The organism is Streptomyces sp. SID8374 (assembly GCF_009865135.1).
Lineage (GTDB): Bacteria > Actinomycetota > Actinomycetes > Streptomycetales > Streptomycetaceae > Streptomyces.
Map to the genome: position 1 here is coordinate 1,318,906 of NZ_WWGH01000002.1, position 57,176 is coordinate 1,376,081.

Below are 57,176 nucleotides of genomic sequence, written 5' to 3' on the forward strand. Positions count from 1 at the left end.
GACGCCTCGGTCGGCCCGTACAGGTTCACGAACTGACGGCCCGGCAGGTTCCACTTGTTGACCAGCTCGGCCGGGAGCGCCTCCGCCCCGCCCATGATGTATTTGAGGTCCGGGTACGGCTCCGCCTCCACCAGCGACAGGATCGCCGGGGAGAGCCCCGCGTAGGTGACGCGCTGGTCGCGCATGAGCGCCCCCAGCGACTCCGGCGACGAGGCGTCCTCGGGCGCCACCAGCACCATCGCGGACCCGCTGATCAGCCCGGCGAAGATCTCGCCCTGCGACATGTCGAAGGTGAGCGCGGGCAGTTGGAGGAGCCGGTCGGTGTGGCCCCACTCGCCGAAGGTGCGCCGGTAGGCCTCGATGAACATGCGCAGCCCGCGCTGTTCGATCATCACGCCCTTGGGCTTGCCGGTCGACCCGGAGGTGTAGAGGACATAGACGAGCGAGGTCGGCTCCGCCCACTCCTCCAGCGGTACGTCGTCGGCCTCGGCCTCCACCGTCTCCCACTCGGTGTCGATCCGCAGCACCTCCCACCCGCTGGAGGGCGGCAGATCGCCGACGTTCGCGTCCCGGGTGATGACGAGCGGGGCTGCGGTGTCCCGCAGCATGTGGTCCAGGCGCGCGTTCGGGTGCGAGGGGTCGATGATCGTGTACGCGGCCCCGGAGATCATCACGCCGACGATCGCCACCAGTGCGTCCAGGTCCCGGTCCATCGCGATGGCGACGACCTGCTCCTGCTTCACCCCGCGCGAGCGGATGTGGCGGGCCAGCTTGCCGGAGCGCCGGATCAGCTCCGCGTACGTCATCTCCTTGCCCCGGCACACGGCGGCGACCAGCTCCGGGTGCTCCCGTGCGATCCGGGCGATGGTGGCGTGCACCGGCTCGGTCGGGTAGTCGAAGTCGGCCCCGCGCCCGGCCTCCAGCAGCTCGCGCCGCTCCTCCTCGGTGAGCAGCGGCAGCTTGGAGACGGGGGTGTCCGGGTCGGCGGCGGCCGCGCCCAGCACGGTCCGGAAGTGCTGGACCATCGCCTCCACCCGGCGGCGGTCGTACAGGTCGGTGGCGTACTCCACGATCAGCCGCAGCCGGTCCGCGCCCTCGATGAAGCTGAAGGAGAGGTCGAAGCGGGAGCGCCCGCCGGAGACCAGGATCGACTCGGTCTCCAGCCCGTCCAGCTGGAGCGCGTCCCCGGTCGTCGTCTCACCGAGCAGCTGCACGGCGATCTGGAACAGCGGGTTGCGCCCCGCGTCCCGTACCGGCTGCACCCGGTCGACGACATGGTCGAAGGGCACGTCCTGGTTGTCGTACACATCGAGGTTGTTGTCGGCGATCCGCTCGATCAGCTCGGCGAAGGTGATCCCGCCGGAGAGGTCCGAGCGCAGCACCGTCATATTGATGAACAGGCCGACCACGTCTTCGAGTTCGGGATCGGTACGGCCGAGCATCGGCACCCCGATCGCGATGTCGTCCTGCCCGCTGTACCGGGCCAGCACCACCTTGAGCGCGGCCGCCACCACCATGTAGAGCGAGGCGCCCTGCTCCTGCGCCAGCGAGCGGGCCCGGCCCAGCAGGTCGGCCGGGAAGCTGACGGTGAAGGTCTCGCCGTTACGGGTGGGCTCGGCCGGGCGGACCCGGTCGGCGGGCAGCTCCAGCGCCTCCAGCCCGGCCAGCCGCTCCTGCCAGAAGTCCAGCTCGCTCTCCCACTGCCCCGAGGCGCGCTGCTCGCGCTGGCGCTCCACATGGTCGGCGTAGGTGGCGGCCGGGGCCGGCAGCTCGGGGGTGAGGCCCGCCCGCAGCTGGCGGTACGCCTCGGTGATGTCCCGGCTGATCACCCCGCCGGACCAGCCGTCGGTGACGATGTGGTGGTAGTTGAGGGAGAGGACGTGCTCCTCGTCGGCCAGCTTGAAGAGCTGGAACCGGCGCACCGGCCCGGCCGCCAGGTCGAAGGGGGTGTCGGCCTCGGCCTTGAGCGCCTTGTCGAGTGCCTGCTCCCGCTCCTCGGGCGTGAGCCCCGACAGATCGGTGACCGGCAGCGGGGTGTCCTCGGCCGGGGCGACGACCTGGTGCGGGACGCCGTCCACCGCGTGCAGGGTCACCCGCAGCTGGTCGTGGCGGGCGACGAGCAGGTTGAGCGCCCCCTCCAGCGCGGGCAGGTCCAGCGGGCCGCGCAGCCGGTAGGCGGTGGGGACGTTGTAGGTGGTCTCCCCGGGGTTCATCTGGTCCAGGAACCACAACTGCTCCTGCCCGAAGGACAGGTGCATACGGGACTCGTCAGCGTCCGACGCGCTCATGGTCACAGGACTCCGTTCGGCAGATTGCTGTTCTGTCCGCTGAAGTGGGCAGCGGACGGGGGAACTTGAGGGGAGGGGCGGAGCAGCGGTTCGATCCGTCTCAGCCCCTCGGTCACGGCCTCGGGATCGCGGGCGAAGCAGATCCGGAAGCCGTCGGTGGCCCCGAGGGTCTCGCCGGGCATCAGCAGCACCCCGGCGTCCAGCACCCGGCGGCAGAGCGTCAGCGGCTGCTCCCCGGTGGTCAGCCGGAGCCAGGCGAAGGGGGTGTTCTCCGGCTCCACGAGCTGCACGGCGTCCGCGTTGCGCTCCGCGAACTCCCTTACGAGCTTCAGCCCTTGGCCGGTGATGTCCGCGTACCGGCGCAGATAGTGGTCCCGGTGGTCCAGCACATCGCAGGCCAGCGTCTCGCAGAGCACCGAATTGGCGATGGTGGAGAGGAACTTGCGCCGCGCACACCCCTCGACGACCTCCGGCGGCCCGTACAGCCAGCCGACCCGCAGCCCCGGGAACCCGTACACCTTGGAGAGGCTGGAGACCGAGATCACCCGGTCGCTGCCCCGCGCGGGGGAGTCCCGCAGGTCGAGGGCGTACTCCTCGTCCAGCAGCAGATAGGCGGCGCGCCGCTCCGCCAGCTCCAGCAGCCCCTGGAGGTCGGCGTCGGCGATCCGCCGACCGGTGGGATTGCACGGGGAGTTGGCGACGATGAGCCGCAGCCCGGGACCGGCCAGCGCGGCGGCGGCCTCCACGTCGAAGGTCAGATCCTCGCGGTAGGGCGCGCAGTCGACCCGGCAGCCCAGATCGGCCGTGATGTCCCAGGACTGCTGCCACCCCGGACGGTAGACGATCACCTGCGCACCGGGGGAGAGCAGCGAGGCGTAGACGAGGTAGAGGGCCTGCTGCGCCCCCTGCGTGATCAGTACGCCGGCGGGGTCGCCGGCGTAGAGGGCCGCGACCCGGTCGCGCAGCGCGCCGATGCCCCGGTCGTGCCCGTAGTCCAGCTCCAGGTCCGGCGGTACGGAGAGCTGGTCGAGGCGGCCGGGGAGCATGTTGCTGTCCCCGAGGTCGATGTCGAAGCGTCCGGCGGCGTCCTCGAAGACCCACCGCTGCATCGGGTACTCACCTGCGGCGCTCATCGGCCGGCCTCCGGGGTGCGGGCCAGCAGGGCGCGCAGCGGCGGGGCGAACACACCGCTCGCCACCTGCTGGGACTCCCCGGTCAGGGTCACCGACCCGTCCGGCGCGAGGGCCACCGTCACACTGCCACCCGGCATGCGGACCTCCACCCGGTCCTCGCAGAGCCCGAGTTGGCGGGCGGCGGAGGCGGCGGCGCAGGCGCTGCTGCCCGAGGCCAGCGCGTAACCGGCGCCACGCTCGTACACCTCGATCTCCAGCAGCTCGCGGCTCACCACCCGCAGGAACTGCACATTGGTGCGGTGCGGGAAGCGGGCGTGCCCGGCGATCTCCGGGCCCAGGGTGCGGGCCAGCTCGGCGGTCGGCTCTGCCACGGGCACCACGGTGTGCGGGTTGCCGTTGTGGAGCGCGGTCACCGTCAGCTTCCGCTCCCCGACCGTCAGCGGCAGGGAGAGCGTGGACCCCTCGGCGGGGGTGCCGTCCTCGTCCAGCAGGGGCAGGGCGGCAGCGTCGAACGTGGGGCTGCCCAGGCCGACTTGGACGATGCCCGCCGCCCGGTCCAGGATCTGTACGGGGCTGTCGCCCGCGGCCGTGCGGAGTGTGAACGGCTCACCGCCCGCCCACGTCTCCGGCTCCCGCTCGGCCAGGTGCAGGGCGAACATCCGCAGCCCGTTGCCGCTGCGCTCGCAGACGGAGCCGTCCGAGTTGAAGAGGGCCAGCGGGACCGGGACCCCGGGGCGGGGCTCCTCCAGCGGGCCGTGCAGGACCCCGTCCGCGCCGATGCCGAAGTGCCGGTCGCAGACGAGCCGTACGGACTCCGGCGAGACGGGGACGTCGGTGCAGCGGGGGTCGATCACCACGTAGTCGTTGCCCAGTGCCTGATACTTGAAGAAGTCGGTCATGACTCGTCTCAGGTAGGTGGCGGGGGACAGGACCGCTCCCGGCGCGGACTCGGGCCGGGAGCGGCCCCGTACATCAGGCGTCCTGCTCCTCCAGCGCCGCCGCGTCGTGCTCCTCGCCGTACCACTTCTCCGCCCAGCGGGAGAAGGCGATGATCACGATGTCGCGGTGGCCGGGCCCGCCGTCGGCCGACAGGACGTCGGTGACGTCATGGGCGAGCCCCCGGTCGTCCAGCAGCACCGCCTGGCCGGCGTCGAGGGTCCCCGACCAGAACGGCGCGTCCGCCCCCGGCTTCCAGAGCCGGGTGGTGCCGCCCGCCACGTTCACCTTGTTGAGGATGGCGATCATGACGAACTCGTGCCCGTCGTGGTGCACGCCCTCCGGGGTGAGCGGGCCGGGCCTGCCGCCCTCGGCGCGGGTCCGGTTCTGGTGGACGTTGATCTGCCACGGCTCGGACCGGTCCAGGCCCAGTTCGCGGATGCCCTCGGAGATCAGCGGGGTGAAGTCCACCTCGATCGGCTCGTAGACGCGGCGGATACCGCCGCCGACCGGGTTGAACTTCTTGTACGTGGTGTAGTCGCGGTGCGGCAGCCGCTTGAACGACCAGTTCTCGCCCTCGGCGGGCGTGAGCTTGTACTGCGAGAACCGCTTGAACCGCGTCCCGTTGCCCATGTAGTCGTCGACCGGGCACCGGTCGTAGCTGGGCAGGATGTCGGGCGCGACCTCGGGCAGGTCGATGACGGTGAAACCTTCGGCGCCGAGCGGCATGTGCTCTCCCCTCCTGGTGGGTGGTGGCGGAATGTCAGGCGGTGACCGACGGCATGCGCTCGTCCAGGTACGTCGCCGAGGAGTTGAGGCGCCACAGGATGCCGCGGGCGATGGCCCGGCGCATCCGGGGGGACTCGGCGGCGGGCAGCACCACGTTGTGGAACCAGCCCTGGGCGTGCTGGGAGTCGATGGTGATGTGCAGCCGGTGGTAGACGATGCCGACGTCGGGCAGGCCGAGCCGCTCCCAGGCGTGCACGACCTGGACGAACCGGTCCGGCGCCATCCACTCGGTCATCCCCAGGTAGCCGACGGCCTCCGGGTACAGGGCGCGGTAACGGCACAGCAGGACGGCCAGGTTGCCGTTGAGGAGCGAGTTGGCGGTGAGCGAGCGCTCCAGCTCCTCGTCCGGGATCTCGAAGACCTCGAAGATCTTGTTGAAGAGGGTGGTGTGGACCTGGGCGTGGTCCCCGTTGCCCATCTCGTCCCAGAAGTTGGAGGCGATCTCCATCTTCGCCGCACCCGCCGTGCCGACCTGCATCATCGCCAGCAGATCGTCGAAGCGGCCGTCGACCACGGACTCCTGCATCACGTAGTTGCGCAGGTCGGACTCGGTGGCCCGGTCGCGGATGAACTCGTGGTAGTAGGGGTGCTTGTAGACCCGGTGCTCACGCGCGGTCTTCTTCAGCCAGGAGAGGTAGGCCCGCGGCTCGGTGGGCGCCTCCTCCAGCAGCCCCGGCTCGATCAGCCGGTCCTGCGCCTCGGCGGTCGCGGCCTCCAGCTGCCGGCCGATCTCGTGCACGACGACCGAGCCCTCGGCGGTCTCCTGGTCCGTCAGCTTGGTGTGCAGCCGGTAGACCCGGTCGAGGAGGAACTGCTGCGCGTACAAAGCCTGTTGGTCGTCGGCCGCCGCCTTGTTGATCTCGGCCACCCGGCCGAGCAGGGCGGTGCGCGCATCGCCCGCGAACTGCGAGTCGACCTTGTCGGCCGCCGTCGCGAGGATCGCGGTGACCTCGTCGACGGTGGCCAGATAGCGGGTGGCGGGCTCGGTCCCGGCCCGGGAGGTACCAACTTCGGGCATCTGCTTCCCCTTGGATTCACCTGATGACTGTGACGTGCCGTACGTGCCGTGCGGGTAGCCGTCTGTCGCGCTGAGGAGAGAGGGGGAGGAGGAAGGGGGTCGCACCGCACACGGCCTTCGAGGCGCCGGGCAGGGTGTGTGCCAGAACGGCAGACGCGGTCAATGCGCCGCCCATACTGCACGCAGGTCTCTGGGCAGACTCTGTACGCGGTCTATACGGATTCGAGCCATCGGGCGGGGCGCGTGGGAAGGCGCCCGGCACCCCGGTCAAGGCATGGCAAAGAGGGCGCGCAGTACGGGACCGTATCCGTACTCCGCGCCCTCGTTCAGGGGTGATGGAGGTGTGGTGCTCGGTATGACAGGGACCGCGGCGGCGGCGATCGGAGCCGGGTGAGGGCGTCTCCTTCAGGTCAGAAGACGGTCCCCGGATCCTTCACCACCGCACTGGCATCGCACAGCCGCCGCGGCCTCGTCGTCCTGCCCGCGCCGCGCGGCACCCCTCATCCGGGTGCGCGGTGCGGGCAGGGTCTGTGGGGGAGGCTCAGGGTGTGTCCGCCCTGATCCGCCGGACGCGCCCTAGTCCTCGCGCAGGGCGCGGACGGCCTCCTCGACGCGCTTGCCGTAGTCGGCGTCGGCGGCGTGGAAGTGGGCGAGGTTCTTCTCGATCACGTCGTCACGGGTGACCTGCGCGAGGCCTCCGGCGATGTTGGCGACCAGGCGGCCCTTCTCGTCCTCCGACATCAGCCGGAAGAGCTCGCCCGCCTGGAAGAAGTCGTCGTCCTTGGCGTGGGCGGGGGCCTCGTGGGTGCCCGTCCAGCCGTGGATCGCCAGCGGGGAGCCGAGCGCGGCGCCGGTCTGGGCCGGACCGGCGTACGAGTTGGGCTCGTAGTTCTTGTCGTGGCGCGAGCCGTACCGCGTGGCGTGCAGCCCGTCACGGCCGTAGTTGTCGGCCTCGGCCGCCTTGGGGGCGTTGACCGGCAGCTGGGTGTGGTTGACGCCCAGCCGGTAGCGGTGCGCGTCCGCGTAGGCGAAGAGCCGGCCCTGGAGCATCTTGTCCGGGGACGGGCCGATGCCGGGCACGAAGTTGTTCGGCGAGAACGCGGCCTGCTCCACCTCGGCGAAGACGTTGTCCGGGTTCCGGTCCAGGACCAGCCGGCCGACCCGCTGGAGCGGGTAGTCGGCGTGCGGCCACACCTTGGTGAGGTCGAACGGGTTGAACCGGTAGTCCGCGGCCTCGGCGGCCGGCATCACCTGGACGTACAGCGTCCAGGACGGGTTGACGCCCCGCTCGATGGCCTGGAGCAGGTCCGTCTGGTGCGAGTTGGCGTCCTTGCCGACCAGCTCGGCGGCCTGCTCGGCGGAGAGGGAGCGCACCCCCTGGTTGGTCTTGAAGTGGTACTTGACGAAGAAGGCCTCGCCCTCGGCGTTCGTCCACTGGTAGGTGTGCGAGCCGTAGCCGTTCATGTGGCGGTACGAGGCGGGGATGCCCCGGTCGCCCATCAGCCAGGTGACCTGGTGCGTCGCCTCGGGGGAGTGCGCCCAGAAGTCCCAGACGTTGTCCGGCTCCTGACGGCCCGTGAACGGGTCGCGCTTCTGCGAGTGGATGAAGTCGGGGAACTTGATCGGGTCCTTGATGAAGAACACCGGGGTGTTGTTGCCGACCAGGTCGTAATTGCCCTCGTTCGTATAGAACTTGAGGGCGAAGCCGCGCGGGTCGCGGACCGCGTCCGCGCCACCGAGGGAGTCGGCGACGGTGGAGAAGCGGATGAAGGTCTCGGTGCGCTTGCCCACCTCGGAGAGGAAGTCGGCGCGGGTGAAGCCGGTGACGTCGTCGGTCACCTCGAAGTAGCCGTACGCGCCGGAGCCACGGGCGTGGACCACGCGCTCCGGGATGCGCTCACGGTTGAAGCGGGCGAGCTTCTCCAGGAGGTGCTGGTCCTGGAGGAGGATCGGTCCACCGACACCGGCGGTGGCGGAGTTCTGGTTGTCGGCGACCGGGGCGCCTGACTCGGTCGTGAGCACACGCTTAGCCATGTGGCGGGATGACCTTTCGTACGAGCTGCTGACGGCTTGAGGAGCGTAGATTCGCCGCGAGACAACGTCAACAGTTTGTTGAAAACGAAGTGTGTGGTTCCGGGCCGCGGCAGCGCCTGGGCGCGACAGGACAGGTGTCAGCGCCACCGCGGCCCGGAGATCAGGGGGCCCGTCGTGCGGGCCGTGGCCCCGTACGAGGCCAGGGGCTCCTTGCGGAGCCGGGGGAGGTCAGACCTGGGAACCGGAGAGCCGCTCCACCGAGCGCAGCAGCGCCGAGTGGTCCAGCCCGCCGTCGCCCTGGGCGCGCAGCGAGGCGACCAGCTGGGCGACCACACCGCCGACGGGCAGGGCGGCGCCGACGTTGCGGGCGGCGTCGGTCACGATGCCCATGTCCTTGTGGTGCAGGTCGATCCGGAAGCCGGGGGCGAAGTCCCGCTTCAGGAAGTTGTCCTTCTTGCGGGTCAGCACGGTCGACCCGGCCAGCCCGCCGTTGAGCACGTCCAGCGCGGCGGCCAGGTCCACCCCGGACTTCTCCAGGAAGACCACGGCCTCGGCGCACGCCTGGATGTTGACCGCGACGATCAGCTGGTTGGCCGCCTTCACCGTCTGGCCGGAGCCGTGCGGCCCGCAGAGCACGATGGTCTTGCCGAGCGCCTCCAGGAGCGGCTTCGCGGCGTCGAAGTCCGCCTGCTCACCGCCGACCATGATGGACAGCACCGCCTCGATGGCCCCGGCCTCACCGCCGGAGACCGGCGCGTCCAGGACCCGGATGCCCTTCTCGGCCGCGTTCTTGGCGAGGTCCACCGAGGTCTGCGGGGTGATCGAGGACATGTCCACCAGCAGCGCCCCGCGCTTGGCGTTCTCCAGGATGCCGTCGGGGCCGTAGGCGATGGCCTCGACCTGCGGGGACGCGGGCACCATCGTGATGACGACATCCGCGTCCTTGACCGCCTCCGCGATCGAGGAGGCGCCGGTGCCGCCGGCCGCGACCAGCCGGTCGATCTTGGCCTGCTCCAGGGTGTAGCCGGTGACGGAGTAACCGGCCTTGATCAGGTTCTCCGACATGGGGGAGCCCATGATGCCGAGACCGATCCAGGCGACCTTGGGGAGGTTGTTGCTCATGAGGGTGCCTTCCTGAAAAACGTGTGTACGTAAGGGGGTTGGGCTCGCCCCGTCGTGGACCGGGCCGGTCAGCCGGCTGCTCGGGCGGAGGCCGGGAGCCAGTCGAAGGACTCCGCGCTCGGGCGGTCGCCCGGCTTGTACTCCAGGCCGACCCAGCCGGCGTAACCGGCGTCCTTCAGCTCGTCGAGGAGCCGCTCCAGCGGGAGCGTGCCGGTGCCCGGCGCGCCGCGGCCCGGGTTGTCGGCGATCTGGACGTGGCCGGTCTTCGCGGCGTACGCCTTGATGACCTGGCTCAGGTCCTCGCCGTTCATCGACAGGTGGTACAGGTCCAGCAGGAACTTGGCGTTCCCCAGACCCGTCGCCGCGTTGACCTTGTCGACGACCTCGATCGCGGCCGGTGCGCTGACCAGCGGATAGAGCGGCGACTCCGGCTTGTTGAGGGTCTCGACGAGGAGGATCGCCCCGATGCGGTCCGCCGCACGGGCGGCCAGCACCAGGTTCTCCAGGGCGAGCGCGTCCTGCACCTGCGGGTCCGCGCCCTCGACGCGGTTGCCGTACAGCGCGTTGAGCGCCGTGCAGCCGACCGAGGCGGCGAAGTCGGCCGCCACCTCGATGTTGGCCCGGAAGCGGTCCGACTCCGGGCCGGGCACGGAGAGCGCGCCGCGGTCGGGGCCGGGCAGCTGTCCGGCGTAGAAGTTCAGCCCCACCAGCTGGGTGCCGGCGTCGTCGAGTGCCTTCTTGAGGGCGTCGAGTTCGGCCTGCGGCGGGGTGGGGGTCTCGATCCAGGGCCACCACAGCTCGACCGCCGTGAAGCCCGCCGCGGCGGCTGCCGCGGGGCGCTCCAGGAGCGGGAGTTCCGTGAAGAGGATCGAAAGGTTCACATCGAAGCGCTGGTCCGGGTATCCCATGAGGGTTTCGGCGCTCCTTCCGTATTGCGGAAGTTAGTTTCTGCTTAACGGAAGATTGCCTGGGGGGTGGCGGGGCTGTCAAGGGGGTGGAGCAAAATTCGCCCAGGTCGGCGGCGTACGGAATCGGTGGCGCGGGCGCCTTCGAACTCCTCCCAGCAGCCCCTTCGGGCATACGAAAGCGGGGCGGGGGCCGCCGTCGACCCCCGCCCCGCCCGGCTCTCACGCCGTACGTCCCGCTCCTAGCTGCCCGGCACCGTGTCCTCGAAGGTCTTCCCCGCACTGCGGTACGACCCGACCAGCGCGTTCACCTGCGCCGGGGTGAGCACCTGGTCCTTCACATGCAGGACGTAGTCCACCTGCTGGTCGTAGGCGCGCGGCGTGGTGCTCGGCTGCCCCTCCAGGTCGATCAGCCACTGGTTGAAGTTGATCGACATCGGCCGCTCGGGCAGGAAGGCCGCCCCGTGCGTCCCGAAGTGCTGGCCGTCGACGTAGTACGTGATCTGGTTGTTGTCGATGGTCACCACCAGGTCGTGCCAGCCCGCGTACGACGCCCGGACCTCGCTGTGCGCGTTGACCGCCTCCCACGGGTCGGGCCGGTAGGTCTCCCACGAGGTCGTGTAGAGGATGTTGGCCGGCTCGCCCCAGCCGCCGTTGGGCAGATACTCGAAGTCGTACTCCGCGTAGTCGTCCGCCATCGGCGCCGTGAGGTCGTTGATCGTGAAGAACGTCTGCACGATCCGGTCGCCGTCAGGACCCGAGCGCGGCGCGTCGCTGAACTTCACCCGGGACGCGTACGTCCCGTTCTTGAACTTCATCGACCGCGTCAGGATCTCGGTGTGCTTGGTCGAGGCCCCCGTCCCGGCGGTGGAGGTCTCCAGGTTCATCACCGAATTGCCGCTCTGCGAGGCGAAGGTGACGTTCTCGGGCGCCCAGGTCGCCCCCGGCACCCCGGGACCGCCGGAGTTGGACCGTACGCTCCAGCCGTTGGCGTTGATCTTCGGGTCGGTGTGCGAGCTGTAGTTGAAGTCGTCGAACAGCCGTGCCCCGTCACCCGGCGGGTCGGTGGGCGGGTCCGTGGGGTCCGGCGGGTCGGTCGGCCCGTTGCCCCCGGGCGCCTCGCCCCACACGGTCGCCCCGTTCACCTGCGCCGTCACCTTGGGCCAGTCGCCGTACGTGGTCCGGTCCGGGCCGAAGGAGTAGTCGTCGGACTGGATGAGCGAGGCCCAGGAGGCCTGGTGGAAGCGGAGCTGCATGTCCCCGGTGTCCGCCCCCGGCGCCAGCGAGCCCGCGCCCGGGGTGAAGCCGATCTCCAGGTACCGGTCGGCGGTGGCCGTCGGGTTGGCGAGCGTCCCGAACGTGCCGGTGATGTTCGCGCACCCCTTCACCGCCCAGGAACAGGCGAACCGGTAGGCGGCGGAGGCCGAGTCGGCCTTGAAGTAGTACCGCACCTTGACACTGCTCAGCGGTACGGAGGTGGCACCGGCGTTGCGCACCTTCAGCCACGGCTCGCTCTGGTCGGCGCTCGCACCGGACGCGCTCGTACGGTACTGGACGACGATCCCGTCCGCCGCGGCGCTGGCCGAGGACGGCAGGGCCGCGAGCCCGGTGGCGGCCAGGGCCACGGCGGCGGCCGAGGCTGCGGCGGTGCGGAGCCTGGACCTGCGGCCGCGTGGATTCCTGCGTGATGTGGTCACGGGTGGGTTCCTCTCCGGAACGGTGGTGGGGGAGTGGTGACGAGTGGGGTCGCGCTGTTCCTGAGGGCGGGGACGCGTCAGGTGGCCGCCGCGAGCGACCGTGCGTCCAGCGGGCGGTAGGGGACGCCGAGGGCGTCCAGTCGGGCGGTGTGGTGGCGCAGCCGCCCGACGAACCCCGGCCAGTCGCCGCGCCCGCCGGACCAGGAACGGTCGGCCAGCGCGCAGAGCCGCGGGTAGCTGAGGTATTCGATCTCCTCGGGCGTGCGGACGTACTCGGTCCACAGCTGGGCCTGGGTCCCGAGCACCCGGGCCCGTTCGGTCTCCGCCCACTCGGCGGGCGCGGGCTCGTGGCCGTGGACCGCGTGCAGGGTGACGGGGGCGCCGGGCTGGGCGACCGGTTCGGACGGGTCGCCGGACTGGGCGTAGTCGAGGTAGGTGGCCCGGTGGTGGGCGGCGACGACCTGGTGGCCGCGGCGGGCGGCGGCCAGTGCGTGGGAGGGGTCGCGCCAGGTCATCACCGTGAAGTCCAGGGGGAGTTCGGTGCCGGTCTCGGCCCAGCCGAGCGGGATCCGCCCGCGTTCCACGAGGAACGCGCCGATCCGGCCCATGAACCAGCCGTGCAGGGCGGCCGCGTCCGCGAGCCCCTCGGCCGCCGCACGCTCCCGGGCGGCCGGGCTGTTCTCCCACTCGGTGGTCGGGCACTCCTCGCCCCCGATGTGGATGTACGGCGACGGGAAGACGTCCATGACTTCCTCCAGCACCGCCCGGCAGAAGGTGAAGACCTCCTCGTGCACACCGAGGACCGTGTCGCACACGCCCCAGCGGTCCCAGACGTCCAGCTTCCGTCCCGGGTCGTTGCCCAGCTCCGGATAGGCGGCGAGCGCGGCCCGCACATGGCCGGGCATCTCGATCTCCGGCACGACGGTGACCCCGCGCTCCGCCGCGTACCGCACGAGCCCCCGCAACTCCCCCTTGGTGTACGCCCCTTCATGCGGTACGTCGTCGAAGTGCACCCCGCCCGTCCCGCTCGGCCCCCGCTGCGACCGGGCCCGCCTCGCCCCGACCGAGGTCAGCCGGGGGTAGGCGGCGACCGGCATCCGCCAGCCCTGGTCGTCGGTGAGGTGGAGGTGCAGGACGTTCAGCTTGTGCAGCGCCAACAGGTCGACGTACCGGCGCAGATAGCCGATCGGCCGGAAGTGCCGCGCCACGTCCAGCATCGCCCCGCGCCAGGGCCGGTCCGGTACGTCGGTGATCTCGACGCACGGCAGCTCCCAGGAGCCGGTGTCCCGCGCCCCGCCCGACAGGGCCTCGGCGGGCAGGAGTTGACGGACCGTCTGGACTCCCCGGAGCAGCCCGGTCGGGTGGGCGGCGCGCAGCAGGAGCGCCTGCGGGCCCACGGTGAGGCCGTACCCCTCCTCGCCGAGCCCGCCGAGCTGACCGTCCAGGGCGAGCACGATCCGGCCCTCCGGCGACGGGGCCAGCGGCAGCCCGGCGGCCGGGCCGACCAGCGAGCGCAGCAGGGCGGCGGCCGGTTCGGCGCCCGGGAGAGCACGGACGGTGGTGTCGCGGTCGAGGGTGAGCCGTCCGCCCAGCGAGGAGATCCTGCTGGGCCGGGGGAGGAGGGCGAGGTCGGGGCGCGATGCGGGCACGGGGTCTCCGGGTTCGGTTCGCGGGCTTACGGGGGGTGGGCGCGGGTGGCCCGGCCACTCAGCCCTTGACGGCACCGGCGGCGAAGCCGGAGGTGACATGGCGCTGGAGCAGCAGGAAGATCACCAGGGCGGGCAGCGCGAAGAGCGTCGAGGCGGCCATCGTGGCGCCCCAGTCGGTGCCGAAGGTGTTCTGGAAGGACGACAGCCAGACCGGCAGGGTCCGGTTGTCCTGCTGCTTGATGATCAGGAAGTTGGCGTAGGCGAACTCGTTCCACGCGGTGATGAAGCCGAACAGCGAGGTGGCCATCAGCCCCGGCGCCAGCAGCGGCATCGCCACCCGCCGGAACGCCCCGGTCCGGGTGCAGCCGTCGACCTGGGCGGCCTCCTCCAGCTCCGGCGGGATGGTCCCGATGAAGCCGCGCAGCACCACGATGGTGAACGGCAGCGTGATCATGAAGTAGATCAGCGTCAGCGTCGGCAGCCGGTCCAGCATGTCGGTGTCCCGGGAGATGATGTAGATCGGGATGATCAGCGACTCCCAGGGCGCCATCTGCGCGATGAAGACCATCAGCATGAACTGCCGCCGGCCCTTCCACCGCATCCGCGCCACGGCGAACGCCGCGCCCAGCGCCACCAGCAGCGCGAGCAGGACGGCCCCCAGCGTGACGAGGATGCTGTTGCGCCAGAACAGGGCGAACCCGTCGGCGTCCACGGCCCGTTGGAAGTGGGTCAGCGTCCAGGTGTGCGGGAAGAGCTGCGGGTCGGCCGACTGGATGTCCTTGGACGGCTTGAACGCCGTGGAGATCATCCAGTACACGGGGAAGAGGCAGACGACGACGGTCACGGCGGCGGCGATGTTCAGCGGCAGCCGGCGAAGGCGCGGGCGTGCGGTACGCGGGTTCATCGGGTCTCGTCCTCCTGGCGGAACATCTGGCGGAAGTAGAGGACGAGCACCCCGGACATCAGGACCACGGTGATCATCGAGGCGGCCGAACCCAGGTCGTACCGCTGGCTGGAGAGGGCCGTCTGCACCGCGTAGACCGGCAGGATCGTGGTGGCGTCGCCCGGTCCGCCCCGGGTCATCACCCAGATCTGGACGAACGCCTTGAACGTCCAGATCACCTCCAGCGAGAAGACCAGCAGGAAGATCGGCCGGAGCATCGGGAAGGTCACCGAGCGGAAGATCCGCCCCGCCCCCGCCCCGTCCAGCCGCGCCGACTCGTACAGCTCCGGCGGCACGGTCGTCAGCGCGGAGTACAGGGTGATCGCGGCGAACGGCACCGACTGCCAGACGATCAGCGTCACCAGGATGGCGAACGCGGCGGTCCCGTCGGCGAACCAGGGATAGCGCTCGAAGGATTCGAGGCCGATCGAGGTCAGCGCCCAGTTGACGATGCCGAACTCCGAGTGGAACAGCCACTGGAACACCGTCGTCGCCGCCACCACCGGCATCGCCCAGGCCAGCACCAGCGAGCAGAGCACCACCGTCCGCCCCACCCGCCGCAGCCGCTCCACCATCAGGGCGACCAGCGTCGCGATCACCATGATCAGGACGACGTTGACCGCCATGAAGAGGAAGGTGCGGCGGACCACCTCCCAGAACCGAGGGTCCGACAGCAGCGTCCGGTAGTTCCGCAGCCCGACGAACTCCGCGTCACCGCTGATCAGTTGGCGCAGCCGGAAGTCCTGGAAGGAGATCAGGACGGCCCGCACCAGCGGATAGACCAGCAGATAGAGCATGCCGCCGACGGCGGGGGCGATCAGCGCGTACGGCCAGAGGCTGTGCGCCCGGCCCGTCGGCTTGGTGCGTACGGCGGGGCGCGGGGCCGGTCGCCACCTGGATGTGCGGGGTGCTGGGGTCCGTTCGGCGACGACCGGCACGGTACGCCTCCTTCCTGTGGCTGGTGATCGGGCGGGGAGGGGCGGGTCAAGAACCGGCGTTCATGGCCCGGGTGATGTCCTGCGAGGCCTTCGCCGCCTCCTTGGCCGGATCGCGCCCGGTGAGCACGGCCGTCATGTAGTCCTTGATCGGGTTCTCCGCCTCGACCGCCGCCCACCCCGGGGTGTTGGGCGTGGCGTGGCCGTTGGCGGCGCCGACCGCCATCGCCGCCGCCCCCGGGTCATCGGCCACGGCGGAGGCGAGCGAGGTGCGGTTGGGTACGTAGCTCATGGCGACGGCGAGCTTCTTCTGCCAGGTGTCCCCGGTCAGCTCCTTGATGAAGGTGACCGCCTCCTCGGGATGGGCGGCCGCCGCCGGTACGACGAGGTCGGAGCCGCCGGTGAAGACCGCGCCGGGGGTGTCCGCGGTCTTGCCCGGGATCGGGAAGAAGGCGAGCTTGCCCTTGAGTCCGGGGTTCTTCTCCACGATGACGTTGGCCCCGCCCGGGGTGGAGATGACCTGGGCCACCTGCCCCTGCGCCATCACCTCGGCCTGCGGCGGGTCGTCCTCGTCGGAGTCCTTGGGCCCCTTGCCGAGCGCCTGGAGCTCCTCGTAGAACTGCATGCCGCGCAGGGCCTCGGGGGTGTCCAGCGCGCCGGACCACTTCCCCCCGGACTCGGTGGCGAGGTCGCCGCCCTCGTCCCAGATGAAGCCGGCCAGCGCGTACCACATCTGCCCGGGCAGGTAGATGCCTTGCGTACCGCCCGTGTTGAGCTTGGTGGTGGCGTCGATCCACTGCTCGCGGGTCTTGATCGCCTTCGCGTCGATGCCCGCCTTCTCGAAGAGGTCGGTGCGGTGGATGACCACCCGGTTGGCCGCGTAGTACGGGATGCCGTACTGCTTCCCCTCGTACGCCCCCGGCTCCGCGAGCCCGCTCAGCCAGTCCTCGCCGTTCAGCTCGTCCTTGCGGTCGCTGAGGTCGAGAAGCCCGCCGCTCTCGGCGAACTGCGCCACCTGGGTGTTGCCCGCCTCGATGACGTCCGGGGCGTCGTTGCTGGCCAGGGCGGCGGTGATCTTCTGGCCGATGCCGTCCCACTCCTGGATCTGGATCTTCACATCGATCTCGGGGTGGCGCTTGGCGAAGTCGGCCGTGAACTCCTTCTGGAAGGTGTCCGAGACGCTGTCGCGCATCAGCCAGACATCCACCCTCGTCCGCCCGTCCCCGCTCGCGGAGTCGGACGGCGGACTACAGGAACTGAGCGCGGCGGCCAGAACGAGCACGGACCCACCGGCAAGCAAGCGGTACTTCACGGTTCACCTCGGAAAGCAGAACTGAGTCCGACCTGAGTCCGACCTGACCACCTGACCAGTGATGCCCACTGGACAGCTCACCTCTCGATGGGGGTTGAAGGTGGCATAGACCAATGAGGGCGTCAACCCCCTGCGTACGAAGGCGATTTGGTGATCTGTGCGTAACGCGAGCGCCCTGACCGGTTGCGGCAAGCGCTACACTTCGCCTGACCAGCAGGCCAGTTGGGTCGGCAGACCGGTCAACTGGTAAGAAAAGCCAACCCGTCGGGAGGGGAGCGCATGGACGCGGATGTGCCGGGGACGGTGCTCAAGCGGGAGCGGACGCGCGATGCCGTGCTGGAGCTGATCGAGTCGCGCAGCCCCGGCGACGCGATCCCCTCGGAGCGGGCCCTGTGCTCCCTGCTGGGCGTGTCGCGGCCCACCGTGCGCGCGGCGGTCGACGAGCTGGTCGCCGCGGGGCTCCTGGTGCGCGAGCACGGCCGGGGGATGTTCGTCGCGCCCGCCAAGATCACCCAGGAGCTGGTGGCGGGGGACCGGTCGCTGACCGTGCCGCAGGCGGCGGGCGCCTGGTCCAGTCGGCTGCTGGAGTTCACCACCCTCCAGGCGGGGGCCCGGGTCGGCCGGAAGCTGCGGATGTCACCCGCCGCCGAGATCGTCTACGTGGCCCGGCTGCGGCTGGTCGACGGGGCGCCGATGGCCATCGAACACCTGCACATCCGGGCCGCACTGGTGCCCGGCCTCAGCGCGCAGGAGCTGGAGAGCGGCGACCTCTACGAGCACCTGCGCACCACGCACGACGTGCACGTCCACGAGGCGGTCCAGGCGATCGAACCCACCGTCGTCACCCGCGCCGAGGCGAAGCTCCTCGACGTCCCCGAGCTCTCCCCGGCCCTGCTCTTCGAACGGCTGACCTCCGACACGGCCGGCCGTCCGGTGGAGTACGTCCACTCGCTCTACCGGGGCGACCGCTACCGGATCGTCTCCCGCCTGGCGCTGGGCCCGGCCGCCGAGTTCGCCCCGGACCGGGAGGGCCACCACCCGGGTATCCCGCCGGGCGACTTCGCGCACGGCGACGCGATCACCTCCTCCACCAGGGGGGACATCCAGGCGGGGGCCTGAGCCTCGGCTCCGTACGGCGTTGCGCACGGTGCAACTCCGGTTGCGCCTCTTGCCGTTCGGGGCTCGGCGGGCCAGGGTGGCGGCACATCCGAAGCAACCGATCCCCCCACGAGGTGCCTCGCATGAACGCCGAACCCACCCCTGCCTCCGGTCGCCCGAGCGCCGAGAACTCCCCTTCCGGTCTCCCGGGCCCGGGCCGCCCGAGCGCCGCGCGCCCGAACCCCGAAATCCCCGCCCCCGGCCTCCCCGCCGCCCCCACCCGCCGGACCCTCCTCGGCGGCCTGCTCGCGGGAGCCGCCGCCCTGGCTGCCGCCCCCGTCGCTCTCACCACCCCGGCCCACGCCGTCCGGCGGACCCCGGCCCCCACCGCCACCCGCACCCTCCTCCTCGGCACCTACACCTCCGCCGAGGGCGGCGGCACCGGCATCGGGACCGCCACGTACGACACCGCCACCGGGGCGATCACCCCAGGACCCGTGATCACCGGCGTGGAGAACCCCTCCTACCTGGCCCTCCACCCCTCCGGCGCCACCGTCTACGCGGTCGCCGAGCAGGACGCGGGCGCGGTCACCGCCGTGGCGCTCGCGCCGGACGGGACGTACGAGGTGCTCGGCTCCCGCCCCACCGGCGGCTCCGGCCCCACCCACCTCTCCGTCCACCCGTCCGGCCGCTGGCTGCTCAGCGCGAACTACACCTCCGGCAGCGTCGCCGTGCACCCGATCGCGGAGGACGGCTCGCTCGGCGAGCGCACCGACCTGGTCACGCACAGCTCCCCGCCGCCCGGGCCCGGCCAGAACGGGCCGCACGCCCACCAGATCACCACCTCGCCGGACGGCGGCCACGTCCTGGCCGTCGACCTCGGCACCGACACGGTCTACACGTACCGACTCGACACCTCCGCCGGGACGCTCACCGAGGTCTCCCGCGCCGCCCTGGCCCCCGGCTCCGGCCCGCGCCACCTCACCTTCCACCCCGGTGGGCGCGCCGCCTACCTGGCCTGCGAGCTGGACAACACCACGGTCGTCTGCGCGTACGACCCCGAGAGCGGAACCCTCACCCCGGGCGCTGGGCAGTCCACCGGGGCGGACACGGGCTACCCGGCCCAGCTGGTCGTCACCGCCGACGGCTCGTACGCGTACCTCGCCAACCGGGGCCCCAACAGCCTCACCCGTTACGCGGTGGAGGACGACGGGGCGGCCCTGCGGCTCCTTGACACCGTCCCCGTCGGCGGTGACTGGCCGCGCCAGCTCGCCCTCTCCCCGGACAGCTCCCTGCTCTTCGCCGCCAACCAGCGCTCCTCCACCGTCACCGCCTTCCGGATCGGCGCCGACGGCTCCCTGACCCCGGCGGGCGACCCGCTCCCGGCGCCGGTCGCGGTCTGCGTCCTGCCCCTGCCGTGACGGCCCGGGCGGGGTCCGTTCCAGCGGTTACAGTCGTGGCCGAGCCGCGCGCCCGCACCCGCGGCGAGGACATCAGGGAGGCACAGTGCGCTTGAGGGTGGAATTCACCACCGAGCCCTTCGATCTCGACGAGGCGCCCGCCCACGCGGTGGTGGCCCGCGAGGTCATCCAGAGCGCCGAACTCGACGCCGTGGACGTCGGACCGTTCGGCAACACGGCGGAAGGGGGCGCGCACGAGGTGCTCACCGCCGTGGACTCCCTGCTGCGCCGGACCCTGGCCTCGGGCGCCACCCGGGTCTCGCTCCAGGTCAACGTGATCGGGGAGGAGGTACGGTGACCGAATCCGCCGATCACGCTCCGGTCACCGTCGACCACCCCTTCGTATCGGCCGTCAAGCCGCTCGTCGACGCGATGGGCGCCGAGCTGCTGGGGCCCGAGCAGGCCCAGCCGGACGACGTGGTCCTCGCGTGGGAGGGCCGGGACGTCATAGCCGTACGGCTGCCCCAGCTCTCCGACTCGCTGGACCACATCCTCGCCGCGCTGGAGAGACGGCACGGGATGCCGCTCGCCGAGCTGGACCGGAAGGCGAAGCAGTCCGTCGTCCGGACCCTGGAGGCACGCGGTGCCTTCTCCGTACGACACGGAGTGGAGACCGTGGCCGGCGCCCTGGGCGTCTCCCGCTTCACCGTGTACAACTATCTCAACAGGGAACATTCGGCCAAGGGTGAGTAGTTGGCCGAACCCGCCGAACGCACAGGAAAGCCGCTGTCCGCATGCCGGGACGGCGGCTTTCTCCGTTCGCGAGATTTCAACAAAGTGTTGACGTCGTGTTGCGGAGGGCGTTAGCTATCCGCAGCCCGAACAACGCACAGCGAAAAACAGCCACGGAGGCTCCCGTGACTTCGAGCTCCACACCGGGCCTCACCCGGTTCAACACCCTGGCGGACGGCGAGGGCACCCCCGCACTGCACGAGGTCTGTGCCAGTGCGGCCTGGGGAGAGACCGTCCTCGCCGGCCGTCCGTACGCCACCGAGGAAGCCCTGCTCTCCGCGAGCGACGCCGCCATGGCCGAGCTCACCGCGGAGGACCTGGCCGAGGCGATGGCGGGCCACCCGCCGATCGGGCGTCCGATCCCCGGTGACCCGACCTCCTCCCGTGAGCAGCGGGGGATGGCCGGGGCCTCCGAGGAGCTCAAGACCGAGATGCTCGAACTGAACCTGGCCTACCAGGAGCGGTTCGGACATGTCTTCCTGATCTGTGCCACCGGCGCCACCGGTGAGCAGATGCGCGACGCGGTGAAGTCCCGGATCGGGAACTCGCCCGAGCAGGAGCGGGAGATCGTGCGCACCGAACTGGGCAAGATCAACCGCATCCGGCTGACCCGTCTCGTACGGGAGACCCTCGCAGAGGAAGCTCCCGCACGGGACTCTTGAGAGCAAGGAGAGTGACGGTCTTGAGTACCGACACGACCGCATCGGTGTCCACGCACATCCTGGACACCTCCATCGGCCGCCCCGCCGCGTCCGTCACCGTCTCGCTCGCCGCCCGCAGCGGCGGCGGCTCGCCGTACGTGACGCTCGGAGCCTCCGCGACGGATGCGGACGGGCGCTGCAAGGACCTGCCGGCGCTGCCGGAAGGAACGACCCACGTACGCCTCGAATTCGACACCGAGACGTACTTCTCCAAGAAGCAAGCCGAGGCGCAGCAGGACGCCCCCCGCGTAAGGGACAGCGGCGCGTTCTTCCCGGAAGTGACGATCGCCTTCGCGGTCGTGCCGGGCGAGCACTATCACGTACCGCTGCTGCTCAACCCGTTCGGCTACTCCGTTTACCGAGGGAGCTAGCACCGACATGCCCACGATTCTCGGCCAGAACCAGTACGGCAAAGCAGAGAACCGCGTCGTAAAGATCACGCGGGACGGCGACACCCACCACATCAAGGACCTCAACGTCTCGGTCGCCCTCTCCGGCGACATGGACGACGTCCACTACTCCGGCTCCAACGCCAACGTCCTGCCGACCGACACCACCAAGAACACGGTGTACGCGTTCGCCAAGGAGCACGGGATCGAGTCCGCCGAGCAGTTCGGCATCCACCTCGCCCGGCACTTCGTCTCCTCGCAGGAGCCGATCCACCGCGCCCGGATCCGGATCGAGGAGTACGCCTGGGAGCGCATCGCGACCTCGGAGGGCAACTCCAGGTTCATCGGCGCCGACGAGGTCAAGCACTCCTTCGTCCGCAAGGGCCAGGAGACCCGCGTCACCCAGATCACCTACGACGGTGAGAACTGGGAGGTCATCTCGGGCCTCAAGGACCTCACGGTGATGAACTCGACCAACTCCGAGTTCTGGGGCTACGTCAAGGACAAGTACACGACGCTGAAGGAGGCGTACGACCGCATCCTGGCGACCGACGTCTCCGCCAAGTGGCGGTACAACTGGACCAGCGACGAGCAGCGCATGCCGAACTGGGAGAAGTCCTACGAGCAGGCGCGCAAGCACATGCTCCAGGCCTTCGCCGAGACGTACTCCCTCTCCCTCCAGCAGACCCTGTACCAGATGGGTTCGCGCATCATCAACAGCCGCAGCGAGATCGACGAGATCCGCTTCTCGCTGCCCAACAACCACCACTTCCTGGTGGACCTCGAACCGTTCGGCCTCAAGAACGACAACGAGGTCTACTTCGCGGCGGACCGTCCCTACGGTCTGATCGAGGCCACCGTGCTCCGGGACGGCGTCGAGCCGAAGATCCCGGTCGACATGACCAACCTCTGACGCGGCACTGAACCGGCCCCCGCCCGCCCGCAGTCGGGCGGGGCCCGGTCATCCCGGAGGAAACACCCATGGCACAGCCTGCAACGGGGCCGGCCGAAGCCCCGAAACCCTTTACCGGCACGGCAGTTCACCCGTGCGACGAGAAGCTTCCGCCCGCGCGGCTCGTTCCCGCCGCGCTCCAGCACATCGCCGCCATGTACGCGGGCGTCGTCACCCCTCCGCTGATCATCGGCCAGGCCGTCGGCCTGGACACCGCCGGGATGACCCGGCTCATCGCCGCGAGCCTCCTGATCGCCGGACTCGCCACCATCGTGCAGACGATCGGCCTCGGCGCGTTCGCCGGAAACCGGCTGCCGTTCGTCAACGCGGCCTCCTCCGCCGGTATCGCCCCGATGCTCGCCATCGCCGAGACCACCGCGCCCGGCCACCAACTCCCCGCGATCTACGGGGCGGTGCTCGTCGCCGGAGCCTTCTGCCTGACGGTCGGGCCGTTCTTCGGCAGACTGCTGCGCTTCTTCCCGCCGCTCGTCACGGGCGTGGTCATCACCCTCATCGGCGTCACCCTCATGCCCGTGCCGGTCGCCTGGGCGCAGGGCGGCGACGCCACCGCCGCCGACTTCGGCGCGATGAAGTACCTGGCGCTGGCCGCCTTCACCCTCGTCGTCATCCTGCTCATCCAGCGCTTCGGCCGCGGCTTCCTCAAGCAAGTCGCCCTGCTGGTCGGCATGTTCGTCGGCACGCTGGCCGCGATCCCGTTCGGACTCGCCGACTTCTCCGCGCTGAGGTCCGCACCGCTGGCCGCCCTGCCGACGCCTTTCGCCTTCGGGGCACCGGAGTTCCACCCCGCCGCGATCCTCTCCCTCTGCATCGTCATGCTCGTCCTGATGACGGAGTCCTCGGCCGGCATGCTGGCCCTGGGCGAGATCTGCGACCGCCGCACCGACGGCCGTACGATCACCCGGGGCCTGCGTACGGACGGCATCGCCACCCTCCTCGGCCCGGTCTTCGGCGGCTTCCCCACCAGCGCCTTCGCCCAGAACGTCGGCGTCGTCTCGCTGACCCGCGTACGCAGCCGGTACGTCGTCGCGGCGGCGGGCGGCGCGCTGCTGGTCCTCGGCGCCTTCCCGGTGCTCGGCGCGGTCGTCTCGCTCGTGCCCATGCCCGTCCTCGGCGGCGCCGGCATCGTCCTCTTCGGCTCCATCGCGGTCAGCGGCATCCGTACGCTCTCCGAGGCCGGACTCGACGACAGCTCCAACATCATCCTGGTCGCGGTGGCGCTCGGCGCGGGCATCATCCCGCTCGCCGCGCCCACCTTCTACGCCGGATTCCCGGCCTGGGCGCAGACCGTCCTCGGCTCCGGGATCAGCGCGGGAGCGCTGGTCGCGGTCGTGCTCAACCTGTTCTTCCACCATCTCGGCACCCACAGCCGCCCCGCTGTGGCACTCAAATCCTCCTAGGGTCCTGCCGTGCCCACATCGCCACAGAGAGAAGAAGGAAGCACCATGGCAGCTTCGGCAGACCCTCAGCGCACCGTCATCGAGAACTGTTCGATCGCCACCGTCGACGCCCACGACACGGAGTACGCCTCCGGGTACATCGTCGTGGCGGACAACCGCATCGAGTCCGTCGGCGCCGGTCAGGCACCGGAGGGCCTCACCGGCGTCGTCCGGCGCATCGACGCCACCGGGCACCTCGCGACGCCGGGCCTGGTCAACACCCACCACCACTTCTACCAGTGGATCACCCGGGGCCTGGCCACCGACCACAACCTCTTCAACTGGCTGGTCGCCCTCTACCCGACCTGGGCGCGCATCGACGAGCCGATGGCCCGCGCCGCCGCGCAGGGCTCGCTCGCCATGATGGCCCGCGGCGGCGTCACCACCGCCATGGACCACCACTACGTCTTCCCGAAGGGCTCCGGCGACCTGTCCGGCGCCATCATCGGGGCCGCCCGCGAGATGGGCGTACGATTCACCCTCGCCCGGGGCTCCATGGACCGCAGCGAGAAGGACGGCGGCCTGCCCCCGGACTTCGCCGTCGAGACCCTCGAAGGCGCGCTCGCCGCCACCGAGGCCACCGTCGACGCCCACCACGACGCCTCCTTCGACTCCATGACCCAGGTCGCCGTCGCCCCCTGCTCCCCGTTCTCGGTCTCCACCGAACTGATGCGCCAGGGCGCCGAGTTGGCCCGGAGGAAGAACGTACGGCTGCACACCCACGGCTCGGAGACCGTCGAGGAGGAGCAGTTCTGCAAGGAGCTGTTCGGCATGGGCCCGACCGACTACTTCGAGTCCACCGGCTGGCTCGGCGACGACGTGTGGATGGCGCACTGCGTCCACATGAACGACTCCGACATCGCCGCCTTCGCCCGTACGGGAACCGGCGTCGCCCACTGCCCCTCCTCCAACGCCCGCCTCGCCGCCGGGATCGCCCGGGTCCCCGACATGCTCGCCGCCGGTGTCCCCGTAGGCCTCGGCGTGGACGGCACCGCCTCCAACGAGTCCGGCGAACTCCACACCGAGCTGCGCAACGCACTCCTCATCAACCGCCTCGGCGCCCACCGCGAGGCCGCCCTCAACGCCCGCCAGGCCCTGCGCCTCGGGACCTTCGGCGGAGCCCAGGTCCTGGGCCGCGCCGACCACATCGGCTCCCTGGAGGCCGGCAAGCTCGCCGACCTCGTCCTGTGGAAGCTGGACACCCTGGCCCACTCCTCGATCGCCGACCCGGTGACCGCGCTCATCTTCGGCGCGGCCGCCCCGGTGACCCTCTCCCTCGTCGACGGCAAGCCGGTCGTCGAGGGCAACCACCTCACCACGGTGGACGAGGACGCCATCGCCCGCACCACCCGCGACGAGGCCCGCCGCCTCGCACAGATCGCCGCCGGGGCCTGACCCCGGAGGTGTCCCCGAACCGCCGGGCAGCACCGATCCCCGGCGGAACCCGAACCGCCGGTCGGTCACCGGCCCCCGGCAGAACCCCCAACCGCCGGGCGGTCACCGACACCCGGCGGTATCCCCGACCGGCCGGTCGAGGGGGACGGCCCGAGACCGGCCGCCGTGGACCCGAGCGGGGTCCGCGGCAGCCGGTCCGGCGGACGCACACCCGATGGTGGGCGCCGCCGGACCGGTGATGAACGCTGCCCGCACGTCCCCACCGTGCGCGCGCCCCTCCGCACCCCCCTCTGCACGACCTGCACCACCTGAGAGAGCCGCAAGCACCGCCGCACCACTTACGCATCACCTCCCTGACACCCGCGTCGCCGACGACGCGTAACCGACCGGAGGAACCGCCGTGGCCGCTGAGCCCAGGTTTCGCAAAGACGCAGATGCAGCCGCCCCCGACGTGACGGCCGACGCCGTCGCAGAAGCAGAAGCAGCAGGTGCCGACCGGAAACACCCGGTCGACGAGACCCTCCCCCCACTGAAGATGTTCACCAGCGGCCTCCAGCACGTGGCCGCCATGTACGCGGGCGTGGTGGCCCCGCCGCTCATCGTGGGGCCGGCCGTCGGCCTCACCGCCAAGGAGACCGCCTTCCTGATGGGGGCGAGCCTCTTCACCGCGGGCATCGCCACCCTGCTCCAGACCATCGGCTTCTGGAAGGTCGGCGCCCGGCTGCCCTTCGTCAACGGCGTCTCGTTCGCCGGTGTGGCCCCGATGATCGCGATCGGCAAGGACCGGGGGCACGAGGGCATAGCCGTGATCTTCGGCGCGATCATCGTCGCGAGCGTGCTCGGCTTCCTCCTCGCCCCGTACTTCTGCAAACTCGTGCGGTTCTTCCCCCCGGTCGTCACCGGCACCGTCATCACCCTGATAGGCGTCTCGCTCCTGCCGGTCGCCTTCAACTGGTCCCAGGGCGGCAACGCGGCGGCGGACGACTACGGTTCGATGACCAACATCACCATGGCCGCCGTGACCCTGGTGATCGTGCTGGCGCTGCGCAAACTGCTGCGCGGCTTCCTCCAGCAGATCGCGATCCTGCTCGGCCTGGTCATCGGCACTCTGATCGCCATCCCCGCCGGGATCACCGACTTCAGCGCCATCAAGAACGCCGACGTGGTCGGCTTCCCGACGCCGTTCGCCTTCGGCGGCCCGCAGTTCGAGATCGCCGCCATCATCTCCATGTGCATCGTGATGCTCGTCTGCATGACCGAGTCCACCGCCGACATGCTGGCCCTCGGCAAGATCGTCGGCCGCCCGGCCGACGAGAAGATCATCGAGGGCGGCCTGCGCGCCGACACCCTCGGCAGCGCCATCAGCCCGGTCTTCAACGGCTTCATGTGCAGCGCCTTCGCCCAGAACGTCGGCCTCGTCGCCATGACGAAGATCCGCAGCCGCTTCGTCGTCGCGGCGGGCGGCGGCATCCTCATCGTGCTCGGCCTGGTCCCCGTCGCCGCCTCCGTCATCGCCCTCGTACCGCTGCCGGTGCTCGGCGGCGCGGGCATCGTCCTCTTCGGTACGGTCGCGGCCAGCGGCATCCAGACCCTGGCCACCGCCGCGATGGAGAAGGGCGAGAACGCGCTGATCGTGGCGGCGGCCCTCGGTATCGGCCTGATCCCGATCGCGGCGCCGCAGTTCTACCACGCCTTCCCGGAGAGCCTGCTGGTCGTCCTCGACTCGGGCATCTCGACCGGCTGCGTGGTGGCCATCGTGCTGAACCTCGCCTTCAACCACTTCGGCCGCAAGCCGGACGCGGAGGACGAGGAGTCGCGCGACGGCGAACACGTGGTCCCGGCGGCCGCCGGGGTGGGCGTCCACTGACGTACCGGCTGCCCGCCGTCCGGTGAAGCCCCGTGCCCCGCACGGGGCTTCGGCCGTGTGCCGGCCTTGGCGAGGGCGGTCTCGGCTTCGGCCGTGTGCCGGCCTTGGCGACGGGTGGCCTCGGTTTCGGCCGTGTGCCCGCCTTCGCCGACGGTTGGCCCCGGTTTCGGCCGTGTGCCGGCCCTCGCCGACGGCTGGCTCCGTTTCGGTTGTGTGCCGACCGTGGACCCCGGCCTTCGATACGCGGCTTCGGCCGTACGTCAGCCCTCGTCGATGCGGTAGCTGTCCCCGTACACCTTCCACCGCAACGGCGTCTCCAGCCCGAGCTTCCCCTCCCGTACGAAGACCCGCTGGGCGCTCTCCACCCTGCTGGTGTCCGTGTGCGACGGCTCCCGGCCGATCGCGGCCACGCGGGCGTCGAGGAACGCGTTGAGATACGCCTTCTCGTCGCCGCCCCGCGCGGGTGTCCGGACCTCCGCCATCGCCTCTCGGCGCATCGTCCGGAACCCGACCGAGCCCTCCGTGTCACCCGAGCCGTGCATCACGTACGCGTCGTAGTAGATGAACTGCCCCAGCGCCCCCAGCCCGTCCTTCTCGGCCTGCTCCACCGCCGGTTCGAAGTAGGCGGCGTCCCGCTCCGCGTCCTGCGCCGCACGGAAGGCGGAGTCCTTCGCCGCCTCCGCCCACGCCCGCGTGAACGGTTCGCCGAGCCCGGCGTGCGAGTCGCTGCCCTCCACCGAGCGCAGGGCGGGCAGGAACCGCTCCAGCGGATTGCCGGGGCGCGCCTTCCCGTATCGTTCGACGACCTTCCGCAGGTCACCGGTGCCGGAGCAGAACCCGATGATGCCCGCCGTGTACCCCCGGCCGTCGCCGATGTCCTCGATGTACGGGTACTGCGCCTCCCAGTCCAGCGAGGAGTTCTCCGCGCTGGAGACCAGCTGCATGGCGATCCGCTTCTTCGCCGGGTCGGCCAGCCCCGCCTCCGTACCGCCCGCCTCGGAGGCGGATCCGGAGCAGCCGGTCAGGGCGGCGGCCGTGAGGAGGGTGGCGGCGAGGGGGAGGCGCAGGGCGCGGACGATGCGGTTCACCCGCCCAGCCTGCCAGGCCGGGGGTGGCGGCCGGGGCCGTGGAGCGGAGGGCCGCCCGGCGGCTGTAGCGTCAGGGGTATGGAAGATCAGTCAGTTGTGGATGTCGGCGATGTGCGCCTCGCGTACCGGACCTGGGGCGATCCGTTCGGCTCGCCCGTCGTGCTGCTGCACGGCCTGGGCGGTTCCGCCGCGGACTGGGAGGCGGCCGGCCCCCTGCTGGGCCAGGAGTGGCGGGTCTTCGCCCTGGACCTGCGCGGCCACGGCGAGAGCGACTGGCCCGACGAGTACGACCTGGAGCTGATGGCCGAGGACGTCGTCGGCTTCCTCGACGAGCTGGAGCTGAACCGGGTGGGCCTGGTCGGCCACGGCATGGGCGGGGTCGTCGCCCGGATCCTGGCCCACGAGCACTCGGACCGGGTGGAGCGGCTGGTCCTGGTGGAGACCCCGGCCCCGTTCCCCGGCGACCCGGGTCCGGCCGGGCGGCCCGAGGGCCCGGTGGACTACGACGAGAACGCGGTGCCCGCCGTACGCGACCAGCTCGCCGACCCCGGCCCGGACGCGGACGAGGGCCTCGGCGAGATCGTCGCCCCCACGATGATCATCACCGGCGGCCCGGAGAGCCGGATGCCGCAGGACCGCCAGGCCGACATGGCCTCCCTGATCCCGGACTGCCGGCTGATCACGGTCCCCGGCGGCCACCGCATGCACGAGACCCGGGCCGACCAGGTGGCCGCGCACATCACGGAGTTCTTCACCAGCTGAGGGGCCGGGGCCGCTGTGGGCGGCGGGGCCGAGGGCGTTGTCAGTGGTGGCTGCCATGATCGGCGCCATGGACTTCGACCACGCCCTGTTCCTCGCCGAACTGGACGCCCAGCCCTGGGCTGCCTACACCCACGCCTACGGCAGCGCCGAGGACGTCCCGGCCTGCCTGCGCGCCCTCACCGGGGACGACGACGCGGCGGCCGATGAGGCGCAGAGCGAGCTGTACGGCTCCATCCTGCACCAGGGCTCGGTGTACGAGGCGTCGGCGAAGGCGGTGCCGTTCCTGGCCCGGATCGCGGCGGCGGGCATCCGTACGCCGGATGTGCTTCTGCTGATCGGCGGGATGGCGGAGGGCGGGGCGGACCCGGGTGGGAGCGGGCCCGAGGAGAGCGACGAGGTGGCCTGCCGCCGGGCGGTCGTCGCTCAACTGCCGCTGCTCCTGGCCTCGGTGGTCCACGAGGACCGTGCTGTACGTCAGGCCGCGGCCTGGGCGCTGGGGGCGACGGGGACGGCCGGGGCCGGCCGCGCCGTACCGGTGCTCCGCGACCGGGCCGCCGTCGAGGGCGACCCGCTGGTCCGCGCCGAACTCCTCGCCGCCATGGCCCAGTTGGACCCCGAGGGCACCGCTCCGGCGGCGCTGGAGGCCATCGGCCCGGACAGCCCGCCGGAGCTGCGGATCGCGGCGCTGCTGGCCTGCGTGGACAGCGGGCTGCCCTGGACCCCGGCCCACCAGGAGGCGGTGCTGGCCCTGCTTCCCCTGGACCGCCTGGTCGCCGACCGGTTCGACCTCTCCCGCAGCGAGCCCTTGCACCACATCACCCTGACCCTGCTGGACCGGGACACGGAGGCGGACCGGGAGGCGGTGTTCGCGCTGCTGGATGCCGCGTTGCGCAGGGGCGAGCCCGAGGCCCGTACGGAGGCGGTGTGGGCGGCCGCGACGGCGTGCGAGCTCTCGCGGAGTGCGCCCGCGCGGCTGGCTCCCGCGCTGATATCGGTGGCCACGGGGGGCGGGGCGGCTGCGGGGGCGGACGACGTGCCCGGCGCCCTGTCGGCGCTGGCGAAGCTCGGGCCGTACGGGGCTCCCGCCGCCGAGGCGCTGGCGGCCCGCGCGGCGGGCGAGGGCGATGCGGCGGACCGGGCCCTCGAAGCGCTGGTCGCCGTCGACCCGGTACGGGCGGGGCCCCTACTCGCCCGGGGCCTGGAGAACCGGCCCCGGGCGTTCGGAGCGGCGTGCGGCGGGCCCGCCGGTTCCTTGCCGGTCGTGCCGTACGGTCCCGAGCTGCTGGCGGCGGTCCGGCGTCGGCTCTCCGCGCTGGAGCCCGGCGGCCCCGCCCCGTTCCGGTTGGCGGCGCTGCTCACGGCCTGGGGCCCGGACGCGGCCGCCGTCGTACCGGAGCTGCTCGCCGCCCTGTCGGCGTACCCCCGGCTGCTGCCCGGGGTGCTGGTCGCCGTCTGCCCGCCCGGGCGCCGCGCCGAGGTCGCGGACGCGCTGCGGACACAGGCGGGGACCGGCCCGGTGGAGGGCAGGACCGAGGCGGCCCGTGCCCTCCATGAACTGACCGGTGACCACGGCCCGTTGCTGCCCCTGCTCGCCGAGCGGCTGGCGGGGAGCGCCGGGGGCGGCGGGGGAGCCGATGGGAAGATACGCGAGGCGGCGACGGCCGCCGGGGCTGTCGGGCCCTCCGCCGTATCGCTCGTACCCGCACTGCGCGCCGCGCTCAACCCGCCCGGCGCCGGGCGGAACAACCCGCAGATGGACGACGACATCGCGGTCGCCGTCGCCCTGCACCGCATCACCGGCGACGCGACGGACGCGGTCCCGGTGCTGGCCGGGGTGCTCGGTGACGGCGAGGCGCTCTGGCGGCGCTGGACGCTGGTCCGCGCGGCACAGGCGGCGGCCGGCCTCGGCCCGGCGGCCCGGGGGCTCGTCCCCGTACTGGAGGCACTGCTCACCGACCCCGAACAGGTGCCGTCGGCCGTCCGCGCCCTGCACGCCATCGCCCCGGACGAGCTGGACACGGCCCATGTGACCGGTCTCCTGCTGGACGCGGCGGAAGCGGGCACCGCCCCCTCCGAGGCCGTGGACACCCTGGTGGCGCTCGGCGTGGACACGCTCTCCGAGGAGCACCGGGCGCGGCTCACGGAGCTGGGGGAGCGGGACCGGAGAGTGGTGAGGTCCGGGCTGGACGGCACGGTAGAGGCAGCCGACGAACGGCTGCGCGCCCGGGTGCGCGAGGCGGTCAGCCGGGGATGACCCTCCGGACCAGGTCGGGCGTCCACTCGACGTACTCGACCTCCGCCCCGTCCGCATGGCGGGCGTAGAGGAACCGCCCCGTCGGTCCGCCGGTCACCGGGGTGGTGACGGCGGCTCCGGCGGAGTCCAGCGTGGCCTGGAGGGCGTCGAGATCGTCGACGACGACGGTGGCCGAGGCGTGGGCGTACCGCGCGCGTTCCTCGGCCGGACCCGCGATGACCAGGAAGCTCCCGATGGCGGCGAGGGCGACCTCGTGGAACGCCAGCCGGAGGTGGGGCTGTTCGCCGGTGAGCTCCTCCAGCAGCGGCAACGCCTGGTCGAGGTCGTCGGTCCAGAGGCGTGCGTAGGTCTTGAGGATGGTCATGGCCGCGCTCCCGTGGTCTCGTCCGGTGACAGGGAGACCGTAGGCGCGTGGGGGGCCGACCTGGAAGAACGCACTTTTCGGTGAGAAAGGCACCGGAAGGGAACCCACCGGGGCCGGGCCCTCGCCTGCCGGGTCCGAGCCTGCACGGGCCGGGCCCGAGCCCTCGCCCGCCGGGTCCTGGCCGCCGCCCGCCGGGTTCGAGCCCACGCGCACCGGGTCTGAGCCCACGCTCACTGGGTCCGGGCCCGAGCCCGCGCGGGTCGGGTCCGAGCCTCCGCCCGCCGGGTCTGAGCCCGCACAGGCCGGGCCTGAGCCCACGCCCACCGGGCCCGAGTCCCCGCCCACCGGGCCAGGGCCCACACCCATCGGGTCCGAGCCCGCACGGGCCGCGCCCGTCAGCTCCCGTCCCGGGCTCAGCCCCCCAGCGGCCGGTCCCCGCTCAGCTCCCCGGCCGCCACCCCGGCCGCCACTCCGGCCGGCGGCCGCTGAGGCCGATCACCCGGTCCAGCAGCGGGGCCTCGTCCGGCACCGGGACCGGCGGGCCGAAGATGCCCCCGCGGTCCGGGTCATCGTCGACCGGGGCGAGCAGGGCCGCGCAGGAACGCAGCTCGGCCTCCCCGGCCTCGTACGGCTGGCCGGTGGCCCGGGCCAGGTCCCAGCCGTGGATGACCAGTTCGTCGAGGGCGACGAGCCCCGCCACCTCGCCGGGCAGCTCCACCCCGCCCGCCCGGGTCATGCCCGTCCAGGCGTCGGGCGAGCGCCAGGCCGCCGCCACCTCCTCCAGCCGCCTGGGCAGCACCTCGCGCCAGTCGTCGTCGAGGACGGGGAGGGCGGTGTCGGGGGAGACGGCCGTGCTCGGCCCGAGGTCCTTGCGGGCGGCGTCGCGGAAGGCGGTGGCCAGCCCGGTCAGATGGCCGAGCAGCTCCCGTACGGCATAGTCCGGGCAGGGGGTGGGGCCGTCCAGCCGGGCGTCGTCGATCGCACCGAGCAGGCCGGTGATCCGCCGGGCGGCCGGCTCCAGATCGAGGGCGGGAGCGGGGCCGGAGGCATGCGTGCTGTCGGAGTTCATACAGGGCAGACCGGCCCGCGGCCGAGAACTCATCGGTACGGACCGTCCACCCGGGGGAGGGTGCGCGCGGCGCACACCGCCACATAGCGGAAGGTTCCTCGCCGTCCTCTTGTCGGCAACCCCCGCGCCATGTCATACAGGTCTGGACCATTGCTGTCCGGATGGAAGGCACCACCGTGCAACGCCCCCACATATCTGCCGCGTTGGCCTGTTCCGCCCTGCTCCTCGCCCCCCTCCTCGTTGCCTGCGGCGGCAGCGCCGAGGCCGACACGCAACCCCCCAGCACCCCCGGCGGGGTGACCGCGCAGGCCAGCAGCTCCACCTCCGTGCACGTCATGTGGGAGGCCGCCACCGACAACAAGACCGTCGCCGGCTATGAGGTCTACCGGGGGAAGGCCAAGGTCAAGAGCGTCCCGGCGACCAAGACCATGATCGACGTCGACGGGCTGACGGCCTCGACGGACTACACCTTCACCGTCCGCTCCAAGGACACGGCCGGGAACCTCTCCGCCCCCAGCAAGGCCGTCCCCGTCACCACCCAGGCCACCCCGCCCAAGGACGACACGCCCCCCACCGTCCCCACGAAGCTGACGGGCACCGCCGACGGCAGCCGGGGCGCCACCCTCACCTGGGGCGCGGCCAAGGACGACGTCGGCGTCACCTCGTACGACATCTACCAGGAGGACTCCCGGATCCACAGCGTCCCGGCCTCCGAGACCACGGCGAAGCTCACGGGCCTGCGCCCCGGGACCGTCTACACCTTCACCGTCCGGGCCCGCGACGCCTCCGACAAGTCCTCCGCCGACAGCAACGCCCTCGACCTCACCACCGAGTCGGCCCCCGGCGCCCCCGCGAGCACCGCTCCCACCGGGCTGCGCACGGAGATCGGCAAGGAGGGGGCGGAGTTCACGGTCGATCTCTCCTGGGACCAGCCCGACACGGGCGGCGTGATCCCCGCCTACCAGCTCTATCTGAACGGCAAGCTGACCACCACCATCGTCTGGGGCGGTACGCCCCCGAAGGGCCGGGCCACCTACCGGCTGAACCTCGCCGACCCGCCCGGCACCCGCTACTCGGTGAAGCTCAGGGCCAAGCTCCCGGACGGCAAGTGGGGCGACTTCTCGGCCCAGCCCACGATCGTCCTGGCGGACTGACGCCTCCTGGTCCATCCGCCTCTCAGGCGTGCGGCCCCTCGCCCCTTGTGATCCATTGGTCCCGGAATGGGCCGGAGGGACCGAAGGGGCTGCACCATGGGACCGGGAGACGACCTGAGCACACGAGCGGAGGCGGAGGAGCGGCCCCCGGGCGGCAAGAAGTTCACCTTCCCCAGCGCCCTCACCATCCTGGCAATCGTCACGCTCGCCGTCTGGGCACTGGCCTTCCTCGTCCCGCCCGGCGCCTACGACCGCGACAAGGGCGGCGCGCCGGTCCAGGGCACGTACCACCGCGTCGACTCCGACCAGAGCTTCGTCGACCGGCTGAACGACCTCTTCCTCTCCCCGGTCAACGGCCTCTACGGAGTCCAGGACGCGGAGACGGGCGAGGTCGGCACGGACCTGGCCGGCGAGCTGTACGGCAGCGCGGGCGTCTTCCTCTTCGTCCTCGCCATCGGCGCGTTCATCACCGTGGTCTTCGCCACCGGCGCCCTGGACCGGGGCATCGGCCGCCTCGCCCACCGTCTGCGCGACCGGGGCGCACTGCTGATCGCGGGGGTGATGCTGGTCTTCGCGCTGCTCGGTACGGTCGAGGGCTTCGCGGAGGAGACGCTCGGCTTCTACGGCCTGATCATCCCGCTGATGCTGGCCCTCGGCTACGACCGGATGGTGGCCACCGGCACGATCATCCTCGGCGCGGGCATCGGGGTGCTCTGCTCCACGGTCAACCCCTTCGCCACCGGAGTGGCCTCCTCCGCCGCCGACATCTCGCTCGGCGACGGCATCGTGCTGCGCGCGATCATGTGGGTGGTCCTCACGGCTGTGACGATCACCTACGTCATCCGCTACGCGAACCGTGTCCGCGCGAACCCCGGCCGCTCGCTCTCCGGCTTCCTCCCCGGCGACCGCGACCACAACGCGGCGGAAGCGGCGGAACCCCCGCAGCTGACCCGGCTCCACCAGACCGTCCTCATCCTGGTGACCCTGGTCTTCGCCTTCATGATCTTCTCGGTCGTCCCCTGGTCCAGCGCCCTTACGGGCGACGCCGACGCGACCCCGTACGGCTTCGAACTCGGCTGGTCCTTCCCGCAGCTGGCCGCACTGTTCCTGGTCGCGGCGGTCCTCGTCGGCATCGTGGCCCGGTTCGGCGAACAGAGGCTCAGCGCCACGATCATCCAGGGCGCGGCCGACTTCATCTCACCCGCGCTCGTCATCGTGCTCGCCCGGGGCGTCACCGTCATCATGAACAACTCGCAGATCACGGACACCGTGCTGCACTCCATCGAGGGCGTGGTCTCGGGAACGTCGTCGGCGCTCTTCGCGGTCATCGTCTTCCTCGTCAACCTGCCCCTGGCCTTCCTCATCCCCTCCACCTCCGGCCACGCCACCCTCGCGATGCCGATCCTGGCGCCGCTCGCCGACTTCGCGGGCGTCTCCCGCGCGGTGGTCGTCACGTCCTGGCAGGCGGCGAGCGGCTGGATGAACCTCTGGGTCCCGACGACGGCGGTCACCATCGGCGGGGTCGCGCTGGCGAAGGTCGGCTACGACAGATACCTGCGGTTCGTCTGGCCGCTGCTGGCGATCCTGGCCGTGCTGATCTGCGGGTTCGTGGCGCTGGGGGCGGTGTGGACGTGAGGAGGCGGAACCCCCTCGTCGTCCGACCGCCGGAGCCCGGCCTCCTACACGTCGGTGAGCGTCTCCGAGCGGGAGAGGAGAGCCTCCGGTTCCGATGTGAGCTGTCCGCCCGAGACGAGTTCGCGGAGCCTGTCCCGAGTCTCAGCGTCCGTCGAATAGATCACCGTTCCGACCATTCCGCGGGTCAGCAGCACTTTGTACGTATTGCGAATCAGCAGGTCCACCTCCCCGTCCGGGACGGACCTCTTGAAAACGGGATCCTTCGACTGCCCTCGGTCCGTCTTCCACTGGCCCTCCCGCCAGACCAGATCGGGCCCGATGATGACGCCGCTCCAGTCGTACTCGAAGCCTTGGGCGGTGTACACGCAGCCGACCTGGCCGAAGCCGGCCGGGTCCGTGGCCCAGAGGGCGGAGGGCGGTGCGCCCGCGACACCGCGGTCACCGAACACGTTCCACGGCCGTTTCCAGTCGCCGATGACCACGTCGGCGGGCAGCGCCTCGCCGGGTGGCGTCTTCTTGGTCCACGGCCAGCAGTACCCCGCGGACATGCGCGCCCCGTAGCCGAGATCGCGCTTGCGGCTCAGGAAAGCCTCCATTTCGGCGGGGCTCTCGGCCACCATGAGCTGCATGCGGCCGTCGGGCCGCCATTCGGTGGGGCCGCCCGGCTTCAGGCCCAGGAGGCGCAGCACCCAGTTCAGGTAGGCGTCGCTGCCACCACAGCGGAACTGACTGTCCAGATGGATGACAGTGCACTCCAGCCCCTTGGCTGCGGCGGCTCGGCGGATCTGTTCCACGTCGCCCATCTCGCCCGGTCGCACTATCTGGTGCTCGTCCAGGAGGAACACCGGCACACGAGCGGCGTCGATCAGCTCATCGACCTGAGGCCGGTCACTGCGCTGCGCGGCGGGCGTGTAGCGGTTGGCGGACGTCTTCCGCATGCGATGGGCTTCATCGCAGATGATGACGTCGAGGGCGTTGCGCTCAGCGGTCATGAAGCTGTTGAAGTATTTGAAGAGCTCCTGGACCTCCTTCTTGCGCGCGCCCGCGACCTTCCGCATCGTCTTGGTGAACGACTGTGATCCCGTCGCGTGCAGCGCGGATCGGCCCTGCCGGTAGAGCTCGCCGAGCAGCGACAGCGCAATGACGCTCTTTCCCGTTCCGGGGCCCCCTTCGACCACGAGCACCTCCTTGCGGTCCGCCTGGGTGGCCCGCCTCACGGCCCCCATCACGGACTCGTAGGCGACACGTTGCTCGTCGAGGAGCACGAACTGCTCCCGATTGCGCACCTCTTCGGCTGCCACGGCCATGAGTTGCTTCGACGGCCCGATCTTTCCGGCCAGCAAAGCGTCTGCGGCCGCTGCGCCGTTGACAGGAGCGAGTCGTTCTTTGAGGAAGCGGATGAACTCCCCGCGAGTCTCCTCGCTGAAGATTCGGCCCCTCTCGCTCAGGCCCACCTCGGTCAGCCCCGCGATGCCGAACTGCGTAGCGTTGTGCAGATACGCCGCGCCGGAAACCCGGTCCGGGTGGTCTCCCAACGCTCCGTTGAACGCGACGAGGTAGTCGCAGTAGCCGCGAACCTGCTCGATCGGATTGAGGACCGGCCGGCTGTACGCGTCGATCCAGCACAGCGAGGGCTCACCCTCCTCCGGCGTCGCCTGGCTCCACTGCTTCAGTTCGATCACGACGTAGGACGGCTCTCCGGTTCTGGGATGAACCCCGGCCAGGACGGCGTCCGCCCGCTTGCTCGTCAGCGGCAGTCCGTACTCCAGCAGCACGGTGACCTCGTCGAGGCCTGCTTCCACCAGCACGTTCATCAGGGCCGGGATACTGCGCTCCCAGGAGCGGGCCTCGGCCCTGCTCGGCTGGTATCCGTGCTCCTGGACGAACCGCTCGGCGAGCCGAAGGAAGAGGCTGCCACCCAAGGCCTGAGCGGCGGCCGCGGAGACGGAATCACGAATCAAGGGAGACTCCCGGGCAGCACGATATGCGGTGTGCGGGTGGGGGCGTGTCCTGATGGGGAAGCCTGGCGGGCCGCGAAGTCGACAGGCAGAACACTATCTCTTTCGGCATGAGCGGTCCTTTCGGAAGTTGCGCGCGGGACTGGCGTCTTGTCCCGGAAAGCAGCGACGGAACTACTTGCGACGCAGAGAGAAGGTGAACAGCGCGCGCAGCACAACCGCGTACTGCTTGAGGATTTCGGGCCGATCGGCCGAACTGGTCTTGGCGAACGCCCATTTGGCGATGCGGCAGGCGGTGGCGCAGGCCGCGGCGAAGCAGGCCGTGAAGGAGATGGACGCCGCGATGGCGACGACGGATCCGACGGACCCGAGAGAGGAAAACAGCACGAAGACATCCTTGAGAGAGAGGGATGCCGGAATACCCCAGGGAGGAACGTTTCTCCTGATTCCGGTCACAGCGTGTGGGGCTGACTGTGGTTGGTCAGGTGAGCGTGGGGGTGCTGCATTCCCGGGCGTACGTCAAGGACGTGCCGGATGAGAGGTGGGGGAGAGCGAACGTCCGCATCGGGACGCGAGGGGCCAGGGCCCAAGGCGCAATCATGCGCATCCTTACGGTTGGAGGGCGTAGCCAACTTCGACAGCCCGGTGGGTTCCGTAAAACAGCCCGCTCATTATAGCGCACATGGTAAGGCTTTGGCCAGAGGGTGGGGTAGGAATATCTCCGCCCCCGGCGCTGTGCGGTGCCGGGGGCGGAGTGTGCGTATGGGTGACGAGGTCAGCGCAGCTGCTCGTACGCCGGCAGCGTCAGGAAGTCCGCGTAGTCCTGGTCCAGGGAGACCTGGAGCAGGAGGTCGTGGGCCTGCTGCCACTTGCCGGCGGTGAAGGCCTCGTCGCCGATCTCCTCGCGGATCGCGGCCAGTTCCTCGGCGGCGACCTTGCGGGCCAGGTCCGCGGTGGCGTGCTCGCCGTTCTCGAAGACCACGTCCGCGTTGATCCACTGCCAGATCTGGGAGCGGGAGATCTCGGCGGTGGCCGCGTCCTCCATCAGGTTGAAGATGGCGACCGCGCCCAGGCCGCGCAGCCAGGCCTCGATGTAGCGGATGCCGACCGCGACGGCGTTGCGCAGGCCCTCGTACGTGGGCTTGGCGTCGAGGGTGTCGATGGCGATCAGGTCGCCAGCCGCCACCGAGACGTCCTCGCGCAGCCGGTCCTTCTGGTTGGGCTTCTCGCCGAGGACCGCGTCGAAGGAGGCCAGGGCGATCGGGACCAGGTCGGGGTGGGCGACCCAGGAGCCGTCGAAGCCGTCGTTCGCCTCGCGGTCCTTGTCGGCCTTGACCTTCTCGAAGGCCACCTTGTTGACCTCGGCGTCGCGGCGCGAGGGGATGAAGGCCGCCATGCCGCCGATCGCGTGCGCGCCGCGCTTGTGGCAGGTGCGGACCAGGAGTTCGGTGTACGCCCGCATGAACGGGGCGGTCATCGTCACCGCGTTGCGGTCCGGCAGGACGAACTTGGCTCCGCCGTCACGGAAGTTCTTGACGATGGAGAAGAGGTAGTCCCAGCGGCCGGCGTTCAGCCCGGAGGCGTGGTCGCGCAGCTCGTAGAGGATCTCCTCCATCTCGTACGCGGCGGTGATCGTCTCGATCAGGACCGTCGCGCGGACCGTGCCCTGCGGGATGCCGACGTACTCCTGGGCGAAGACGAAGATGTCGTTCCAGAGGCGGGCCTCCAGGTGCGACTCCGTCTTGGGGAGGTAGAAGTACGGGCCCTTGCCGAGGTCGATCAGGCGCTGGGCGTTGTGGAAGAAGTAGAGGCCGAAGTCGACCAGCGCGCCGGGCACGGGGACGCCGTCCAACTGGAGGTGGCGCTCGTCCAGGTGCCAGCCGCGCGGGCGGGTGACCACGGTGGCGAGCTCGTCGGCGGGCTTCAGCGCGTACGACTTGCCGGACTTCGGGTCGGTGAAGTCGATCCGGCGCTCGTAGGCGTCGGTCAGGTTGAGCTGGCCGAGGATCACGTTCTCCCAGGTGGGAGCGGAGGCGTCCTCGAAGTCGGCGAGCCAGATGCGGGCGCCCGAGTTGAGCGCGTTGATCGTCATCTTGCGGTCGGTCGGACCGGTGATCTCCACCCGGCGGTCGTTCAGCGCGGCCGGGGCCGGGGCGACCTTCCAGGAGTCGTCCGCGCGGACCGCCGCCGTCTCGGGCAGGAAGTCCAGCGTGGAGGTACGGGCGATCTCGGCGCGGCGCTCGGTGCGCCGGGCGAGCAGCTCATTGCGGCGCGGCGTGAACTGCCGGTGCAGCTCGGCCACGAACGCGAGGGCCGCGTCGGTCAGGACCTCATCCTGCCGGGGCAGGGGCTCGGCATCGACGATGGCCAGCGTGGACGGCGCTGGTGCGGACATGAGCTGTCACTCCTTCAGCGGGCGGCGGCTTCGCATGGCCGCCGGGTCGCCTGAGACGGCACGGCGTGCCATGGGCTCCGAGATACGGCCGTGGGTGCCGTCTGAGGTTCAGAGGGCTTCTGACCAGTGGATAGTAGTTTCCTCATAGTGGAAGTTCAATGGTTTGTTGATGTCGAGATTCTCCGGGTCGACAGAAACGGGGTGCCGGCGGCGCAGCGTGCCAGGGCGGCCACGGAGGGTTGAGCGGCCACGCAAGGGTTGACCAGGGTCCGCCGACGTCACTCCAGATGGGTCAGGTCCTGTGCGGTGTCGATGTCGTACGCCTGCGCCACATCCGAACACTCCACCAGCGTGATCGCATCGCGGTGCTCCCGCAGATACGCCCGCGCCCCCTGGTCGCCCACCGCCCCCGCCGCGATCTCCGCCCACAGCTCCGCCCCGAACAGCACCGGATGGCCGCGCTCCCCGTCGTACGCGGCGGCCACCAGGCTCGTCCTCGACCGGTAGGCCACCCGCACCCGCGCCACCGCCTCCGCGCCGATCCCCGGCTGGTCCACCAGCAGGACGAGCGCCGCGTCCGCCCCCGTACCGCTCAGGGCCGCCAGCCCCAGCCGGAGCGAGGAGCCCATGCCCTCCTCCCACCCCGGGTTCACGGTCACCGCCGAACCGGTCAGGTCGGCCCGGGCCCGCACCTCCTCGGCCGCCGCGCCCAGCACCACATGGAGCGGGCCGCAGCCGCCGTTGCGCAGGGCGCGCAGGGCGTGCTCCACCAAGGGGCGGCCGCGGTGCTCCAACAGGGCCTTGGGGCGGCCGCCGAGCCGCCGGCCGCCGCCCGCGGCGAGGAGCACCCCCGCCACCTTGGGATTCTTCACGTGAGAAGCCATGAGCCCTGGATACCACCGAGCCGTTCGCACACGCGACACGCATGTCACTCTCAGGGGTCACCCTGATTTCTGTCCGTGGAGTGGCGCACACAGCCTGTCATGGCGTTAACTTGCGGGCGGACCCCGGTACTTGGCCACCGCCCGGGGGTCCGGGGGTCACACCGGCACGAGGCGTGCGAGGGGGAGTGCTGTGTTGCGAAGCGTGGGGCAGAAGCGGGTCACCGGCAGCGGCGAGGACCCGAGGGTGGCTGAGCTCCGTATAGCCGTCTCCCGGCTCCGCCGCGAACTGGCCTCGCTCTCCTACGAATTCTCCGACCGCCCCATCGCCGAGGAAGAGCTTGCGGCACTGGATGCCATGGCGGTCGGCGGGGCTGTGGAGATCCCCCGCATGCGAAGCTCGTTACTGCTGATCGCGGGGTCGGTCGGCTCGGTCAGCGCGCTCGCCGCCGCCCTGCGTGACGTACGCAACGCGGTGGACCTCTTCGGGGAGCCCCCGCGCGGGTGAGCCGGGGTGTTGCCCGGTTGACTCAGCGGCGGATCAGCCTGCGGGCCGTCGCCGCCGCGACCGCCGACGTACGGGAGTCCACGCCCAGCTTCGCGTAGATGTGCACCAGGTGGGACTTGACCGTCGCCTGGCTCAGGAACAGCTCCTTGCTGATCTGGAGGTTCGACAGGCCCTCCCCGACCAGTTGCAGCACCTCCAGCTCCCGCCGCGTCAGCGCCTCGGCGGGTGTGCGCATCCGGACCATCAGCCGGTGCGCCACCGAAGGGGCGAGCGCGGAGCGGCCGGCCGCCGCCGTGCGCACGGCGGCCGCCAGCTCCTGCGGTGGCGCGTCCTTCAGCAGGTAACCGCTCGCCCCCGCCTCGACCGCCGCCAGGATGTCCGCGTCGGAGTCGTACGTGGTGAGGATCAGGACCCGGGGGCCCTCGGGGACGGCGGTGATCGCCGCCGTGGCCTCCGAGCCGTGCATCCCCGGGCCCGGGCCGAACTGGAGGTCCATCAGGACGACGTCGAAGCCGCCCGCCGCCGCCAGCGCCACGGCCTCCTCGGCGGTGGCCGCCTCGCCCGCGACCCGGAAGTCGGGCTCGGTGTCCAGGACCGCGCGCAGCCCCGCCCGTACGACGGGGTGGTCGTCGGCGAGCAGCAGCCGGATGGCGTTCTCCTCGCTCATGCGGCGCGCTCCTGGGCCGGGGCCGCCACCGGCAGCGTGACCGCCAGCGCCGTGCCCTGGCCCGGCGCCGACTCCACGCTCAGCGTGCCGCCCAGCGTGGCCGCCCTCGACCGCATCGCGGGCAGCCCGAAACCGCCGTCGCCGCGCTCGTCCACCGGCGCCGCCGACGGGTCGAAGCCCCGGCCGTCGTCCACCACGTCCAGCGCCACGGAGGTGTCCATGAAGCTCAGCGTGATCTCCGCCCGGCCCGCCGCCGCGTGGCGCACCGTGTTGGCCAGCGCCGACTGGGCGGTCCGCAGCAGCGCCACCTCGTACGGCGTCGGCAGCTCCACCGGCGTACCACTGACCGCGAACCGTACGGTGAGGTCCGGCCCGGTCGTCCGGGCGCAGAGCCGCTCCAGCGCCGCCGCCAGCGAACCGTGCTCCAGGTCCGGCGGAGCCAGCGCCCGTACGAAGGAACGCGCCTCGGCCAGGTTGGCCTGGGCGGCCTCACGGGCTGCGCGGACGTGCGCGGTGGCCGGGGAGTCCGCGGGCAGTGTGCGCTCGGCCGCGCGCAGCAGGAGCTGGATGCTGGACAGGCCCTGGGCGAGGGTGTCGTGGATCTCCCGGGCGAGGCGTTCGCGCTCGGCGAGGGTGCCCGCCGTACGTTCCGCCTCGGCCAGCTCCGCCCGGGTGGCGACCAGCTCCACGATCAGCTCCCGGCGCCGCTCGCTCTCCCGGAACAGCGCGTCGTACCCGAGGACCGTGGCGATGGCGACGGCCGCACCGATCAGCGGGCCGATGAACGCGCCCGGGGCGATCTCCTGCCGGTGCACGACGAAGCTGGTGATCGCGGCCCCGGCGGTGACGACGACGGCGGGCACGCCCCAGCGGGTGGGGAGCAGGTGCAGCTGGAGGAAGTAGAGCGGGAAGGCCACCCACAGGGCGTCGGGGGAGAGGACGAGCAGCGCCAGCCAGAGGGCGCAGAGCACGGCCAGCCAGGTGGCGGCGGCCTTTGTGCGGGGGCGCACGGAGGCGGCGAGCGCCACCGTTTCTGCGCGCGCCCGCGCCTGGCCGTCCTGCGGCGCGGAGGTCGCGCGGGCCGCGGTTCCCGCGCGCGCCCGCGCATGGCCTGCTTGCTGTACGGAGGTGATGCCCGCCCCCGCTCCTGCGACCGTCGGCGTCCCCGCCAGCGCCCCCGCCCCGTACACCCCCGCCGTCACCAGCGTCAGCGCCACCACCGCCCCCGCGTGCGGCGCGCCCTCGCCCACCGCGCGGACCGCCACCAGCGCCAGCAGGCCCAGCAGCAGCGCGTGCAGGCAGAGCCGCAGGGCAGCGGTGACGTGGGTGTGCGAACGCGAATCCATGGTTCGTCCAGCGTAGCGGCGGGCCCCGCGGCGGCGGTCAATCGAAAGGTTGATCTGCCGACCGTCCCCCGCGCGATGTTTCCCCGCCCCCGGACCACCGACGATGGAGCCATGTTCGTCGCATGGAGAGACCTCCGGTTCGCCAAGGGCCGGTTCGCGCTCATGGGGTCGGTCGTGGTCCTGATCACGCTGCTCGTGGGCCTGCTGTCCGGCCTGACGGCCGGCCTGGCCCGGGAGAACGTCTCGGCCGTCACCGGTCTGGACGCCGACCACCTCGCGTTCGCCGCCCCGCGCGGGGACCAGTCGGTCTCCTTCACCGACTCGACCGTCCGCGAGGACGACTGGCGGGCCTGGGCCGACCGCCCCGGCGTCGAGGCCGCCCAGCCGCTGGGCATCCGGACTCTGAACGCCACCGCCCCCGGTGACCGTACGGCCGCGGTGTCGGCCTTCGGTGTCGAACCGGACGGGACGCTCGCACCCGAGGGCATCGCCTCCGGCCGCGTCGTGCTCTCCGAGAAGGCCGCCGAGGAGCTCGGCGCCGCCCCCGGCGACAAGATCGCGCTCGGCCGGGCGGAGCGCGAGGTCGCCGCCGTGGCGGGAGACGCCTCGTACAGCCATACGCCCGTCGTCTGGACCACCCTCGACGACTGGCAGCAGATCGGCCACGACGGCGCGGGCCCCGCCGAACAGGCGACCGTCATCGCCCTGACCACCACCGACGGGGTCGACCTGGCGGCCGGGGACGAGGCGGCGAAGACCCGCACGCTCTCCCTCGACGACTCCCTCTCCGCGATCGGCTCCTACCAGGCGGAGAACGGTTCGCTGCAACTCATGCGCGGCTTTCTCTTCGCCATCTCCGCCCTCGTCATCGGCGCCTTCTTCACCGTCTGGACCATCCAGCGCAGCGGCGACGTCGCCGTACTGAAGGCGCTCGGCGCCTCCACCCCGTACCTCCTGCGCGACGCCCTCGGGCAGGCCGTGGTGATGCTCGTCATCGGTACGGGGCTCGGGACCGCGCTCGCCGCCGGGGCCGGGGTGCTGATCGGCGGGGGGCCGGTGCCGTTCGTGCTGGACGCGGCGACGGTCCTGGTGCCTGCGGTGGTCATGATCGCGCTCGGCGCCCTCGGGGCCGCCCTCTCCATCCGGCGGATCACCGCCGTCGACCCCCTCACCGCACTCGGGAGTGCCCGATGACGCTCACCCTCACCGACGTGACCCTCACCTACCCGGACGGCGAGGGGCGGCTCACCGCCCTGGACCGGGTCTCGCTGGAGGTTCCGGCGGGCACGCTCACCGCCGTCGTCGGGCCGTCCGGTTCCGGCAAGTCCAGCCTGCTGGCCGCCGCCGCGACGCTGGTCACCCCGGACTCCGGGGACGTCGTCGTGGCCGGTACGCCGACGGGCCCGCTCACCCCGGCGGCGCGGGCGGCCCTGCGCCGGGAGCACATCGGGATCGTGTTCCAGCAGCCGAACCTGCTGCCCTCGCTGACGGCCGCCGAACAGCTCCAGGTGATGGCCCACCTCTCGGGCGGGTCGGCCAGGACCGCCCGCCGCCGGGCGCTGGAGCTGCTGGACGCGGTGGGTCTCGCCGACCGCGAGGACCGGCGGCCGCACCAGCTGTCGGGCGGTCAGCGCCAGCGGATCAACATCGCCCGCGCCCTGATGAACGAGCCCGATGTGCTCCTCGTCGACGAGCCGACCAGCGCACTCGACCACGAGCGCGGAGCCGCCGTACTGGACCTGCTGGTCACCCTGACCCGGGAGCGCGCCACCGCCACGGTGCTGGTCACCCACGACCTGGCGCACCTGGACCGGATGGACCGCACGGTGACGATGGACGACGGGCGGCTGACCGTACCGGCGCAGGTCTGAAGCCCCGGGGGTCAGTTCGTCCCGTTGCTCGCCAGCGCGTCCGACAGCTCTCCGGCGACCTGCTGGAGGATCGGCACGATCCGCTCGGTCGCGCTCTCCGTCACCCGGCCCGCCGGACCGGAGATGGAGATGGCGGCCGAGGTGGGGGAGTTGGGGACGGAGACCGCCAGGCAGCGGACCCCGATCTCCTGCTCGTTGTCGTCCACCGCGTACCCCGCCCGGCGCACCTGCTCCAGCGCGTCGAGGAAGCCCTCGGGCGTGGTGATCGTCTTCTCGGTCGCGGCAGGCATGCCGGTACGGGCGAGCAGCGCGCGGACCTCGTCGGCCGGGGTGTCGGCCAGAAGCGCCTTGCCCACCCCGGTGGAGTGCGGGAGGACCCGGCGGCCCACTTCGGTGAACATCCGCATGGAGTGCTTGGACGGCACCTGGGCGACGTACACGATCTCGTCGCCGTCCAGCAGCGCCATGTTCGCCGTCTCGCCGGTCTCCTCCACCAGCCGCTGGAGGTAGGGGCGGGCCCAGGTGCCGAGCAGCCGGGAGGCGGACTCGCCCAGGCGGATCAGGCGGGGGCCCAGCGCATAGCGGCGGTTGGGCTGCTGGCGTACGTAACCGCAGACGACGAGCGTGCGCATCAGCCGGTGGATGGTCGGCAGGGGCAGACCGCTGCTCGCGGACAGCTCGCTCAGCCCGACCTCGCCCCCGGCGTCGGCCATCCGCTCCAGCAGGTCGAAGGCGCGCTCGAGCGACTGCACCCCACCGCTGGCACCGGAGGGCTTGGAGTCGGCTGTGCTGGCGTGGGACGGCGGCACGTCAACGGTCCTTTCGAAGCGGAAGGCAAGGCAGCAGCCTACCGGGCGCTTCCCGATCGGCCCACAGCTGTCGGGTCGGCGTCCGTGCCGGTCAGGGGCTGTTTTGTCCGGGTGGCGACGGTGCGTGGACGGTCGGCGCGGCGGCTCGGCGCTGCCTCTTCTGGCCCATGCTACGTTCCGCACTCCGAAATCTGACTTTTACTTTGTGGAAATCTCCAGTCGGGTCGCCGGGCTGGCCCGTCGCCGCTCCCTGCCGGAAGGTGGGTCTTGACGAGGGCGATTCCCGAGTGAAGACTCCATCGAAGCTTCAACAGTTCGTTGAATTCCTGGAGTGAAGGAGCACAGGTGTCCGGTGTGGACGTGAACCTGGTACTGCGCTCGACGCGCGTCGTCACCCCCGACGGCACCCGCCCCGCGACGGTCGCCGTCGCGGGCGGCACCATCGACGCGGTCCTGCCGTACGACACCGAAGTGCCCGCGGGCGCCCGGCTGGAGGACTTCGGCGACGACGTCCTGCTCCCCGGGCTGGTCGACACCCACGTCCATGTGAACGACCCCGGCCGCACCGAGTGGGAGGGCTTCTGGACGGCCACCCGCGCCGCGGCGGCCGGCGGCATCACCACGCTCCTGGACATGCCGCTCAACTCCCTCCCGCCGACCACCACCGTCGGGAACCTGCGGATCAAGCAGCAGGTCGCCGCCCCCAAGGCGCACGTCGACACGGGCTTCTGGGGCGGGGCACTCCCCTCCAACGTGAAGGACCTGCGCCCGCTGTACGAGGCCGGGGTCTTCGGCTTCAAGTGCTTCCTGTCGCCCTCCGGGGTGGAGGAGTTCCCCGAGCTGGACCAGGAGCAGCTGGCCCGCTCCATGGCGGAGATCGCCGGATTCGGCGGACTGCTCATCGTCCACGCCGAGGACCCGCACCACCTCGCCGATGCCCCCCAGCGCCCCGGTCCCGCCTACGCCGACTTCCTCGCCTCCCGCCCGCGCGACGCCGAGAACACCGCGATCGAGGGGCTCATCGCCCACGCCAAGCGGCTCAACGCCCGGGTCCACGTTCTGCACCTCTCCTCCAGCGACGCGCTGCCGCTGATCGCCGCCGCAAAGCGGGAGGGCGTCCGTGTCACCGTCGAGTCCTGTCCGCACTTCCTCACCCTCACCGCCGAGGAGGTCCCGGACGGGGCCACCGAGTTCAAGTGCTGCCCGCCCATCCGCGAGGCGGCCAACCAGGACGCCCTGTGGGCCGGGCTCGCCGACGGCACGATCGACTGCATCGTCTCCGACCACTCGCCCTGCACCACCGACCTCAAGACCCCGGACTTCGCCTCCGCCTGGGGCGGCATCTCCTCCCTCCAGCTCGGCCTGCCCGCCATCTGGACCGAGGCCCGCAGGCGCGGCCACTCCCTGGACGACGTCGCCCGCTGGATGTCCGCCGCCCCCGCCTCCCTCGCCGGGCTGACCCGCAAGGGCGCCATCGAGGCCGGACGCGACGCCGACTTCGCGGTCCTCGCCCCCGAGGCGACCTTCACCGTCGACCCCGCCGAGCTGTTCCACCGCAACCAGGTCACCGCCTACGCCGGGAAGACGCTGCACGGCGTGGTCCGCTCCAGCTGGCTGCGCGGGGTGCGCATCGCGTCCGACGGCGTCCTGGCCGAGCCCACCGGCCGCCTCCTGGAACGAGACCACTGACCGCGTCCCTCGCCCGCCCTGGTACGCGACCACCGACCGCCCCCGAAAGGAACCCCCGACCATGACGGACGCCGCGATACCGCGCTTCACCGGCGACGCCAGCCCGTACGCGGGCGGCGACCCGTACGCCGACCACCGCACCGCCGACTTCCCCTTCACCCACCTCGTCGACCTGGCCGACCGGCGCCTGGGAGCCGGGGTCATCGCCGCCAACGACGAGTTCTTCGCCGAGCGCGAGAACCTGCTGAAGCCCGGGCCGGCCGTCTTCGACCCGGAGCACTTCGGCCACAAGGGCAAGATCATGGACGGCTGGGAGACCCGCCGCCGACGCGGGGTGAGCGCCGCCGAGCCGCACCCCACCCCCGACGACCACGACTGGGCCCTCGTCCGCCTCGGCGCCCCCGGTGTCATCCGGGGCATCGTCCTGGACACCGCCCACTTCCGGGGCAACTACCCGCAGGCCGTCTCCGTCGAGGCGGTCTCGCTGCCCGGTTCGCCGTCCCCCGACGACCTCCTCGCCCCCGATGTGAAGTGGACGACCCTCGTCCCGCGCACCCCGGTCGGCGGCCACGCGGCCAACGGCTTCGCCGTCGACGCCGAGCAGCGCTTCACCCATCTGCGGATCAACCAGCACCCGGACGGCGGGATCGCCCGGCTGCGCGTGTACGGAGAGGTCGCCCCGGACCCCGCCTGGCTCACGGCCCTCGGTACGTTCGACCTCGCCGCGCTGGAGAACGGCGGCCAGGTCGAGGACGCCTCCGACCGCTTCTACTCCCCGGCCACCAACACCATCCAGCCCGGCCGCTCCCGCAAGATGGACGACGGCTGGGAGACCCGCCGCCGGCGCGACCGGGGCAACGACTGGATCCGCTACCGCCTGGCCGCGCAGTCCGAGATCCGGGCCGTCGAGATCGACACCGCCTATCTCAAGGGCAACTCGGCAGGCTGGGCGAGCCTTTCGGTCCGGGACGGGGAGGACGGCGACTGGTCGGAGGTCCTGCCCCGGACCCGGCTCCAGCCCGACACCAACCACCGCTTCGTCCTGGACGGGCCGGTGCGCGCCACCCACGTACGGATCGACATCTTCCCGGACGGCGGGATCTCGCGGCTCCGGCTGTACGGGTCCCTCACCGACGAGGGCGCCGCAGGGCTGGCGGCCCGTCACCGGGAGCTGGGCGGCTGACCGCACGTGAACAGACCGGCGCCACCGCGATCGCAGGGGGATCGCGGTGGCGCGCGGACCGTCCCTCAGAACTCCTCGTGCGTGTCCGGGTCCCCGCCGAACCGCCGCTGCCGCCCCGACGCGATCGTGGTCAGCTCCTGGGCCGTCAGCTCGAACCCGAACAGGTCCAGGTTCTCCCGCTGCCGCCCCGGGTCCGCCGACTTCGGGATCGGCACCGCACCGACCTGCGTGTGCCAGCGGAGCACCACCTGACCCGGCGTCACCCCGTGATCCTCGGCGATGGCCACCGTCGAGGGGTCCTCCAGCACCTCACGGCCCCGGGCCAGCGGGCTCCAGGCCTCCGTGACGATGCCCTTCGCCGCGTGCACCGCCCGCAGCTCCTCCTGGGGGAGCAGCGGGTGCATCTCGATCTGGTTCACCGACGGCAGCACGCCCGTCTCCCGCTCCAGCCGCTCCAGATGGGCGGCGGTGAAGTTGGAGACCCCGATGGAGCGGACGAGACCGTCCTCGCGGAGCCTGATCATCGCCTTCCAGGTCTCGACGTACTTGTCGACGTGGGGGAGCGGCCAGTGGATCAGATACAGGTCCACGTACTCGACGCCCAGCCGGGCCCGCGACTCCTCGAACGAGGCCAGCGTCTGCTCGTACCCCTGATGCCTCCCCGGCACCTTCGTGGTCAGGCGGATCTCCTCGCGCGGGACACCGCTGCGGGCGATGCCCCGGCCGGTGCCGGTCTCGTTGCCGTAGTTGAGCGCCGTGTCGATGAGCCGGTAACCGAGCCCGAGGGCTCCCGCGACGGCCTCCTCCGCCTCCGCGTCGTCCAGCGGGTAGGTGCCGAGGCCCACCGCCGGGAGGGTGGTGGAGTCGTTGAGCGTATGAACCGGTACGTCGCCCATGGTCCGTGCTGTCCTTCCGGTAGCCCCCCGGATAGTCCCTCGTCACGTCCTGCCCCGTCCCGGCCAGCGTAGGCGCGCGGCCGGGACGGGGCAGCTCGGAGTCATCGCGGCGGCAGCGGGGCTCAGGCCGCGTGGCCGCCGTCCACGACGACCTCGGTGCCGGTGATGAAGCCCGCCTCCGCGCTCGCCAGGTACGCCACCAGGGACGCCACCTCGTCCGCCGTACCGAAGCGGCCCAGCGCCGTGGCCGTCCGCTGCCCCTCGGCGAACGGCCCGCCAGCCGGGTTGAGGTCGGTGTCCACCGGGCCCGGCTGGACCAGGTTCACCGTGATGCCGCGCGGCCCCAGCTCCCGGGCCAGCGGCTTGGTCAGCCCGGCGAGAGACGACTTGCTCATCCCGTAGAGCGTCGATCCGGGCCCGCCCGCGTACCGGCTCAGCGCGGTGCCGACCGAGATGATGCGCCCGCCGTCGGCCAGCCGGTCCGCAGCCGCCCGGCAGGCGAGGAAGACCGCCCGCACGTTCACCGCCAGGACCCGGTCGACCTCGCCGTCGGGCAGCTCCGCTATCGGGCCGAGGACGCCGATGCCCGCGTTGTTGACGAGGACGTCGAGTCGGCCGAGCGCGTCCGCCGCGCGGTGCACGGCCTCGGCGGCGGCCCCGGCGTCCGCCGCGTCGCAGCGCAGGGCGACCCCGCGCCTCCCCGCCCCCTCGATCTTCGCGACGACCGCGTGGGCCGCCTCCTCGTCGCGTACGTAGGTGATGGCGACGTCCGCCCCGTCCTCGGCGAGCCGCAGGGCGGTGGCCGCGCCGATGCCGCGACTGCCTCCGGTGACCAGGGCGGACCGGGGTGCGGAGGGGGTGATGGTGGTGGACATGGCGGATTCCTTGCCGTCGGGGAGCGCCGCCGATCCGGCGACAGGAACCAGCAAAGTCGCCGGGAGGACTGGACACCGGCGGCAATCGGACGGGCACCGCTTGCGAGCGGCGCGGCAGCCACCGCCTCCGGCCGAACTCCGTACACCGTCGGCAGCCACCCCTCGACCGAAGCCACTGCACCTCCGGCAGCCACTCTTCCCAGCCGAAGCCGCTACACCTCCGGCAGCCACCCCTCCCGGCCGAAGCCGCTACACCGCAGGCAGCCGCGCGCTCTCCGTCGCCGCCGACCGCAGCCGCCCCAGGATCGCCCGCGCCGCCTTTTCGTACCCGAGGCTGTTGTTCTGGAGCACCGACTCCGCGTTGGCCAGCTCCAGGAAGGCGATCACCTCGAAGGCCAGCTGCCGTACGTCGGTGTCCCCGGCCAGCTCGCCCGCCGCCCGCGCCTCCTCGATCGTCTGTTCCACGAAGGTGACCCAGCCGGTCTGAGCGGCGGCCAGCGCGTCGTGCACCTTGCCGCCCCGGGCGTCGAACTCGGCGGTGGCCGCGTAGAAGAAGCAGCCGCCCCGGAAGACCCGCTCCCGGGAGTAGGTGATCCACGCCTCGCACATCCGCCAGACCCGGCCGACCCCCGGCGGGACCGAGCGGGCCGGGCGCAGTACGTGGTCGACGTAGACCGCGACCGCGGCGCGCACGGTGGCGAGCTGTAGCTCCTCCTTCGACCCGAAGAGGGCGAACACCCCGCTCTTGCTGAGCTTCAGCTCGGTCGCCAGCCGCCCCAGGGAGAGGCCCTCCAGCCCTTCCACCGAGGCGATCTGCACCGCACGCCCCAGGATCAGCTGCCGCGTCTGGTTGCCCCGCTCGACCCGCCCGTCCAGCCGTACTGCCGCCATGTGACCACTCCGTACCTCAGAGTTATCGAGGCGTCATTCTAGGGACGGCCGGAGGCGCCGCCGGACCACCCGGTGCCCGGCCCGCCGGCCCGTTCACCGGCGCGTCCGCCCCTGACCACGGGCGATACCTGCCGACGATCCGGGCAGGATCCGACCGGTGAGACAGGTGTTCCTTTCCGCCGCGCCCGACGGGTAGCGTGATCGTTTCCGTGTGTGAGCCGGTGAGGTCTCCACCTTCTGTCCCGCTGTGGAGAACCCGGTGAGGTCTCCGCGGCCTGTCCCGCCGTGGAGAACCAGGAGCACCAGGTGTCCGCCGCCGTCGCGCCAGCGCCCGCCCTCGCACCACCCCGCAGAGCCTGGCTCACCGACCTTCCCGTCCTCGCGGTCGCCGTCGTCTGGGGCGCCAGCTACCTCGCCGCCAAGGGCATCACCACCACCCACACCGTCATCGCCGTCCTCGTCCTGCGCTTCGCGATCGTGCTGCCCGTGCTGGTGGCCACGGGGTGGCGCAAGCTGCGGGCGCTGAGCGGCGCGCAGTGGCGGGGGGCCGGGCTGCTGGGCCTGGTGCTGAGCGGGATCTTCCTGCTGGAGACGTACGGGGTGGTCCACACCTCGGCCACCAACGCGGGGCTGATCATCAGCCTCACCATGATCTTCACGCCGCTCGCCGAGGCGGCCGTCACCCGGGTCCGGCCCCCGGCGCCCTTCGTCGCGGCAGCCGGGCTCTCCGTCGCCGGGGTGATCCTCCTGACCCAGGGCGGCGGCTTCACCAGCCCCTCGGGCGGGGACCTGCTGATGCTGCTCGCCGCCCTCTCCCGTACCGTCCACGTCCTGGCCATGGCCCGGATCAAGGCGGTCCGGACGGCCGACTCGCTCTCCCTGACCACCGTCCAGCTCGGCAGCGCGGTCGCCGTCTTCGCCGTCCTCGCCGCGCTCCCGGGGACGGGCGCCTCACCGTGGAGCGCGGCGGCGGACTTCGGCCCCCGGGAGTGGGCGGGTCTGGTCTTCCTCTCGGTGTTCTGCACGCTGTTCGCGTTCTTCGTACAGATGTGGGCCGTACGCCGCACCTCGCCGTCCCGGGTCAGCCTGCTGCTCGGTACGGAACCGCTGTGGGCCGCCGCCGTCGGCATCAGCCTCGGCGGCGAACGGCTCGGCGTCCTCGGGGTGGCCGGGGCCGTCCTGGTCCTGGCGGGCACCGCGTGGGGGCGCCGCAGCGTGCAACGGGCGGCGGACTGAGGGGCCGCATCTACTTCTTGTCCTTCTTGCCGGCCGCGTCCTGCCTCTCGCCGACCGCGTCCGGCGCGATCATGATCGCGAAGCCCGTCACGATCAGCACGATGCTGACGAACAGCGCGCGGTCACCGAGGAAGTCGATGTGCTGGGCCAGCGTCCACAGCCGCAACCATCCCGTCCACTCGTAGACCAGACCTCCCACGCCTTGCAGCATGATGATGAACCCGACCGCCTCGATGAATTTCTTCATACGCCGAGCTTCGTGGCCGGCCCGCTCCCGCCGCGTCGGCCACAGGGCCCGGCCGCCGCGCCGAAAGTAGCCGGTCGCACGACTTTGGTCGCTCCCTCGTCCCGCAGACCCCGTCCCGAGCCCCCGGCTGCGTAACTTTGTCGCTATGACGCGCACCGAGCACCCCTGGCTGCTCCCCTCGGCGATGGCCGATGCCGAGCTGCCCGGCGACCGGCCCCGGGCGCGGCGGACCGTACGCGACTGGGTCGTCGACATCGCGGCGTTCCTCTGCGCGGCGTTCATCGGCATGCTCGCCGTCGCCGCGGTCGACGCCGACGACACCACGGCGGACATCGTGGTGTTCATCGACTCGGTGGCGGGCGCGGCCGCCTGCTGCGCGCTCTGGCTGCGCAGGCGCTGGCCCGTCGGGCTGGCCGTGGCCCTGACCGCCGTCGCCGTCGTGGAACCCGTCGCCGTCGGGGCGCTGCTGGTCGCCCTGTTCAGCCTGGCCGTGCACCGCCCCTTCAAGCCCGCGGCGATCGTCGGCGCGGCCGCGCTCGTCACGGTGCCCCTCCAGCCGTGGCTGCGCCCCGACCCCGAGACCGGCTTCCTCGCCTCGGTCGTCTTCGGGGCGCTGCTGATCCTGCTGGTGCTCAGCTGGGGCATGGGCGTACGCGCCCGGCGCCAGCTCGTCCTCACGCTCCGCGAACGGGCCCGCCGCGCCGAGGCCGAGGCGGAACTCCGCGCCGAACAGGCCCAGCGGCTGGCCCGGGAGGCCATCGCCCGCGAGATGCACGACGTCCTGGCCCACCGGCTCACCCTGCTCAGCGTCCACGCCGGGGCACTCGAATTCCGGCCCGACGCCCCCACCGCCGAGATCGCCCGGGCCGCCGGAGTCATCCGGGACAGCGCCCACGAGGCGCTCCAGGACCTACGGGAGATCATCGGCGTGCTGCGCGGCCCCGGGGACACCGGCGAGGGTGAGCGGCCCCAGCCCACCCTCGCCACCCTGGACGGGCTGGTCGACGAGTCCCGCGCGGCGGGCATGAAGGTGACCGTCCACCAGCGCGTCGCCGCCCCAAAGGACGCGCCCGCCGCCACCGGCCGCACGGTGTACCGCATCGCCCAGGAGTGCCTGACCAACGCCCGTAAACACGCACCCGGCACCGAGGTCACCGTCACCGTGACCGGCGGCCCCGGGGACGGCCTCACCATCGAGGTGACGAACCCGGCCCCCACCGAACCTTTCGAACGGGTCCCCGGCTCCGGCCAGGGCCTCATCGGCCTCACCGAACGCGCCACGCTCGCCGGGGGCGGCCTGGAGTACGGCCCCACGGCGGACGGCGGCTTCACGGTCCGGGCCCGGCTGCCGTGGCCTGCGGCGTGAGGCGCGCTCCGGCTGTGGTGGCCGATGGCGTGAGGCGCGCGTCGGCCACCGGTGCCAGCCGGATGAGGCGCGCCCCGGCTGCCGTGGCCGGCCGCATGAGGAACCCGCAGGGCGGCCCGCGTGCCGCCCACTCCCGTACGGCGACCGCCCCGCCGCCCTCCAGGCCCGGCTGGCTACGGTGGCCGTCATGAACACCCCGGCCTCCCCGACCCCTTCCGCCTCTCCCTCCCCGCCCGTCCGGCTGCTCATCGTCGACGACGACCCGCTCGTGCGGGCCGGGCTCGCCCTGATGCTCGGCGGGGCCGACGACATCGACATCGTGGGGGAGGGCGCGGACGGCAGCGAGGTCGCCGCCCTGGTCGAACGGCTGCGCCCCGACGTCGTCCTGATGGACATCCGGATGCCCGGCATGGACGGACTCACCGCGACCGAGGAGCTGCGCCGCCGCCCCGATGCGCCCGAAGTCGTCGTCCTCACCACCTTCCACGCCGACGAACAGGTGCTGCGGGCCATCCGCGCCGGGGCTGCGGGATTCGTCCTGAAAGACACCCCGCCCGCCCGGATCGTCGAATCGGTCCGACGGGTCGCCGCCGGGGACCCGGTGCTCTCACCCGCCGTCACCCGCCAGCTCATGGCCCGTGCGGCGGGAGGTGCGCAGGACGACCGCACCAGCCGGACCGAGCGGGCCCGCAGGCGGTTCGGGGAGCTGGCGGAGCGGGAGAGGGAGGTGGCGATCGCCGTCGGGCGCGGACACTCCAACGCCGAGATCGCGGGCGAGCTCTACCTCAGCGTCGCCACCGTCAAGACCCAGGTCTCGCGGATTCTCGCCAAACTCGACCTGAACAACCGTGTCCAGATCGCCCTGTTGGTCCACGATGCCGGGCTCCTCGACACGGACGGGGAGGAGGGCGGCGGCCTAGGGTGAGTGGTCCGGACCGGAAGAGGGGCTGACCACGATGGCTGTGCTCGATCTGCGGGATCTGCCGGATTTCACGGCGAACCCCTATCCGTACTACGCCAAGCTGCGCGCCGAGGGGCCGGTGCACGCGGTGCGCACCGAGCACATGGAGCGCGTCTGGCTGGTCGTCGGATACGAGGAGGCCCGCTGGGTCCTCGCCGACCAGCGGTTCGGCAAGGACTGGCGGACCACCGGGCGCTGGGCCGCCGAGGTGAACCCGATCAGCGACAACATGCTGGAGCTGGACGCCCCGCGCCACACCCGGCTGCGCAGGCTCGTCGTCCGCGAGTTCACCGCCCGCCGCATCGAGGCGCTGCGCCCCCGGGTCTCCGAGATCACCACCGAGCTCCTCGACGCGATGGTCCCGGCCGGTTCCGCCGATCTCGTCGACGCGCTGGCCTTCCCGCTCCCGATGACCGTCATCTGCGAACTGCTCGGCGTGCCCGACATCGACCGGGACACCTTCCGTACGCTGTCGAACGGCATCGTCACCCCCACCCCGGCCCAGCGGGAGGCCGACCCGGTCGGCGCGATGAGCGCCTACCTGGTCCAACTCATCGAGGACAAACGGAGTTCGCCGGGCGAGGACCTGCTGAGCGCGCTGATCAGAAGCCGCGACGAGGGCGGCGACGGGCTCTCCGCCGACGAACTGGTCGGCATGGCCTTCCTGTTGCTCGTCGCCGGACACGAGACCACCGTCAACCTGATCTCCAACGGTGTGCGCGCCCTCCTCGACCACCCGGACCAACTCGCCCTGCTGCGCGCCGATCCCGGGCTCCTCGACGGGGCGGTGGAGGAGATGCTGCGGTACGACGGCCCGGTGGAGACCGCCACCCTCCGCTTCACCCGCGAGGAGGTGATGATCGGCTCCACCGTGATCCCCGACGACGAGCCGGTGCTCGTGGCTCTCGCCTCGGGCGGCCGGGACCCGGAGCGGTTCGCGGACCCGGACGCCTTCGACATCCGCCGCGCACCCCAGGGGCATCTGGCTTTCGGCCACGGGGCGCACTACTGCCTGGGCGCCCCGCTCGCCCGCATGGAGGCGCGCATCGCGATCGGCGCGCTGCTGGAGCGCTGCCCGGACCTGGCCCGCGACCCGGCGGGCGGCGAGCCGGAGTGGCTGCCCGGCCTGCTGATGCGCGGGGTGCGGCGGCTGCCGGTGCGCTGGTGAGGCCGCTGTCCCGACGCGGCCTGCTTCGACATCACCAGGAGGCCCGGAGCCATGGGGCCGGTGGCCGTTGACCGGTAACGGGCTCTCGGTGGCCTGGTGAAGGGCCCCGGCCTCACCCGCCCGGGATCTCCTCCATCGCCACCGGGCGGCGTTCGCGGCGCGAGACCTCGCAGGCCTCGGCGATCCGCAGCGCGTGCAGGGCCTCGCGCCCGTCGCACGGGTTGGCCAGCTCACCCCGGGCGACCCGGAGGAAGGCGTCCAGCTCCGCCTCATACGCCGGGGCGAACCGCTCCAGGAACCCCGGCCACGGCTTCGGCGGAGCGCCCGGGCCCTCCGGTTCGGCCGAGGTCAGCGGCGTACGGTCGTCCACGCCGACGGCGATCTGGTCCAGCTCGCCGGCCAGCTCCATGCGGACGTCGTACCCGGCGCCGTTGCAACGGGTCGCGGTGGCGGTGGCCAGCGTGCCGTCGTCCAGGGTGAGCAGGGCGGCGGCCGTGTCCACGTCGCCCGCCTCGCGGAACATCGCGGGCCCGGCGTCCGACCCGGTGGCGTACACCTCGCCGACCTCGCGGCCCGTCACCCACCGCAGGATGTCGAAGTCGTGGACCAGGCAGTCCCGGTACAGCCCGCCGGAGAGCGGGAGGTAGTCGGCGGGCGGGGGAGCGGGGTCGGAGGTGACGGCCCGTACGGTGTGCAGCCGCCCGAGCCTCCCCTCCCGTACCGCCGCCCTCGCCTCGGCGTACCCGGCGTCGAAGCGGCGCATGAACCCCAGCTGGAGGATGCTGCCCGCCGCCTCGACCTCCGCGAGGGCACCGAGCGTGCCGGGCAGGTCCAGGGCGATCGGCTTCTCGCAGAACGCGGGCAGCCCGGCCCGGGCGGCGCGGGCGATGAGCGGGGCGTGGGCGGCGGTCGCCGAACAGATCACCAGCGCGTCGGGGAGGTCCCGGCCCTCGCCGGTGAACATCGCGTCCACCGGGACGGCCGAGGCCCCGGTGCGGGTGGCCGCCACGGCGGCGCGCTCCGGATCCGCGTCCGCCACCAGCAGGGAGTCCACGGCGGGATGACGGCTCAGCACCTCCGCATGGAAAGTG

51 protein-coding genes (2 of these 51 only partly in view) are annotated in these 57,176 nt (G+C 71.8%); 23 read left to right on the top strand and 28 right to left on the bottom strand.

Annotated features, from left to right (window positions below):
* From GTY67_RS29245 to GTY67_RS29305, 13 genes are all read right to left on the bottom strand, one after another.
* Positions 1-2,288 carry the 5' portion of a non-ribosomal peptide synthetase gene (locus tag GTY67_RS29245; RefSeq protein ID WP_161280972.1) on the bottom strand. Its footprint begins 892 nt before the window's first position, so only the first 2,288 of its 3,180 coding nucleotides appear in the window; its start codon is at positions 2,286-2,288; its stop codon lies off the left edge, out of view.
* A 2-nt stretch (positions 2,289-2,290) separates the two neighbouring features.
* Complete coding sequence (locus GTY67_RS29250) at positions 2,291-3,421, bottom strand: pyridoxal phosphate-dependent aminotransferase (protein ID WP_161280974.1); 1,131 nt, start codon at positions 3,419-3,421, stop codon at positions 2,291-2,293.
* Positions 3,418-4,320 (bottom strand): diaminopimelate epimerase, encoded by a 903-nt coding sequence (dapF, locus tag GTY67_RS29255; protein ID WP_237502943.1) that lies wholly within the window; start codon positions 4,318-4,320, stop codon positions 3,418-3,420. The genes GTY67_RS29250 and dapF overlap by 4 nt, the downstream gene beginning before the upstream one ends.
* 73 nt (positions 4,321-4,393) lie before the next feature.
* Positions 4,394-5,086 (bottom strand): 2OG-Fe dioxygenase family protein, encoded by a 693-nt coding sequence (locus tag GTY67_RS29260; RefSeq protein ID WP_093686567.1) that lies wholly within the window; start codon positions 5,084-5,086, stop codon positions 4,394-4,396.
* A 34-nt stretch (positions 5,087-5,120) separates the two neighbouring features.
* Complete coding sequence (locus GTY67_RS29265) at positions 5,121-6,164, bottom strand: iron-containing redox enzyme family protein (RefSeq protein ID WP_161280975.1); 1,044 nt, start codon at positions 6,162-6,164, stop codon at positions 5,121-5,123.
* A gap of 576 nt (positions 6,165-6,740) precedes the next feature.
* Positions 6,741-8,198, bottom strand: coding sequence for a catalase (locus GTY67_RS29270; RefSeq protein ID WP_161280977.1), 1,458 nt, complete (start codon positions 8,196-8,198; stop codon positions 6,741-6,743).
* Positions 8,199-8,426: 228 nt separating this feature from the next.
* Positions 8,427-9,320, bottom strand: a complete 894-nt coding sequence (locus tag GTY67_RS29275; RefSeq protein WP_161280979.1) for a 2-hydroxy-3-oxopropionate reductase — start codon at positions 9,318-9,320, stop codon at positions 8,427-8,429.
* 68 nt (positions 9,321-9,388) lie between these two features.
* A complete protein-coding gene (locus GTY67_RS29280; protein ID WP_161280981.1) occupies positions 9,389-10,228 on the bottom strand; it encodes a TIM barrel protein in 840 nt (279 codons plus the stop codon).
* A 239-nt stretch (positions 10,229-10,467) separates the two neighbouring features.
* A complete protein-coding gene (locus GTY67_RS29285; protein ID WP_093686572.1) occupies positions 10,468-11,922 on the bottom strand; it encodes a cellulose binding domain-containing protein in 1,455 nt (484 codons plus the stop codon).
* A 77-nt stretch (positions 11,923-11,999) separates the two neighbouring features.
* A complete protein-coding gene (locus GTY67_RS29290; protein WP_161280983.1) occupies positions 12,000-13,571 on the bottom strand; it encodes a beta-N-acetylhexosaminidase in 1,572 nt (523 codons plus the stop codon).
* A gap of 58 nt (positions 13,572-13,629) precedes the next feature.
* On the bottom strand, positions 13,630-14,475 hold the full coding sequence (locus GTY67_RS29295) for a carbohydrate ABC transporter permease (RefSeq protein WP_093686574.1): 846 nt from the start codon (positions 14,473-14,475) through the stop codon (positions 13,630-13,632).
* Positions 14,472-15,452, bottom strand: coding sequence for a sugar ABC transporter permease (locus tag GTY67_RS29300; RefSeq protein WP_161280985.1), 981 nt, complete (start codon positions 15,450-15,452; stop codon positions 14,472-14,474). The genes GTY67_RS29295 and GTY67_RS29300 overlap by 4 nt, the downstream gene beginning before the upstream one ends.
* A 46-nt stretch (positions 15,453-15,498) precedes the next feature.
* Positions 15,499-16,761, bottom strand: coding sequence for an extracellular solute-binding protein (locus GTY67_RS29305; RefSeq protein ID WP_093686576.1), 1,263 nt, complete (start codon positions 16,759-16,761; stop codon positions 15,499-15,501).
* A gap of 279 nt (positions 16,762-17,040) precedes the next feature.
* Between GTY67_RS29305 and GTY67_RS29310 the strand changes: the two genes are divergently transcribed.
* The 10 genes from GTY67_RS29310 (at position 17,041) to GTY67_RS29355 (ending at position 26,812) form a co-directional block, all read left to right on the top strand.
* Positions 17,041-17,880 (top strand): GntR family transcriptional regulator, encoded by an 840-nt coding sequence (locus tag GTY67_RS29310; RefSeq protein WP_161280988.1) that lies wholly within the window; start codon positions 17,041-17,043, stop codon positions 17,878-17,880.
* 122 nt (positions 17,881-18,002) lie between these two features.
* Positions 18,003-19,280, top strand: a complete 1,278-nt coding sequence (locus tag GTY67_RS29315; RefSeq protein WP_237502947.1) for a lactonase family protein — start codon at positions 18,003-18,005, stop codon at positions 19,278-19,280.
* 85 nt (positions 19,281-19,365) lie between these two features.
* Positions 19,366-19,617, top strand: a complete 252-nt coding sequence (locus tag GTY67_RS29320; protein ID WP_161280990.1) for a hypothetical protein — start codon at positions 19,366-19,368, stop codon at positions 19,615-19,617.
* The gene (locus GTY67_RS29325; protein ID WP_093686578.1) at positions 19,614-20,012 is read left to right on the top strand and encodes a helix-turn-helix domain-containing protein; all 399 of its coding nucleotides are present in this window, start codon (positions 19,614-19,616) and stop codon (positions 20,010-20,012) included. The genes GTY67_RS29320 and GTY67_RS29325 overlap by 4 nt, the downstream gene beginning before the upstream one ends.
* Positions 20,013-20,176: 164 nt before the next feature.
* Positions 20,177-20,713, top strand: a complete 537-nt coding sequence (uraD, locus tag GTY67_RS29330; RefSeq protein WP_161280992.1) for a 2-oxo-4-hydroxy-4-carboxy-5-ureidoimidazoline decarboxylase — start codon at positions 20,177-20,179, stop codon at positions 20,711-20,713.
* 20 nt (positions 20,714-20,733) lie between these two features.
* Entirely contained in the window at positions 20,734-21,123 is a 390-nt protein-coding gene (gene uraH / locus GTY67_RS29335; protein WP_093686580.1) for a hydroxyisourate hydrolase, read from the top strand.
* A 7-nt stretch (positions 21,124-21,130) separates the two neighbouring features.
* Positions 21,131-22,054: a factor-independent urate hydroxylase gene (gene pucL, locus GTY67_RS29340; RefSeq protein ID WP_093686581.1), complete on the top strand. Its 924-nt coding sequence runs from the start codon at positions 21,131-21,133 to the stop codon at positions 22,052-22,054.
* Positions 22,055-22,122: 68 nt separating this feature from the next.
* Positions 22,123-23,511: a nucleobase:cation symporter-2 family protein gene (locus GTY67_RS29345; RefSeq protein WP_161280993.1), complete on the top strand. Its 1,389-nt coding sequence runs from the start codon at positions 22,123-22,125 to the stop codon at positions 23,509-23,511.
* Between the two features lie 45 nt (positions 23,512-23,556).
* The gene (locus GTY67_RS29350; RefSeq protein ID WP_161280995.1) at positions 23,557-24,945 is read left to right on the top strand and encodes an 8-oxoguanine deaminase; all 1,389 of its coding nucleotides are present in this window, start codon (positions 23,557-23,559) and stop codon (positions 24,943-24,945) included.
* A gap of 451 nt (positions 24,946-25,396) precedes the next feature.
* Complete coding sequence (locus tag GTY67_RS29355) at positions 25,397-26,812, top strand: nucleobase:cation symporter-2 family protein (RefSeq protein WP_256062137.1); 1,416 nt, start codon at positions 25,397-25,399, stop codon at positions 26,810-26,812.
* A 260-nt stretch (positions 26,813-27,072) separates the two neighbouring features.
* On the opposite strand, the gene GTY67_RS29360 is transcribed toward GTY67_RS29355, so the two are convergent.
* Positions 27,073-27,900 carry a chitosanase gene (locus GTY67_RS29360; RefSeq protein WP_161280997.1) on the bottom strand — a complete coding sequence of 276 codons (828 nt, stop codon included), beginning with the start codon at positions 27,898-27,900 and terminating at the stop codon, positions 27,073-27,075.
* Positions 27,901-27,978: 78 nt separating this feature from the next.
* On the opposite strand from GTY67_RS29360, the gene GTY67_RS29365 reads away from it, so the two are divergent.
* The gene (locus tag GTY67_RS29365) at positions 27,979-28,662 is read left to right on the top strand and encodes an alpha/beta hydrolase (protein ID WP_093686586.1); all 684 of its coding nucleotides are present in this window, start codon (positions 27,979-27,981) and stop codon (positions 28,660-28,662) included.
* A 55-nt stretch (positions 28,663-28,717) separates the two neighbouring features.
* Positions 28,718-30,916, top strand: a complete 2,199-nt coding sequence (locus tag GTY67_RS29370; protein WP_161280999.1) for a HEAT repeat domain-containing protein — start codon at positions 28,718-28,720, stop codon at positions 30,914-30,916.
* Here the strand turns inward: GTY67_RS29370 and GTY67_RS29375 are convergent.
* Both GTY67_RS29375 and GTY67_RS29380 read right to left on the bottom strand, forming a co-directional pair.
* Positions 30,903-31,280, bottom strand: coding sequence for a VOC family protein (locus GTY67_RS29375; RefSeq protein WP_093686645.1), 378 nt, complete (start codon positions 31,278-31,280; stop codon positions 30,903-30,905). The genes GTY67_RS29370 and GTY67_RS29375 overlap by 14 nt on opposite strands.
* A gap of 439 nt (positions 31,281-31,719) precedes the next feature.
* On the bottom strand, positions 31,720-32,349 hold the full coding sequence (locus GTY67_RS29380) for a TIGR03086 family metal-binding protein (protein WP_161281001.1): 630 nt from the start codon (positions 32,347-32,349) through the stop codon (positions 31,720-31,722).
* Positions 32,350-32,510: 161 nt separating this feature from the next.
* Here GTY67_RS29380 and GTY67_RS29385 point away from each other — a divergent pair, with 161 nt between their 5' ends.
* Entirely contained in the window at positions 32,511-33,503 is a 993-nt protein-coding gene (locus GTY67_RS29385; protein WP_161281003.1) for a fibronectin type III domain-containing protein, read from the top strand.
* 96 nt (positions 33,504-33,599) lie between these two features.
* Positions 33,600-35,138 carry a YfcC family protein gene (locus tag GTY67_RS29390; RefSeq protein ID WP_161281005.1) on the top strand — a complete coding sequence of 513 codons (1,539 nt, stop codon included), beginning with the start codon at positions 33,600-33,602 and terminating at the stop codon, positions 35,136-35,138.
* A 44-nt stretch (positions 35,139-35,182) separates the two neighbouring features.
* Here the strand turns inward: GTY67_RS29390 and GTY67_RS29395 are convergent, their stop codons facing one another.
* The 4 genes from GTY67_RS29395 to GTY67_RS29410 all read right to left on the bottom strand — a co-directional run bounded on the left by GTY67_RS29395 (position 35,183) and on the right by GTY67_RS29410 (position 40,375).
* Positions 35,183-37,099, bottom strand: a complete 1,917-nt coding sequence (locus GTY67_RS29395; protein ID WP_161281007.1) for a DUF2075 domain-containing protein — start codon at positions 37,097-37,099, stop codon at positions 35,183-35,185.
* 171 nt (positions 37,100-37,270) lie between these two features.
* Positions 37,271-37,552, bottom strand: a complete 282-nt coding sequence (locus GTY67_RS29400) for a hypothetical protein (RefSeq protein WP_237502948.1) — start codon at positions 37,550-37,552, stop codon at positions 37,271-37,273.
* 319 nt (positions 37,553-37,871) lie between these two features.
* The gene (gene aceB / locus GTY67_RS29405) at positions 37,872-39,491 is read right to left on the bottom strand and encodes a malate synthase A (protein ID WP_161281011.1); all 1,620 of its coding nucleotides are present in this window, start codon (positions 39,489-39,491) and stop codon (positions 37,872-37,874) included.
* A gap of 278 nt (positions 39,492-39,769) precedes the next feature.
* Positions 39,770-40,375, bottom strand: a complete 606-nt coding sequence (locus tag GTY67_RS29410; RefSeq protein ID WP_161281013.1) for a nucleotidyltransferase family protein — start codon at positions 40,373-40,375, stop codon at positions 39,770-39,772.
* A 202-nt stretch (positions 40,376-40,577) separates the two neighbouring features.
* On the opposite strand from GTY67_RS29410, the gene GTY67_RS29415 reads away from it, so the two are divergent.
* Positions 40,578-40,880, top strand: a complete 303-nt coding sequence (locus GTY67_RS29415; protein ID WP_204117183.1) for a DUF5955 family protein — start codon at positions 40,578-40,580, stop codon at positions 40,878-40,880.
* A 22-nt stretch (positions 40,881-40,902) separates the two neighbouring features.
* On the opposite strand, the gene GTY67_RS29420 is transcribed toward GTY67_RS29415, so the two are convergent.
* Positions 40,903-41,547 carry a response regulator transcription factor gene (locus GTY67_RS29420; protein WP_161281014.1) on the bottom strand — a complete coding sequence of 215 codons (645 nt, stop codon included), beginning with the start codon at positions 41,545-41,547 and terminating at the stop codon, positions 40,903-40,905.
* The gene (locus tag GTY67_RS29425; protein WP_161281016.1) at positions 41,544-42,893 is read right to left on the bottom strand and encodes a sensor histidine kinase; all 1,350 of its coding nucleotides are present in this window, start codon (positions 42,891-42,893) and stop codon (positions 41,544-41,546) included. The genes GTY67_RS29420 and GTY67_RS29425 overlap by 4 nt, the downstream gene beginning before the upstream one ends.
* Before the next feature lie 111 nt (positions 42,894-43,004).
* Here GTY67_RS29425 and GTY67_RS29430 point away from each other — a divergent pair, with 111 nt between their 5' ends.
* Together GTY67_RS29430 and GTY67_RS29435 are read left to right on the top strand one after the other, a co-directional pair.
* Positions 43,005-44,087 (top strand): ABC transporter permease, encoded by a 1,083-nt coding sequence (locus tag GTY67_RS29430; protein ID WP_161281018.1) that lies wholly within the window; start codon positions 43,005-43,007, stop codon positions 44,085-44,087.
* Positions 44,084-44,764 (top strand): ABC transporter ATP-binding protein, encoded by a 681-nt coding sequence (locus tag GTY67_RS29435; RefSeq protein WP_161281020.1) that lies wholly within the window; start codon positions 44,084-44,086, stop codon positions 44,762-44,764. The genes GTY67_RS29430 and GTY67_RS29435 overlap by 4 nt, the downstream gene beginning before the upstream one ends.
* Before the next feature lie 11 nt (positions 44,765-44,775).
* On the opposite strand, the gene GTY67_RS29440 is transcribed toward GTY67_RS29435, so the two are convergent.
* The gene (locus tag GTY67_RS29440; protein ID WP_093686598.1) at positions 44,776-45,573 is read right to left on the bottom strand and encodes an IclR family transcriptional regulator; all 798 of its coding nucleotides are present in this window, start codon (positions 45,571-45,573) and stop codon (positions 44,776-44,778) included.
* 345 nt (positions 45,574-45,918) lie between these two features.
* On the opposite strand from GTY67_RS29440, the gene allB reads away from it, so the two are divergent.
* Together allB and alc are read left to right on the top strand one after the other, a co-directional pair.
* A complete protein-coding gene (gene allB, locus GTY67_RS29445) occupies positions 45,919-47,262 on the top strand; it encodes an allantoinase AllB (protein ID WP_093686599.1) in 1,344 nt (447 codons plus the stop codon).
* Between the two features lie 61 nt (positions 47,263-47,323).
* On the top strand, positions 47,324-48,445 hold the full coding sequence (alc, locus tag GTY67_RS29450) for an allantoicase (RefSeq protein ID WP_161281021.1): 1,122 nt from the start codon (positions 47,324-47,326) through the stop codon (positions 48,443-48,445).
* Positions 48,446-48,510: 65 nt separating this feature from the next.
* Here the strand turns inward: alc and GTY67_RS29455 are convergent, their stop codons facing one another.
* From GTY67_RS29455 to GTY67_RS29465, 3 genes are all read right to left on the bottom strand, one after another.
* Positions 48,511-49,341, bottom strand: a complete 831-nt coding sequence (locus tag GTY67_RS29455; protein WP_161281023.1) for an aldo/keto reductase — start codon at positions 49,339-49,341, stop codon at positions 48,511-48,513.
* Between the two features lie 122 nt (positions 49,342-49,463).
* Entirely contained in the window at positions 49,464-50,216 is a 753-nt protein-coding gene (locus GTY67_RS29460; RefSeq protein WP_161281025.1) for an SDR family oxidoreductase, read from the bottom strand.
* A gap of 249 nt (positions 50,217-50,465) precedes the next feature.
* On the bottom strand, positions 50,466-51,107 hold the full coding sequence (locus tag GTY67_RS29465) for a TetR/AcrR family transcriptional regulator (RefSeq protein WP_093686603.1): 642 nt from the start codon (positions 51,105-51,107) through the stop codon (positions 50,466-50,468).
* A gap of 306 nt (positions 51,108-51,413) precedes the next feature.
* On the opposite strand from GTY67_RS29465, the gene GTY67_RS29470 reads away from it, so the two are divergent.
* Positions 51,414-52,343, top strand: a complete 930-nt coding sequence (locus GTY67_RS29470) for a DMT family transporter (protein WP_161281027.1) — start codon at positions 51,414-51,416, stop codon at positions 52,341-52,343.
* 10 nt (positions 52,344-52,353) lie between these two features.
* Here GTY67_RS29470 and GTY67_RS29475 read toward each other — a convergent pair whose 3' ends face one another.
* Positions 52,354-52,590 (bottom strand): hypothetical protein, encoded by a 237-nt coding sequence (locus GTY67_RS29475; protein WP_161281029.1) that lies wholly within the window; start codon positions 52,588-52,590, stop codon positions 52,354-52,356.
* 145 nt (positions 52,591-52,735) lie between these two features.
* Here GTY67_RS29475 and GTY67_RS29480 point away from each other — a divergent pair, with 145 nt between their 5' ends.
* The 3 genes from GTY67_RS29480 (at position 52,736) to GTY67_RS29490 (ending at position 56,085) form a co-directional block, all read left to right on the top strand.
* The gene (locus GTY67_RS29480) at positions 52,736-53,956 is read left to right on the top strand and encodes a histidine kinase (protein ID WP_093686605.1); all 1,221 of its coding nucleotides are present in this window, start codon (positions 52,736-52,738) and stop codon (positions 53,954-53,956) included.
* 187 nt (positions 53,957-54,143) lie between these two features.
* Positions 54,144-54,881: a response regulator transcription factor gene (locus GTY67_RS29485; protein WP_161281031.1), complete on the top strand. Its 738-nt coding sequence runs from the start codon at positions 54,144-54,146 to the stop codon at positions 54,879-54,881.
* 31 nt (positions 54,882-54,912) lie between these two features.
* Positions 54,913-56,085 (top strand): cytochrome P450, encoded by a 1,173-nt coding sequence (locus GTY67_RS29490; RefSeq protein WP_161281033.1) that lies wholly within the window; start codon positions 54,913-54,915, stop codon positions 56,083-56,085.
* Positions 56,086-56,197: 112 nt separating this feature from the next.
* Here the strand turns inward: GTY67_RS29490 and GTY67_RS29495 are convergent, their stop codons facing one another.
* On the bottom strand, positions 56,198-57,176 hold the 3' portion of the coding sequence (locus GTY67_RS29495; RefSeq protein WP_161281035.1) for a Gfo/Idh/MocA family oxidoreductase. Its footprint extends 35 nt past the window's final position; 979 of the gene's 1,014 nt are visible here — the last part of the coding sequence; its start codon lies off the right edge, out of view — the gene reads right to left on this strand; the stop codon is at positions 56,198-56,200.

Bases quoted from the DNA above. Each gene is read 5' to 3' on its own strand.
- GTY67_RS29250 (WP_161280974.1), bottom strand. From the start codon at position 3,421: ATGAGCGCCGCAGGTGAGTACCCGATGCAGCGGTGGGTCTTCGAGGAC.
- dapF (WP_237502943.1), bottom strand. From the start codon at position 4,320: ATGACCGACTTCTTCAAGTATCAGGCACTGGGCAACGACTACGTGGTG.
- GTY67_RS29260 (WP_093686567.1), bottom strand. From the start codon at position 5,086: ATGCCGCTCGGCGCCGAAGGTTTCACCGTCATCGACCTGCCCGAGGTC.
- GTY67_RS29265 (WP_161280975.1), bottom strand. From the start codon at position 6,164: ATGCCCGAAGTTGGTACCTCCCGGGCCGGGACCGAGCCCGCCACCCGC.
- GTY67_RS29270 (WP_161280977.1), bottom strand. From the start codon at position 8,198: ATGGCTAAGCGTGTGCTCACGACCGAGTCAGGCGCCCCGGTCGCCGAC.
- GTY67_RS29275 (WP_161280979.1), bottom strand. From the start codon at position 9,320: ATGAGCAACAACCTCCCCAAGGTCGCCTGGATCGGTCTCGGCATCATG.
- GTY67_RS29280 (WP_161280981.1), bottom strand. From the start codon at position 10,228: ATGGGATACCCGGACCAGCGCTTCGATGTGAACCTTTCGATCCTCTTC.
- GTY67_RS29295 (WP_093686574.1), bottom strand. From the start codon at position 14,475: ATGAACCCGCGTACCGCACGCCCGCGCCTTCGCCGGCTGCCGCTGAAC.
- GTY67_RS29310 (WP_161280988.1), top strand. From the start codon at position 17,041: ATGGACGCGGATGTGCCGGGGACGGTGCTCAAGCGGGAGCGGACGCGC.
- GTY67_RS29315 (WP_237502947.1), top strand. From the start codon at position 18,003: ATGAACGCCGAACCCACCCCTGCCTCCGGTCGCCCGAGCGCCGAGAAC.
- pucL (WP_093686581.1), top strand. From the start codon at position 21,131: ATGCCCACGATTCTCGGCCAGAACCAGTACGGCAAAGCAGAGAACCGC.
- GTY67_RS29345 (WP_161280993.1), top strand. From the start codon at position 22,123: ATGGCACAGCCTGCAACGGGGCCGGCCGAAGCCCCGAAACCCTTTACC.
- GTY67_RS29350 (WP_161280995.1), top strand. From the start codon at position 23,557: ATGGCAGCTTCGGCAGACCCTCAGCGCACCGTCATCGAGAACTGTTCG.
- GTY67_RS29365 (WP_093686586.1), top strand. From the start codon at position 27,979: ATGGAAGATCAGTCAGTTGTGGATGTCGGCGATGTGCGCCTCGCGTAC.
- GTY67_RS29370 (WP_161280999.1), top strand. From the start codon at position 28,718: ATGATCGGCGCCATGGACTTCGACCACGCCCTGTTCCTCGCCGAACTG.
- GTY67_RS29375 (WP_093686645.1), bottom strand. From the start codon at position 31,280: ATGACCATCCTCAAGACCTACGCACGCCTCTGGACCGACGACCTCGAC.
- GTY67_RS29380 (WP_161281001.1), bottom strand. From the start codon at position 32,349: ATGAACTCCGACAGCACGCATGCCTCCGGCCCCGCTCCCGCCCTCGAT.
- GTY67_RS29385 (WP_161281003.1), top strand. From the start codon at position 32,511: ATGGAAGGCACCACCGTGCAACGCCCCCACATATCTGCCGCGTTGGCC.
- GTY67_RS29390 (WP_161281005.1), top strand. From the start codon at position 33,600: ATGGGACCGGGAGACGACCTGAGCACACGAGCGGAGGCGGAGGAGCGG.
- aceB (WP_161281011.1), bottom strand. From the start codon at position 39,491: ATGTCCGCACCAGCGCCGTCCACGCTGGCCATCGTCGATGCCGAGCCC.
- GTY67_RS29410 (WP_161281013.1), bottom strand. From the start codon at position 40,375: ATGGCTTCTCACGTGAAGAATCCCAAGGTGGCGGGGGTGCTCCTCGCC.
- GTY67_RS29420 (WP_161281014.1), bottom strand. From the start codon at position 41,547: ATGAGCGAGGAGAACGCCATCCGGCTGCTGCTCGCCGACGACCACCCC.
- GTY67_RS29425 (WP_161281016.1), bottom strand. From the start codon at position 42,893: ATGGATTCGCGTTCGCACACCCACGTCACCGCTGCCCTGCGGCTCTGC.
- GTY67_RS29430 (WP_161281018.1), top strand. From the start codon at position 43,005: ATGTTCGTCGCATGGAGAGACCTCCGGTTCGCCAAGGGCCGGTTCGCG.
- GTY67_RS29435 (WP_161281020.1), top strand. From the start codon at position 44,084: ATGACGCTCACCCTCACCGACGTGACCCTCACCTACCCGGACGGCGAG.
- alc (WP_161281021.1), top strand. From the start codon at position 47,324: ATGACGGACGCCGCGATACCGCGCTTCACCGGCGACGCCAGCCCGTAC.
- GTY67_RS29455 (WP_161281023.1), bottom strand. From the start codon at position 49,341: ATGGGCGACGTACCGGTTCATACGCTCAACGACTCCACCACCCTCCCG.
- GTY67_RS29460 (WP_161281025.1), bottom strand. From the start codon at position 50,216: ATGTCCACCACCATCACCCCCTCCGCACCCCGGTCCGCCCTGGTCACC.
- GTY67_RS29465 (WP_093686603.1), bottom strand. From the start codon at position 51,107: ATGGCGGCAGTACGGCTGGACGGGCGGGTCGAGCGGGGCAACCAGACG.
- GTY67_RS29475 (WP_161281029.1), bottom strand. From the start codon at position 52,590: ATGAAGAAATTCATCGAGGCGGTCGGGTTCATCATCATGCTGCAAGGC.
- GTY67_RS29480 (WP_093686605.1), top strand. From the start codon at position 52,736: ATGACGCGCACCGAGCACCCCTGGCTGCTCCCCTCGGCGATGGCCGAT.
- GTY67_RS29485 (WP_161281031.1), top strand. From the start codon at position 54,144: ATGAACACCCCGGCCTCCCCGACCCCTTCCGCCTCTCCCTCCCCGCCC.
- GTY67_RS29490 (WP_161281033.1), top strand. From the start codon at position 54,913: ATGGCTGTGCTCGATCTGCGGGATCTGCCGGATTTCACGGCGAACCCC.